Source organism: Polyangium sp. y55x31 (assembly GCF_029946505.1).
Lineage (GTDB): Bacteria > Myxococcota_A > Polyangia > Polyangiales > Polyangiaceae > Polyangium.
This window is the reverse complement of sequence record NZ_JARZHG010000008.1, coordinates 287,057-344,727: the sequence shown is the minus strand read 5'-3', so window position 1 is coordinate 344,727 and position 57,671 is coordinate 287,057. Positions and strand designations below refer to the sequence as shown.

43 protein-coding genes (2 of these 43 running past the window's edge) are annotated in these 57,671 nt (G+C 69.2%); 18 read left to right on the top strand and 25 right to left on the bottom strand.

The window, feature by feature from the left end:
* A protein-coding gene (locus QHF84_RS17965; RefSeq protein ID WP_281314542.1) for a YsnF/AvaK domain-containing protein crosses the window boundary here: on the top strand, positions 1-32 show its final stretch. The gene continues 685 nt to the left of window position 1, outside the view; only the last 32 of its 717 coding nucleotides appear in the window; its start codon lies off the left edge, out of view; its stop codon occupies positions 30-32.
* A 12-nt stretch (positions 33-44) separates the two neighbouring features.
* Here the strand turns inward: QHF84_RS17965 and QHF84_RS17960 are convergent, their stop codons facing one another.
* The 8 genes from QHF84_RS17960 to QHF84_RS17925 form a co-directional block, all read right to left on the bottom strand.
* The gene (locus QHF84_RS17960; protein WP_281314541.1) at positions 45-2,018 is read right to left on the bottom strand and encodes a sulfatase; all 1,974 of its coding nucleotides are present in this window, start codon (positions 2,016-2,018) and stop codon (positions 45-47) included.
* Positions 2,019-2,020: 2 nt separating this feature from the next.
* Entirely contained in the window at positions 2,021-2,593 is a 573-nt protein-coding gene (locus QHF84_RS17955) for a hypothetical protein (RefSeq protein WP_281314540.1), read from the bottom strand.
* Positions 2,594-2,737: 144 nt separating this feature from the next.
* On the bottom strand, positions 2,738-4,678 hold the full coding sequence (locus tag QHF84_RS17950) for a sigma 54-interacting transcriptional regulator (RefSeq protein ID WP_281314539.1): 1,941 nt from the start codon (positions 4,676-4,678) through the stop codon (positions 2,738-2,740).
* Positions 4,679-4,892: 214 nt separating this feature from the next.
* Positions 4,893-6,668: a hypothetical protein gene (locus QHF84_RS17945; RefSeq protein ID WP_281314538.1), complete on the bottom strand. Its 1,776-nt coding sequence runs from the start codon at positions 6,666-6,668 to the stop codon at positions 4,893-4,895.
* A gap of 244 nt (positions 6,669-6,912) precedes the next feature.
* A complete protein-coding gene (locus QHF84_RS17940; protein ID WP_281314537.1) occupies positions 6,913-7,755 on the bottom strand; it encodes an SDR family NAD(P)-dependent oxidoreductase in 843 nt (280 codons plus the stop codon).
* An 80-nt stretch (positions 7,756-7,835) separates the two neighbouring features.
* On the bottom strand, positions 7,836-8,984 hold the full coding sequence (locus tag QHF84_RS17935) for an FAD-binding oxidoreductase (RefSeq protein ID WP_281314536.1): 1,149 nt from the start codon (positions 8,982-8,984) through the stop codon (positions 7,836-7,838).
* Positions 8,985-8,996: 12 nt separating this feature from the next.
* Entirely contained in the window at positions 8,997-9,821 is an 825-nt protein-coding gene (locus QHF84_RS17930; RefSeq protein ID WP_281314535.1) for a 3'(2'),5'-bisphosphate nucleotidase CysQ, read from the bottom strand.
* A 36-nt stretch (positions 9,822-9,857) separates the two neighbouring features.
* Positions 9,858-10,799 carry an aldo/keto reductase gene (locus tag QHF84_RS17925; protein ID WP_281314534.1) on the bottom strand — a complete coding sequence of 314 codons (942 nt, stop codon included), beginning with the start codon at positions 10,797-10,799 and terminating at the stop codon, positions 9,858-9,860.
* Between the two features lie 115 nt (positions 10,800-10,914).
* On the opposite strand from QHF84_RS17925, the gene QHF84_RS17920 reads away from it, so the two are divergent.
* Positions 10,915-11,544 (top strand): hypothetical protein, encoded by a 630-nt coding sequence (locus tag QHF84_RS17920; protein ID WP_281314533.1) that lies wholly within the window; start codon positions 10,915-10,917, stop codon positions 11,542-11,544.
* A gap of 18 nt (positions 11,545-11,562) precedes the next feature.
* On the opposite strand, the gene QHF84_RS17915 is transcribed toward QHF84_RS17920, so the two are convergent.
* Positions 11,563-13,638 (bottom strand): hypothetical protein, encoded by a 2,076-nt coding sequence (locus QHF84_RS17915; protein ID WP_281314532.1) that lies wholly within the window; start codon positions 13,636-13,638, stop codon positions 11,563-11,565.
* A 72-nt stretch (positions 13,639-13,710) separates the two neighbouring features.
* On the opposite strand from QHF84_RS17915, the gene QHF84_RS17910 reads away from it, so the two are divergent.
* Positions 13,711-14,349 (top strand): tRNA (guanine-N7)-methyltransferase, encoded by a 639-nt coding sequence (locus tag QHF84_RS17910; RefSeq protein WP_281314531.1) that lies wholly within the window; start codon positions 13,711-13,713, stop codon positions 14,347-14,349.
* A 2-nt stretch (positions 14,350-14,351) separates the two neighbouring features.
* Here the strand turns inward: QHF84_RS17910 and QHF84_RS17905 are convergent, their stop codons facing one another.
* A complete protein-coding gene (locus QHF84_RS17905) occupies positions 14,352-16,349 on the bottom strand; it encodes a serine/threonine-protein kinase (RefSeq protein ID WP_281314530.1) in 1,998 nt (665 codons plus the stop codon).
* A 156-nt stretch (positions 16,350-16,505) separates the two neighbouring features.
* Here QHF84_RS17905 and QHF84_RS17900 point away from each other — a divergent pair, with 156 nt between their 5' ends.
* Positions 16,506-17,849 carry a metallophosphoesterase gene (locus tag QHF84_RS17900; RefSeq protein WP_281314529.1) on the top strand — a complete coding sequence of 448 codons (1,344 nt, stop codon included), beginning with the start codon at positions 16,506-16,508 and terminating at the stop codon, positions 17,847-17,849.
* A gap of 32 nt (positions 17,850-17,881) precedes the next feature.
* Positions 17,882-18,424: a hypothetical protein gene (locus tag QHF84_RS17895; protein ID WP_281314528.1), complete on the top strand. Its 543-nt coding sequence runs from the start codon at positions 17,882-17,884 to the stop codon at positions 18,422-18,424.
* Between the two features lie 136 nt (positions 18,425-18,560).
* On the opposite strand, the gene QHF84_RS17890 is transcribed toward QHF84_RS17895, so the two are convergent.
* Positions 18,561-18,767 (bottom strand): YdcH family protein, encoded by a 207-nt coding sequence (locus QHF84_RS17890; protein WP_281314527.1) that lies wholly within the window; start codon positions 18,765-18,767, stop codon positions 18,561-18,563.
* A gap of 219 nt (positions 18,768-18,986) precedes the next feature.
* Here QHF84_RS17890 and QHF84_RS17885 point away from each other — a divergent pair, with 219 nt between their 5' ends.
* The gene (locus QHF84_RS17885; RefSeq protein ID WP_281314526.1) at positions 18,987-20,150 is read left to right on the top strand and encodes a hypothetical protein; all 1,164 of its coding nucleotides are present in this window, start codon (positions 18,987-18,989) and stop codon (positions 20,148-20,150) included.
* A gap of 33 nt (positions 20,151-20,183) precedes the next feature.
* Here QHF84_RS17885 and QHF84_RS17880 read toward each other — a convergent pair whose 3' ends face one another.
* The gene (locus tag QHF84_RS17880; RefSeq protein WP_281314525.1) at positions 20,184-21,398 is read right to left on the bottom strand and encodes a vWA domain-containing protein; all 1,215 of its coding nucleotides are present in this window, start codon (positions 21,396-21,398) and stop codon (positions 20,184-20,186) included.
* A gap of 415 nt (positions 21,399-21,813) precedes the next feature.
* Here QHF84_RS17880 and QHF84_RS17875 point away from each other — a divergent pair, with 415 nt between their 5' ends.
* The 3 genes from QHF84_RS17875 (at position 21,814) to QHF84_RS17865 (ending at position 25,104) form a co-directional block, all read left to right on the top strand.
* Complete coding sequence (locus tag QHF84_RS17875; protein ID WP_281314524.1) at positions 21,814-23,412, top strand: hypothetical protein; 1,599 nt, start codon at positions 21,814-21,816, stop codon at positions 23,410-23,412.
* Between the two features lie 78 nt (positions 23,413-23,490).
* Entirely contained in the window at positions 23,491-23,850 is a 360-nt protein-coding gene (locus QHF84_RS17870; protein ID WP_281314523.1) for a VOC family protein, read from the top strand.
* 12 nt (positions 23,851-23,862) lie between these two features.
* The gene (locus QHF84_RS17865; protein WP_281314522.1) at positions 23,863-25,104 is read left to right on the top strand and encodes a hypothetical protein; all 1,242 of its coding nucleotides are present in this window, start codon (positions 23,863-23,865) and stop codon (positions 25,102-25,104) included.
* A 36-nt stretch (positions 25,105-25,140) separates the two neighbouring features.
* Here the strand turns inward: QHF84_RS17865 and tmk are convergent, their stop codons facing one another.
* Both tmk and panC read right to left on the bottom strand, forming a co-directional pair.
* Entirely contained in the window at positions 25,141-25,806 is a 666-nt protein-coding gene (tmk, locus tag QHF84_RS17860) for a dTMP kinase (protein WP_281314521.1), read from the bottom strand.
* The gene (panC, locus tag QHF84_RS17855; RefSeq protein WP_281314520.1) at positions 25,799-26,707 is read right to left on the bottom strand and encodes a pantoate--beta-alanine ligase; all 909 of its coding nucleotides are present in this window, start codon (positions 26,705-26,707) and stop codon (positions 25,799-25,801) included. The genes tmk and panC overlap by 8 nt, the downstream gene beginning before the upstream one ends.
* 119 nt (positions 26,708-26,826) lie before the next feature.
* On the opposite strand from panC, the gene ppk1 reads away from it, so the two are divergent.
* Positions 26,827-29,073: a polyphosphate kinase 1 gene (gene ppk1, locus QHF84_RS17850; RefSeq protein WP_281314519.1), complete on the top strand. Its 2,247-nt coding sequence runs from the start codon at positions 26,827-26,829 to the stop codon at positions 29,071-29,073.
* Between the two features lie 12 nt (positions 29,074-29,085).
* On the opposite strand, the gene QHF84_RS17845 is transcribed toward ppk1, so the two are convergent.
* Together QHF84_RS17845 and QHF84_RS17840 are read right to left on the bottom strand one after the other, a co-directional pair.
* Positions 29,086-31,404, bottom strand: a complete 2,319-nt coding sequence (locus QHF84_RS17845) for a peptidylprolyl isomerase (RefSeq protein ID WP_281314518.1) — start codon at positions 31,402-31,404, stop codon at positions 29,086-29,088.
* The gene (locus QHF84_RS17840; RefSeq protein WP_281314517.1) at positions 31,401-31,964 is read right to left on the bottom strand and encodes a YdcF family protein; all 564 of its coding nucleotides are present in this window, start codon (positions 31,962-31,964) and stop codon (positions 31,401-31,403) included. The genes QHF84_RS17845 and QHF84_RS17840 overlap by 4 nt, the downstream gene beginning before the upstream one ends.
* Before the next feature lie 133 nt (positions 31,965-32,097).
* On the opposite strand from QHF84_RS17840, the gene QHF84_RS17835 reads away from it, so the two are divergent.
* Entirely contained in the window at positions 32,098-32,931 is an 834-nt protein-coding gene (locus QHF84_RS17835; protein ID WP_281314516.1) for an MBL fold metallo-hydrolase, read from the top strand.
* Between the two features lie 109 nt (positions 32,932-33,040).
* Here the strand turns inward: QHF84_RS17835 and QHF84_RS17830 are convergent, their stop codons facing one another.
* Entirely contained in the window at positions 33,041-33,850 is an 810-nt protein-coding gene (locus QHF84_RS17830; RefSeq protein WP_281314515.1) for a sigma-70 family RNA polymerase sigma factor, read from the bottom strand.
* 296 nt (positions 33,851-34,146) lie between these two features.
* On the opposite strand from QHF84_RS17830, the gene QHF84_RS17825 reads away from it, so the two are divergent.
* The gene (locus QHF84_RS17825; RefSeq protein ID WP_281314514.1) at positions 34,147-36,039 is read left to right on the top strand and encodes a S41 family peptidase; all 1,893 of its coding nucleotides are present in this window, start codon (positions 34,147-34,149) and stop codon (positions 36,037-36,039) included.
* Between the two features lie 194 nt (positions 36,040-36,233).
* On the top strand, positions 36,234-36,845 hold the full coding sequence (locus QHF84_RS17820) for a hypothetical protein (protein WP_281314513.1): 612 nt from the start codon (positions 36,234-36,236) through the stop codon (positions 36,843-36,845).
* 9 nt (positions 36,846-36,854) lie between these two features.
* Here QHF84_RS17820 and QHF84_RS17815 read toward each other — a convergent pair whose 3' ends face one another.
* The 3 genes from QHF84_RS17815 to QHF84_RS17805 form a co-directional block, all read right to left on the bottom strand.
* Positions 36,855-38,549, bottom strand: a complete 1,695-nt coding sequence (locus QHF84_RS17815; protein ID WP_281314512.1) for a DnaJ domain-containing protein — start codon at positions 38,547-38,549, stop codon at positions 36,855-36,857.
* A gap of 118 nt (positions 38,550-38,667) precedes the next feature.
* The gene (locus QHF84_RS17810) at positions 38,668-39,537 is read right to left on the bottom strand and encodes a 3D domain-containing protein (protein WP_281314511.1); all 870 of its coding nucleotides are present in this window, start codon (positions 39,535-39,537) and stop codon (positions 38,668-38,670) included.
* Positions 39,538-39,589: 52 nt separating this feature from the next.
* Entirely contained in the window at positions 39,590-40,036 is a 447-nt protein-coding gene (locus QHF84_RS17805) for a hotdog fold thioesterase (RefSeq protein WP_281314510.1), read from the bottom strand.
* Positions 40,037-40,155: 119 nt separating this feature from the next.
* Here QHF84_RS17805 and typA point away from each other — a divergent pair, with 119 nt between their 5' ends.
* From typA to QHF84_RS17785, 4 genes are read left to right on the top strand one after another with little or no spacing between them, the layout of a single operon-like run.
* Positions 40,156-41,994: a translational GTPase TypA gene (gene typA / locus QHF84_RS17800; RefSeq protein WP_348652862.1), complete on the top strand. Its 1,839-nt coding sequence runs from the start codon at positions 40,156-40,158 to the stop codon at positions 41,992-41,994.
* A 46-nt stretch (positions 41,995-42,040) separates the two neighbouring features.
* Entirely contained in the window at positions 42,041-43,288 is a 1,248-nt protein-coding gene (locus QHF84_RS17795) for a DNA repair exonuclease (RefSeq protein WP_281314508.1), read from the top strand.
* The gene (locus tag QHF84_RS17790; protein WP_281314507.1) at positions 43,285-46,833 is read left to right on the top strand and encodes a YhaN family protein; all 3,549 of its coding nucleotides are present in this window, start codon (positions 43,285-43,287) and stop codon (positions 46,831-46,833) included. The genes QHF84_RS17795 and QHF84_RS17790 overlap by 4 nt, the downstream gene beginning before the upstream one ends.
* A 28-nt stretch (positions 46,834-46,861) precedes the next feature.
* Positions 46,862-48,349, top strand: a complete 1,488-nt coding sequence (locus QHF84_RS17785) for an alpha/beta hydrolase (RefSeq protein WP_281314506.1) — start codon at positions 46,862-46,864, stop codon at positions 48,347-48,349.
* On the opposite strand, the gene QHF84_RS17780 is transcribed toward QHF84_RS17785, so the two are convergent.
* The 5 genes from QHF84_RS17780 to QHF84_RS17760 all read right to left on the bottom strand — a co-directional run bounded on the left by QHF84_RS17780 (position 48,350) and on the right by QHF84_RS17760 (position 55,973).
* Positions 48,350-49,483, bottom strand: a complete 1,134-nt coding sequence (locus QHF84_RS17780) for a putative metal-binding motif-containing protein (RefSeq protein ID WP_281314505.1) — start codon at positions 49,481-49,483, stop codon at positions 48,350-48,352.
* 26 nt (positions 49,484-49,509) lie between these two features.
* Positions 49,510-50,553: a hypothetical protein gene (locus tag QHF84_RS17775; protein WP_281314504.1), complete on the bottom strand. Its 1,044-nt coding sequence runs from the start codon at positions 50,551-50,553 to the stop codon at positions 49,510-49,512.
* Positions 50,550-52,055 carry a serine/threonine-protein kinase gene (locus QHF84_RS17770; RefSeq protein WP_281314503.1) on the bottom strand — a complete coding sequence of 502 codons (1,506 nt, stop codon included), beginning with the start codon at positions 52,053-52,055 and terminating at the stop codon, positions 50,550-50,552. The genes QHF84_RS17775 and QHF84_RS17770 overlap by 4 nt, the downstream gene beginning before the upstream one ends.
* Positions 52,056-52,142: 87 nt before the next feature.
* Positions 52,143-52,616, bottom strand: a complete 474-nt coding sequence (locus tag QHF84_RS17765; RefSeq protein ID WP_281314502.1) for a hypothetical protein — start codon at positions 52,614-52,616, stop codon at positions 52,143-52,145.
* A gap of 159 nt (positions 52,617-52,775) precedes the next feature.
* On the bottom strand, positions 52,776-55,973 hold the full coding sequence (locus QHF84_RS17760) for a beta-propeller domain-containing protein (protein ID WP_281314501.1): 3,198 nt from the start codon (positions 55,971-55,973) through the stop codon (positions 52,776-52,778).
* A gap of 309 nt (positions 55,974-56,282) precedes the next feature.
* Between QHF84_RS17760 and QHF84_RS17755 the strand changes: the two genes are divergently transcribed.
* Positions 56,283-57,671: the 5' portion of a glycoside hydrolase family 76 protein gene (locus tag QHF84_RS17755; RefSeq protein ID WP_281314500.1), read on the top strand. The gene runs 741 nt beyond the window's last position; the window shows 1,389 of its 2,130 coding nt (coding positions 1-1,389); it begins with the start codon at positions 56,283-56,285; its stop codon lies off the right edge, out of view.

Below are 57,671 nucleotides of genomic sequence, written 5' to 3'. Positions count from 1 at the left end.
CGGAGGTACCACTGCGCAAGACGGGTACGTGAGATCGGGCGGCGTCATTGGCGCCGGCGGAGCGATCCGGCGAGGCCCTCGGCGAGGCGCGCCACCTCCGGGCGGCGCTCGTCCGCGAGATTGAAGAGGCCCTCCGGATCGGCTTCGAGATCGACGAGCACGCTCCGCCGCGCGCGGACGTCGAACGAATAAAACCACGGGTAGTGGACGATGCCCACTTCCATCGGGATCGCCGTCTCGGCATATCCCACGTTCTCGAAAAGGATCTCGGGCGGCGTGCCGCCGGGAGGAACCTGCAACATGGTGCCGCGGAGATCCGTGCTGGCGACGCCCGCGGCGGCGAGGATCGTGGGGGCCACGTCGAGGTGGCCGACGGGGGACGTTTCGACCCGCGGTTCGACCCCGGGGAGACGCGCGACGAACGGAATGGCGATGTGGAGAGGATGCGCGAGGCCGTGGTGGACGAGGCCACGCTCGCCGAGCCCTTCGCCGTGGTCCGCGAGGACGAGGAGCGTGGTCGAATTCCAGCGCGGAGAGGCGCGCAGAGCGGAGACGAGGCGGCCGATCTCGGTATCGACGAGGCGGACGGCCTCGTCGTATCCGGCGGGGATCGGCCGCGGGAGCAGCGCGTGATCGTGCGGCTCCATGAAATGGATCCAGGCAAAGAGGGGCGCGCGGCGGTCGGGGCGTGAGGCAATACGGGTGAACGTGTCGACGAGGTCCGGGGCGCGGAGCGGGGCGCGGCCATTCTCCTCGTACACGCGGGAAAAACCGAGCGCGAGGGAAGGGTAATACGAGACGAGGCGGCCGCCGACGAGGGCGACGGTCTCGTAGCCGACGGCGTCGAGGCGGCGCGCAATCGTGTTCGTATCGGGGGAGAGCGGCGCGGCGACGCTGCTGCGGACGGCCAGGTGGACGAGGTCGCGCTCGGGTTTGCCCGTCATGATCTGCGTGACGGCGCCGATCGTGGCCGGGGCGGAGGCGTAGGCGTGGCGGTAGACGACGCTTTCGGCCGCGAGCGCGGCGAGCGCGGGCATGTGGGTATCGATGACGCCGGCCGGGTCATACAGGCGATCGGCGCGGAGGGTATCGATCGTGACGAGGACGATATCGTCACGCATCGCGGGGGAATTCGTGTTCGTCGCGGGCTCCACGGCCTCCGCCTTCGCGGGCGCGGGGGTCATGGCGAGCGTGACCGCGTGCGCGAGGTCGTCGGCGAAAGGCTCGGGCCGAAGGCTCGGCAGCTCGCGCAGGAGGGCCGAGGGCAAGGTGCGGCCCATGCGGAGCAGGTGATAGCCGCGCGCCGATGTGCCCGAGATGGATATCGCCGCGACCCAGGCGAGCGCGCCGATCGAGGAAGCGGCCTGCACGCGGCGCGGAATGCGTCGGAGGAGCGAGAGGCAGGCGAGGCCGGCGGACGCGAACGAGGCGACGACGAGCGCGACGTACGATTGCTGCGCGTGCGGTGAACGCAAAAAAGCGAGGATCGCGGCGAGCTCAGCCAGGGCACAGAGCGCGGGGAGGGCCCAGCGCCGGGGCGCGAGGAAGGCGAGGGCGAAGGCCACGCCGCGCCGCGCGAGGCCAAACGCGAGGGTGAAGGCCAGAACGGCGGCGAGGACGCCCGCCGCGACGAACGCGTGCCGCTTGAGCGTGGCCGGCAGCGTGGTGGCGTGGTTCGTCAGGGCTATGATCGTGAGGGACAAACCACCGACGAGGAGGAGCGCGGTGAGCCGATCGACGCGGCGCCTCTGCGCTTCGGGGGAATCGGGATCGAGCTCTCGGGGCGCGAGTTTTTGCTGGACGACGGCCGCGAGGGCGAACGCGGCGCCCCCGACGAGGCCCGCGCCGAGATACACGGCGCCCGCAGCGGCGATCGCGCCGGCGATCTCGCGGAATGGCGCAGGCGGCGTGCGGGAGCGGAGGACGAGCAGAACCGCGTCGGCGAGCGTGGCGCCGAGCCCTCCCGCGGCCCCCGCGGAGAGCGCTGCGAGGAGCGTCCGCAAGGGAGGCTGGGGCAAATTCAGCCCTCGCCGTGCCCGCCCGAGGGCGAACGGGGGGTGATCGGGATGCGCACCGTGGCCGGCGTCGACGGACGCGCGCTGACCGGGCCCCGCAAGCTCGGCGGCGTGCCCGCGCTCTGCGGGACCCCGACGCTGATCGGCTGCGCGCTGATCGGGGCGCCCTGCTCCGCGCGACGCTCGAGGACCTCGCGCAGGCGCGCCCGCTCGGGCAGCGTCACGATTTCGCCGAGAAAGTTCTCGGCCTCGCGCACCTCGCGGAACGCGCGGCGCTGCGGGTGGAAGGCGTCGCGGAGGATTCGCTGGATCTGGAGCGAGAGCGTGGGGCTCGCGCTGAGGACGAGGGCGGCGCGGAGAAGGCGCGGCTCGTTCCGCATCGTCGCGACGTACGCCTCGACCATGTCGGGCGGGAAGACGTTCGCGTCGCTCATATCGACGAAGACGATGTAGTTGCCCACGACCGACTGGAGCATCGCGTCGTGGTCACGCCGCCAGCCAATGGCTTCGCCCTCACCGACCGGCGACCAGAACCGGACCTCGATCAGCCTGCCGACGTGGCTCTCGATGCTGTACATCGTCCGGAGGAAGTGTAACCGAGTTGCGCTTTCCCCTCAAGGCTGGCGTGCGCGTGACGGGCCCCGACGAACGGGGCGGCGGGAGGCTCGGCCCCGGACGGATCCACGCGCGACAAACGGGGGTTGTCCGGGCAATACGCTGGATCAGATGCCGTATTGGCGGAGCTTCTTGTGCAGGCCCTCGCGCGTGATGCCGAGGGTCTTGGCGGCGTTCGTCTTGTTGTTGTTGTGCTCGCGGAGGGCCTCGATGAGGAGATATTTCTCGACGACGTCCATCATGTCCTTGAGCGTGCCGCGCGCGACGCCGGCGCGGTTGACGAGGCCCTCGACCTGGCGGATTCGCGGGGAGAGGAGGTCGGGCGTGGCGAACGCGCCGGGATCGAGCTGGATCACGATGCGCTGGACCTCGTTCTGGAGCTCGCGCACGTTGCCCGGCCAGTCGTAGGCGACCATGAGCTCCATCGCCTGCTGGCTGAAGCCGCCCACGTGCTTGCCGAGCTCCTCGGCGTAACGCTGGAGGAAATGCGAGGCGAGGAGCGGGATGTCCTCGCGACGCTCACGGAGCGGCGGCAGGCGGAGCGGGAACTGGCTCAGGCGATAGTAGAGATCCTCGCGGAAGCGGCCCTTCTTGACCTCTTCTTCGAGGTTTCTGTTCGTCGCGGTCACGATTCGCACGTTGACGTGCTTCGGGCTCGTGGCGCCGACGGGGCGGATCTCACCCTCCTGCAAGGCGCGCAGGAGCTTCGATTGCAAGGAGAGCGGCGTCTCGGTGATCTCGTCGAGGAAGAGGGTGCCGCCGTCGGCGATCTCGAAGAGGCCCTTCTTGTCCTCGGTCGCGCCCGTGAACGAGCCCTTCTTGTGGCCGAAGAGCTCGCTCTCGAGGAGCGTCTCGGCGAGCGCCGCGCAGTTCTGCGCGACGAAGAGTTTGTCGCGGCGGTTCGAGCCGTAATGAATGCGCGCCGCCATGACCTCCTTGCCCGTGCCGGTCTCGCCTTCGAGCAGGACGGTGACGCGCGTGTTCACGACCTTCTGGATCTGCACGAGGACACGCTGCATCGGCTCGCTCTGGCCGATGATGACGACGTCCTTGCCGCCGCGGCGCTTCTCCTCGCGGCCCTTGAGGAAGGTGTTTTCCTTCTGCAGGCGCTCCTCGGCCGAGACGAGGCGCTTGATGAGGCGCGCGTTGGCGACGGCGAGCGAGGCGTTGTACGCGAGCACGCCGAGGAGCTCGACGTCGTGCGCGTGGAGCATGCCGGGCGCGCTGCGGTTGTCGATCTGGAGGACGCCGATGATGTCCTCGCCGCGGAAGAGAGGGACGCCGATGGTGCTGCGGATGGAGGCGCCCATGATGGACTCGGTGCGGCCGACGTCGGTGGGCGCGTCGGCGGCGAGGACAGCGGCGCGCTCCTTGACGACCTTGCGGTAGACGCTGCGCGCGACGGGCACGGGGCCACGCGGCGGTCCGGCCGCGCCGTTCGCGAGGCGCACGCGGGTCATGACGGGCACGTAGGCAGCGGCGCCGGGATCACGACCGTCTTCGTCGTCGCGCAGGATGACGGTGGCGTGCGTCGCGCTCGGGACGAGGAAGAGCGAGGCGTCGGCGACCTCGATGAGGACCTGATCGAGATCACTGCCCGCGCCGATGCGCTTCTGCGCGGCGTAGAGCTTCGAGAGCAGGCCCGGATCACGCTCGATCGCCGCGGCGGCGGGCACGATCTCTTCGATCGGCTTGAGCTGCACGACGCGGGCTTTGTCGCCGTCGTCGGAGAGCGTGATGCGCAGCGCGGCCACGTTGTCGCCGGAGCCGAGCTCGACGACGTCGCCGGACTCGAGGTCGACGGGTCCGGTCTCGGGCGTCACGCGCCTGCGTTCTTCGCGACGCACGAGGGTCGTGCCGTTCGTCGAGCGCAGGTCGTGCAAGGCGGCGCGATCGGCGCCGACGACGATGCGCGCGTGCTCCCCGGAGACGTGCTGGTCTTCGAGCACGACGTCGTTCGACGGAGCGCGACCGATGCGCACGACCTCCTCGCCGACCTCGAACGTTCGACCCGCAGCGATCCCCTGCGTTACCTCCAGCACGAGCATAAAGCGGCGGGATACTACGCTTGGTTGCACCGCGCCGAGAAAACAAAACCCCCGGACGCCTGAAGAACAAAACCCCTCGAAAAACAAAGCCCCACGGGCTTCGAAAACAAAACCCCCTCTCACACGGAAGGAGAGGGGGCGGGGGTTTGGGGGCGTAGCTCGGCTCGTCCGAGCGCAGCCCCCATCGTTGACTGCGGGGTGTGGGAGTTCCGGTTTACTGGCCGCGCGCGTTCAAGCGGTAGATGACCGTCTTGAAGGGGTTGACCGCGGCGATCTTGTTGCTGTCCTTCGTCGCCTCGGCCTCGTCGACCATCTTCTGGAGCTGGCCCGCGATCGTCGCGTCGCCCTTCGCGGAGCGGCGGTCGATCACCTGCACCGAGATGAACTTCGTGGCCGCGTTCGTGATCTTCGGCAGGAGCTCGACGAGCTTCGGCCGCGCGGCGTCGCCGCCGAGCACGCCGACCATGTACGCGCTCTTCATGCCGATGAACTGCTTGTCACCGACGTGCGAGTTCGGATCCGCGAGCTTGCCGTAGTAGCAGTCGAGCTTGTCGCCGCACTCCTTCAGCAGGTCCGTGGCCGTCTTGTATTCCTTCTCGTAGCCCTTGCCGAGCGTGGAAGGCTTGCCATCGGGGCCGTTGATCTTGGAGTTGAAGAGCTTGTCGACCTCGGGGATCTGGTCAGCCTTCATGAGCTTCATCGCCGTGAGCAGCGTCGCGGCGCGCATCGGCTCGAGGTCGGCGTCTTCGCCCTTCGCGTCGAGCGCGTTCTTGACCATCCAGGGCACGAGGCTCGAGTCGAAGAGGTAGCCCATCGTCTCGAGGAGCTGATCACGCGCGCCGACGCCGGGCGGGATCGTCATCGTGATCGAGGTCTTCTCGTAGACGCCCTGCACCGCCTTGAGCGCCGGCTCCGAGGTCGGCAGCTTGAGCAGCTCGCGGGCGATGACGACCTTGCCCGTGTCGTCGGCCTTGCCGATCGCGTCGATCATCGGCTGCACGGCCTCCTCGCGGCCGATGCTGCCGAGGATGAGCGCGGCGGGCGCGACGTACGCCGTGTCGGCCTGCTTCGCCGCGGCCTCGGGCACCTTGCCGTCCTCGCCCTTCTGCGAGAGGAGGAACTCCTCCTTCGCGTACTTCACGAGATCCGCGTCGGCGCCCTGGAGGAGCTTCACCGTCGGATCGATCGAGGGCTTGCCGATCTTGATGAGCGCGTAGATCGCCGTGGCCTGCGCGTCCGCCTTCGTCGGCGACAGGACGATCTTGACGAGCGGCTGCACCGCCTTCGCGCTCTTCAACTGGCCGAGGATCTCGGCGCAGGTGATCTGCCAGTAGAACTGGTCCTTGAGGACGTTGATGTCCTTGCGGTCGGCGATCGGGACCTCGATCTTCTTGATGCAGTCGCCTTCCCACGAGGGCTCGGCGAGCTCGAGCAGCGCGTCGTGCACGTCGCGCGTGATGAGCGAGGCCTTCGGCTTCGAGTGGCGCAGCTTCGAGAACGCCTCGAAGAGCGGGCCCGCTGCGTCCTTCGCCTTCATCGGGCCGACGCCGCGCGCCGCGGCGCGCACGTCTTCTTCCGTGGTGTCGGGCTTGTAGTCCTTGAGCGTCTTGATGAGGCAGGGCGCGCCGCGGGCGTCACGCGCGTCCGAGAGGAACTTGACGACCTTCGACTGCGTCTTCTCGTCGAGATCGCCGGTCGCGCAGATCTGCGACATCGGCTCGACGATCTTGTCGAGCAGCGGCTTGACGTTCGGACCGTTCCTGTCCTTGTTGTCCTTCGTCATCGCGTCTTCGAAGAACTGGACGAGGCGACTCACGGCAGGCACGCGCGTGCCCGGATCCGACAGCTTCTTGACGTGCGTCAGGGGGTCGTTCTCGTCCCCCCCACAGCCAACGACGGCGCTCGTGGCGACGGTCACCCCCGAGGCGACGACGGCCCCCAAAAGGAGCGAGCGAAGGGTGGGGTAAATTCGGCGTGCAGTGCGGAACATGTCTTCCTCCGGCGTTCCCTCAGAAGCGGCCTCGGCACGGCGGGCGTGCGCTGGATGGGTCCCAGATGCCCCCCGCATCACGACGACCACGGTGCCACTAGCGAGCGGAAACGAATGACAGCGCGATGCCGAAGACCAGCGAGCCGCGTTCCCCCCGAAGGCCAAGTCCCCCGGATGACTGCAGAAAGCGACCCAGCTTGCCTGCGATCTCGGGTCCGCACGCTATTCGTGGTCGCTCGACGTGTCAACGAACCCGCGAAAGCGCGAGCGCTCGGCGGAGCCCCAGCGCGAACAAACGGTCAGGCATCACACCACGAAGGGCCGTCGTCGCGAACCCATCCCGGCCCACGATCGTCCGGAACGCCGGGGAAGGCTCTCCGACGAGGCGCCGGATGGTGCGACCCACCTCGTCCGGCGGGGGCGCGCGCCGGGCGCCGCTGAGGGCGAGATCCTCGATCCTGCGGATGAGCGCGCCGTAGGGGCCCTCGTCGGCGACGTGCGCGCCGCGCTTCAAGTTCTCGAAGAAGATCGGCGTGCGGAAGGTGCCCGGCGCGACGACGAGGACGTCGATGCCGAAGGGCTCGACCTCCCAGCGCAGCCCCTCGCTGAAGCCCTCCACGGCGTGCTTCGTGGCCGCGTAGATCGAGAGGCACGGCATGGCCACGCGGCCCGATGTGCTCGACACGTTGATGATGCGGCCGCGACCGGCGCCGCGCATCGAGGGGAGGATCGCGCGCGTGGTCGCCATGAGCCCGAGCACGTTCGTCTCGAGCTGCAGGCGCACGTCGTCTTCGGATTGCTCCTCGAAGGGCCCGCCGATCACGATGCCCGCGTTGTTGACGAGCGCGAAGAAGGGTCCGTACTTCAGGACGAGCTCGCGGATCTTGTCGCCCGCGTTCGTCGAGGTCACGTCGAGCTGCTCGATGTAGACCGCGACGCCGCGCGCCTTCGCGGCCCTCTCCAGCTCCCCGCGCCGGCCGAGATCGCGCATCGTCGCCACGACCCTGTGCCCCGCCGCTGCGCACTCGATGGCCGCAGACAAACCGATGCCGCTCGACGTTCCCGTGATCAGGACAAGCTCACCCACGCCACCATCGTAGCGGACCAAGCGGGGATGTGGGGGGCAGAGGAAGGACTGCACCGCAATCCGACCGGAGCCCCCCACCGTCAGCCGATGATCATCGATTCGGAGAGAAGCTTGCCCTCGGCGAACCTGCGCAGGTTCCAGCGGTCGAAGAGCGGCAGCTTCGTGCCCTCGGCGATGTGCTGCGCGAGGAGCTTGCCCATCACGGGTGCCATCATGAAGCCGTGGCCCATGAAGCCCGAGGCCTGGTAGAAGTTTTCGATCGCATCGACCTCACCCACGATGGGGTTCGCGTCGGGCGTGAGATCGTAACAGCCCGCCCACTGGCGCAGGACCTTGACGCGGCCGAGGAGCGGCACCGCACGCGTGAGGGCGCGCGCGTAGAGCGCGAGGAAGCGGTGCGACGAGCCCATGTCGAGGCCCTCGGGGACGTCCTCGTTGGAGATGCCTCCGACGATCTCGCCGCGCATCGACTGCGAGAAGTAGAGGCCGTTCGAGAGGTCCGCGACGAGCGGCTTGAGCCAGGGCTTGAGCGGCTCGGTCGAGCAGATCTCGTGGCGGTGCGGGCGGTTCGGGAGCTTCACGTCGAGCATCGAAGCGACGATCGGGCTCCACGCGCCGCAGGCGTTGACGACACGGTTCGTCCGGATCGTTCCCTTGTTCGTCACGACGCCCTCGATGCGCGAGCCGCGCGTCTCGAAGCCCGTGACCTCGGTGAAGGTCTCGATCTCGACGCCGAGCTTCTGCGCGCACTCGGCGTAGCCCCAGACGAACGGCCACGGGAAGACGACGGCGTCGTCGGGGTTGTAGCTCGCGAGCAGGACGCCCTCGATGTCGAGCTCGGGCACGATGCGCTTCGCTTCTTTCGGTTCGAGCAGGCGCGTCGCGAGGCCACACTCGTTCTGCACGCGCACGCTCTTTTCGAGGTTCTTCTGGGCGCGCTCGTTGCGAACGAGGAAGAGGTAGCCTCCCTGGCGGAACCAGACGTTGATCTTCATCTCAGCCGCGAAGTCGCGGCACATGCGGATGCTCTCCTGCATGAGCCGGATGTTCTCTTCGCTGCCGAACTGGGCCCGCACGCCGCCGCCGTTGCGGCCGCTCGCGCCGCCGCAGAGGTAGCTCTTCTCGACGACGACCGTGTCCGTGATGCCGTGGTTCTTCGCGAGGTGGAAGGCGACGGACAGGCCCATGATCCCGCCCCCCACGATCACCACGCTGGCTCGGTCGCGCATGGTACGCGGAGCTTAGCTCAAAGCCGAGATGGCTTCGATCACGGTGTCGTAGAGCGCCGCGTTCGTCGCGACGAGGCCGTTCTCGAGCTTGAGCCCGCCGTAGGCGTAGTCGATCGGCGCGCCGTCGAGATCCGAGAAGCGGCCGCCCGCGGCGACGAGGATCGCCTCGGGGCCGCACGTGTCCCAGAGCTTCGCGCCCGTGCCGCCGTGTACGTAAAGATCGGCTTCTCCGGTGCTGACACGCGCGACCTTCACCCCGACCGATCCACACGGGACGATCCGCCTCACGCCGAGACGCTGCGCGAGCGGCTCGACCAGGCGCGGGCGATGCGAGCGTGAGACCATCATCGTCGCCATCGAAGGATCGTGCTGAGCCGAGACGCGAAGCGGGCGGCGCACGCCGTCCGGTCCTTCGACGAACGCCACGGAGGACGCGCCGACGCGGCCGCAGAGCGCCTCGCCCGACTCGGGCATGACGACGACGCCGAGGGTCGCGCGGCCGCCGACGGCGAGGCCGATCATCACGGCGAACTCGGGGTTCCGATCGGCGAACTCTCGCGTGCCGTCGAGGGGATCGACGAAGAAGACGCGGTCGTTCTGGACCATCCTCCGCGCCTCGGCCGCGGTCTCCGGCGGGGTCTCCTCGGCGATGATCGGGACGCCGGGGAATGTTTCGGCGAGGCGCGCGCAGATGAGCGTGTTCGCCTCACGATCGGCGCGCGTGACCGGATCGTTCGGGCCCTTCATCTCCACGGCGAAGGTCGTGCGGTAGACCGCGCGGACGATCTCCGCCGCCTCGCGGGCGATGGCCAGAACGGCTTCCAGCTCGGTGTCCATGCTGGCGCTCTCCATGGTGCTCTTGCGCAGGCTCCGTCAGATCTCGACGCCCACGGCCTTGAGCCGCGCGGCGAGCTCGACCATGACCGTGTCCTTGAGGTACGGCGGTTCGCCCGCCTCGCGCTCGAGCTGATCGAACTGAGCGACCGAGCGGGGGCCGAGGATCGCCGAGGAGACGAGCTGGTTCGCCAGGACGAACCGGAGCGCGACCGAGCGGAGCGTGCCGACGTCCTCGGCCTTGGAGAACGGGCGCAGCGCGTCGAGCTGCTGGATGCGCTTGGCGAGTTCTTTCTGGCTCCAACGATCGGCGCGGTGGTCGCCGGCATAGAACTCGCGCTCGGGGCTCCAGTGGCCGGTGAGCAGGCCGTGGGCGAGGACGCTCCGCGCGAGGACACCGACGCCGTGCTCCTTCACGTCCGCGGAGAGCGCGTGGAGATCCTTGGCGTTGAAAACGTTGTAGGCGAGCTCGAGGACCTTGGCCCCGGCGCGGATCGCGGCGCGCCCGACCTCGACCGATCCCGCGCTCACGCCCCAGGCGCGCACGAGGCCGCGCTCTTCGAGCTCCTTCATGAACGCGACGGTCTCAGCGCGCGCGAGCGCGTGCTCGGTCGGGTTGTGCAGGAGCACGACGTCGAGCGGGCTGCGATCGAGGCGCTCGCGCGAGCGCTCGAAGGCGACGCGCAGGTAGCTCGGGTCGAAGCGCTTCTGCGCGGGTGAGGCTTCGAGATCGGTGCCGATCTTCGTGACGACGTAGGTCTTGTCCTTCGGCAGGCGCGCGCCGAGCTTCTTCTCCATCGCGCCGCGGCCGTAGACGTCGGCGGTGTCGAAGAGGTTCACGCCGGAGGCGACGGCTCGATCGAGGACACGATCGACCTCCGGCAAGACGACGGGCCCGTAGCCGTCGCCGGAAAGCCCCCACGTGCCGAGGCCGAGCTCGGACACTTCGAGGGAGGTTTTGCCGAGAGGCCGCTTTCGCACGCGCCTGCATTTACAACGTACGGCGGTGTCCGTCCATCGTGCATGGCGCGAGGGCTCGCCCGCGCCGGGCTCCCGATCGAGCCACCCGGGAACCAGGGAGGTTTACGAGGGAACCATGGCGAAGGAGCCGTTTTTCGCGTCGAGGACGGAGGGCGAGAAGGCCTCCGGAGGTCGGGATGTGGAGGCGGCAGAGGGCGCACACAAAGCGCTCGAGCTCGTCGCGCTGCGTGGCACCGAGGTGCTCGGCGTGCGCCACGTGCTCGAGGGCGGCGCGTGCTGGATCGGGCAGACCCCGGAGTCGATCGCGCGGATCCCGATGGCCGAATACGGAGGCCAAGCCGCCGTCGTGGCCGAGGTGAAGGAGGGGCAGTTCATGCTGCACGTGCCCCCGCGCGCGAGAGGACGAACGCATGGAAAAGACGGGCTTGGCCGCCTCGTGACCGGGCCCGTGTCGCTCGAAGTGGAGGAGGGCGATCGGGCGGTGATCGTGCTCGGGCCGGTGCAGGTCCGCGCGCGGCTCGTGGCGATCGAGGCATCAGGCAAGGCGCGCGTGCGGATCCCGAACGAGACGCGCCGCCTGCTCACCGTGATGGGCGCGCTGTACGTCACGGCGTTGGCGCTCTGCGCGGCGATCGCGCCCGCGCGGCCCGATCGGCTCGCGCACGGCGCGATCCGGCGGGCGATCGCGACGGTGACGGAAAGCGTGGCGAGCGTGAACACGACGCAAGAGTTCCCGCGCCCGTGATCCGCGGAGGCCGTCGCGTCACTGGTAAAGCCAGTAGTGAAACGAATGGAACGCGCCCGCCTCGCGCGGCGTGACCTCGATCTCAGTCCGAGCCCAGACGCGATCCGGCGGGATCTCCACGACACGCTCGACCCACGGTCCGGCCGGGAGCCGAGCCGATCCGATCTCGATGCCGCCCGCGCGCACGACGAGCTCGACGTCGGTGTCGGCCGAGGCGCGCAAGACGAGGGATGCCGCGCGGCCCTGGGCGAGGTTCGTGGTGAAACGATCGAGCGCGCGGCGCATGCGGCCGCCGTCGGCGATCTCGGCGGCAGGCGTGTCCTCGTCCGAGCCTGCATCGTCCCGCCGCGGCGGCTCGGCCATCACGGCCACGTTGTCCTGATCCGACGCGCCGAGCCGCGCGTAGCCGTGCGTGTCCTCGGACTCGAGGTCGGAGACGTCGATCTCGTCCGCGAGCGCGCCCTTCGGCGTCACCACGCGCGGCAGCGCCCCCGTGCCGAGGAGATCCCAGCGCGCGTCGTGGGCGATCATCGTTGGTCCTCCAAGGATCGACTGATCGGTCACGGTCTCGCGGTGCAGCTCCTCGCCGAGCACGGGCGGGCAGGCCATCCACTGCGGGTACACGATGAAGTGCGAGGGCCGGCGCTCAGCGGGCAGTTTTTCGTAGTGCTCGAAGCGTGAGCCAGCGCCGAACGTCCAGTACCGCGATTCGCCCTCGGTCGTCAGGCCGACGACGTCGAAGGTGCGCCGGTCGGAGACGTAGGCGATCGCGCCCGTGTCGTTCACGCCGATGCGCGCGCCTTCGGGGAGTTTTTCGCGCGCCCAGAAGCCGAGCGTGACTTGCTGGTGATCGATCGCGCGCGCGCTCGTGGCGAGGTCGGAGAGCGTCCAGGGGAGCTTCGTGACGAGCGCGCCCGTGAAGAGGCCGAGGACGAGCGGCGTGACGGGCGCGCGCGCGCGGAAGAAGCGTCGCGCGAGGTCGCCGATCTCGCGGGCGAGGCAGGCGAGCAGGACGAAGTGCGCCGCGTAGAAGGGCCAGACGTAGCGGACGCGGTTCCAGAGGAAGCTCAGGTACGTGCACGGCAGCGCGGTCGCGAGGACGATCGCGAGGACGAACGTGCCGTGGATCGGGAGCGCAGAGCGCTGCACGCGGAACACGAGCGCGAAGGCGCCGAGGATCGTGGGGACGAGGAAGTTCTCCGGGACGAAGATCGCGGACCACTCGCCGCCGTCGAGCACACTCTGCCAGAGGACACGCAGGTTCGACTGGAGGAAGCCGATCATGCCGGCGCGGTCGTACGCGGGGTTCGCCGGGAGCCACTTGACCATCGTGGTCGAGGAGGCCGCGTGACCCGCGAGCACGAGGTGGAGCAGCGGCACGAGCAGCGGTCCGAGCGCAGGGACGAGCGCAGGGACGAGCGCGACGAGGCGTCGCGGTTTGCCGTCGCCGTTCGGGCGTAACGCGAGCGCGGCGACGGCGAGCGCCGAGGCGACGGCTCCTTCGGGGCGCACGAGCGGCGTGAGCAAGCCGAGCGCGGCGACCTCGATCGCCTGGCGACGGCCGGGCGCGGGGGACGAAGGATCGGGCTCGCAGTACGCGGCCGCGACGCGCGCCGTGCGCATGAGCATCCACGCGAAGGGGATGGTCTCCATGCCGCTCCACGCGAACCACGCGAACGCGCCGAAGCCGAGGCACATGAGCATCGCGCCGGCGCCCGCAGCGCGGCCGGCGAGTCGATGCGCCAGGCGCCCGGTCTCGACCGCGAGCGCGGCGTGCGCGAGCGTGCCGAGCAGCCACGTGGCCCACACGAACGAGAGCCCACGCAGGCCGAGGAGGTAGAGCGGCGCGAGGGCGACAGGCCAGAGCAGGCTCGTCGCGCCCGTCGTGTAGCCCTCGCCGGGCACGTACGAGAAGAAGTGCCCCTCGGCGAGGCGACGCGCGTATTGCAGGTGGATGAACGCGTCGTCGAGCGGGAGCGCAGGCCGGCCTGCGCGGTTCAGGATGCCGCGGACGGCGAGCGCGCCGAGGGCGAAGCTCACCACGAGGGGGAAGGCGTAAGGGGCCAGGCGTTTGCCCACGTCCCGAGGCGTCACGGGCGGGACCATACCGACCCGGTCAAAGGCCCGCTACCCATCCGGCCGACGTTGTGCTTGTTTGCGCCCGCCATGGTGTTCCGGCCGCGCCCCAACCATCCGTACGCTCACGCCGCTCGCTTCCCGGACGAGGGCCCGGTCGACATCGGCTCGATCCTGCCGGGGGAAGGCCCCATCGAGATCGAGATCGGCCCGGGCCGCGGGGGCTTCGTCTTCGAGCGCGCGGCGGCCGCGCCGGATCGCAGGCTGCTCGGGCTGGAGATCCGGCTGAAGTGGTCGTCGATCGTGGACGAGCGGCTCAAGAAGCAGGGCCTTGGCGGGCGGGCGCGCGTGCTCAACGCGGACGCGCGCGAGGCGCTCTCCCGGCTCGGGCCGGACGGCTCGATCGATACGTTTTTCATGCATTTCCCCGATCCCTGGTGGAAGAAAAAGCACGCGAAGCGCCTCGTCATGGGGCCGGGTTTGCTCGACTCGATCGCGCGGCTCCTGCGCGACGGCGGCGAGTTCTACGTGCAGACGGACGTCGCGGAGCGGGCGGAGATGTACGAAGCGCAGATCGGCGCGCACGAGGCGTTCGAGCCGAGCGGCGACGAGCCGGGTTCGGCGCGGATGGTCGAGAACCCGTACAACGCGCGGAGCCCGCGCGAGCACCACGCGATCGCGGACGGGCTGCCCGTGACGCGCTTGCGGTATCGCCGCCGGCCGCGCTGAGACTAGTTGAGCTTGAAGGCCGCGCGCGCGACCTCGCCGGCCTTCACCTGCACGGCCTGCGACTGCGAGGCGCCGCCGCCTTCGGGCTTGCACGTGACGCGCGCGGTGCCCGCGTTGACCACGGCCTCGACGGGCGTGGACCCGTAACCGACGCCGTTGATCGTCACGTTGCAGAAGCCGCCCTTCGACGTGACGCGCACCTTGCCGCTGCCGCCGCCGCCTCCGCCGCCCGCGGTGCTCGGGCTGCCCGTGCCCGCGGCCGCGGCGCTGTTCGGATCGGCCTTCACGAGCCGCTCCTGGATGACCTTCGTCTCGCCCTTCTCGGCGGTGAACGTGATCGTCTTCGGCACGTAGCCCGAGAGCTGGAGGACGATCTTGTGCTCCTCGCCCGCGGAGAGGCCTTCGAGCTTTTCGACCACGCCCTTCAGTTGTTTGTTGTCGAGCCAGACCGTCGCGGGGGGATCGATCTTCAGCACCACCGTGACCGATCCGGTCTTCATCACGGCCTGGACGGCGCGCGTGGGCTCTTGCTCGGTCAGCGTGATCGACTCGCGGTGCGCCTCGAAGCCTTCCTTCGTCAGCTTGATCTTGATCTCGCTGTCGAGCGGCAGCCCCTCGATCTTCGCGGGCGTGACCTGCTTCTGCAGCTCGCCGTTGATCCAGATCGAGCAGCCCTCGTCCGCGCCGCACTTGATGTCGAGCGCGCCTTTCGTCTCCTTCGCGCGCACCGCCTGCGCCTTCTCGGCCTCGGCGCGCATCTGCGCTTCGCGATCCGCGGCCTGCTTGCGCATGTAGAAGAAGCCGCCCACGCCGGCGGCCACCACGGCGGCGAGCGCGATCCAGAGCCCCACGCTCGAACGCTTCGGCAGCGGCGTCGACGCGCCCGTCGCCGACATGCCTCCGCCGCCCGTCACCGTGCCCTCGTACATCGAGGGGCTGTGCTGCATGGCGATGATGTCGGCGAGCTGCTTGACGTCCTGCAGCGCCTCCTTCTGCTGCTCCAGTTTGTCCTGGAACAGGGACTGCATCCACTGCGTCAGGCTGATCTGCGAGACCGGGATGCGCTCCTCGCGGACGAACGCTTCGAGGTCGCTCTGCATCTCGCGCGCGCTCTGGTAGCGATCCTCGCGCTTCTTCTCGAGCGACTTCATCACGATGCGCTCGAGCGCGGGCGGGTAGCCGGGTTTGACCTGGCTCGGGCGCGGATACTCCTTCTCGCAGATGAGCTTCAGCGTCTCGAACTCGCTCGATCCCTTGAAGAGGCGTTTGCCCGTGGTGAGCTCGAAGAGCAGCACGCCGACGGCGAAGATGTCGCTGCGCCAGTCGACGTCGCTGCCGGACGCTTGCTCGGGCGACATGTACGGGACTTTGCCCTTGAGCTGGCCGTCCTTCGTGTCCTCGCCGATCTGCGAGCTCGACTTGGCCACGCCGAAGTCGACGATCTTCACGTCGCCCGAGAACGTGCAGACGATGTTCTGCGGCGAGATGTCGCGATGCACGATGTGCAGGAGGTTGCCCTCGAGGTCGCGCTTCTCGTGCGCGTAGGCGAGGCCCGCGCAGGTGCCGAGTCCGATCGCGACGGCGTGCTCGAGCGGGAACTCGGTGAGGCCCTTCTTGCGCATCGCGCGGACGATGGAGCGGACGTCCTCGCCGTGGATGTGCTCCATGGCGATGAAGTACGTCCCGTCGACCTGCCCGACGTCGAACGTCTGCACGATGTTCGGGTGCGACATCGTCGCGGCGACACGCGCCTCGTGCAGGAGCATCTCGATGAACGCCTGATCGTTGTTCATCGAGGGCAAGATCCGCTTGATGACGATGAGCTTCTCGAAGCCCGCGACCGAGCGGTGCAAGGCGAGGAAGATCTCCGCCATCCCGCCGGCCGCCAGCCGACGCAGAAGCGTGTACTTGCCGAACTGGCGCGGCAGGTTCTCTTCAGGGAGCGAGGCCAGATTGAACCCCGCGTCGTCCTGTGGCTCTCCGCCCGCGCGTTGCACCATCCGTAATCCCGTCTGTCCGTAAGGTTACGGCGCAGCATCATGACATGGTGGCTCCCGGTGTCGACGGATTCTTCCAGCCGCGCGCCGTCTTCCCCTCCGCCGCCGTGGCGCGCCCGTCCGCTGGAATTGAGCGCAAGATCCATGCTAGGCAGCGTCGTGACCCCGTCTCCTTCGCCCCCGCGCGCCCTCCCTCGCATCACCCTCGGGCTTTCCATCACGGCGGCGTTGCTCGGGGTCTCGGGGTCCGCCGATGCGGCTTCGATCCGCAAGGGGCCGTACCTGCAGGCGCTCGGCCAGACGGCCGTCACGATCAAGCTGGAGCTCTCGATGCCGGAGCCGGCGACGGTCCTCGTGACCGGGCCGGGGGGATTCTCGTCGTCGAAGGCGTCGGAGTCGGAGAAGCGCTTCCACGCGATCCGGGTCGAGGGCCTCGCGCCCGCGACGACGTACGCGTACCGCGTGAAGGTCGGCGACGTGGAGAGCAGGCCCGTGGATTTCACCACGGCGCCCGCGGATGGCCGCCCCTTCAAGTTCGTCGCGTACGGCGACAGCCGCTCGGACGCCGCGTCGCACGCAGCCGTCGCGCGGGCCATCGAAGCCGCGCCCGGCGACTTCTTCGTGCACACGGGCGACATGGTGCAGGACGGCGACAACGAGGCGCAGTGGCAGGAGTTCTTCGGCATCGAGGGCAAGCTGCTCGCGAACCGGTGCATCTTCGTCGCCGTCGGCAACCACGAGCTCACGACGCCCGATCCCACGGGGCAGGTGAACTTCCTCCGGTACTTCGCGGCGACCGAGACGGATGGCCGGGAGCGCCCGCACCTCTACGGATCGTTTCGATGGTCGAACACGCGGTTCTTCCTGCTGAACGCGATGGATACGTGGACCGGCGACGAGAAGGAGTGGCTACGCGCGGAGCTCGTGAGCGCGCTCGACGAACCGGGCCTCGTGCATCGGATCGCGGTGATGCACCACGGGCCGTTCTCGAGCGGCTACCACGGCGGCAACGCGCGCCTCGCGTCGCAAGGGATCATCCCGATGCTGCGGGACAACAAGGTCGAGCTCGTGATCGCGGGGCACGACCACATCTACGAGCGCGGCGAAGGGCAGGGGCTCAAGTACATCGTGTCGGGCGGCGCGGGCGCGCCGCTCTACCAGCAACGCAGCCGCGCGCCGGAGCAGCGGTACTTCGAGTCGGTGCACCACTTCCTCGAAGTCTCGGTCGACGGCCCCGAGGTCAACGTCCTCGCCCGCCGCGCGAGCGGGAGCGTGATCGAGCAGTGCAGCTACCGGGGGACCGAGAGCTGGTCCTGCAAATCCGACGAGAAGAAGCCCGCGACCGCCGCCACGCCCGCGACGACACGAGCGAGCACGGCCTGCACCTGCGCGGTCCCCGGGAGCACGTCCGGAGATACGGGCGGGGCCGCGGCGCTCGTCGCCTTCGCCGCGCTCGGGGCCCTCGGGGTGAGGCGCCGCGTTTCGTCCGCGGGAGATACTTGATCACCGGCCGAGCCCGGGGATATCGTCCCGCCATGCCTCGTTTGGCCTCGCTCGTCTCGACCGCGTCCGCGTTGGCTCTCCTCGGCAGCGTGCTGTTCGGCTGCGCCACGTACCGTCAGGATCTGGAGCGAGCGCAGAAGCACTACGAGGAGAACCAGTACGAGAAGGCGCTCGCGCTCTTCCGCGTGCTCGAGCCCGACATCGACTCGCTCTCCGACGCCGAGCAGGCGAAGTACGCGTACCTCCGCGGCATGACGGACTATCGGCTCGCGGGCCTCTCGCTCGCCGCGAACGTGCCGGGCGGCGTGGCCGATCCGAAGCGCGGCTACCGCGACAACGCGCGCCACTGGCTCGCCGTCGCCGCCGCCATCGAGAAGAACACGCCGGGCGGGCTCACGGGCGACGAGAAAAAGCGCCTCGAAGATGCGCTGACGGATCTCAACAAGGACGTGTACGGCGGCATCGAGAGCGTCGAGGACAAGGTCGACGATACGAAGAAGCCCGAAGACGCCGCCGAGAAGAAAGCCGATCCGGGCGCTGCCGCCCCGGCCCCGGCTGCGGCGCCGCCGAAGTAGAGCTCGCCGAGGCCCGAAACGCCGAGAGCGCCGCATCGGCCTCGCCGATCGGCGCTCTCGTTCGTTCGAAGGGCCCTCTCGTCTCGGGGGCCGAGGTGCGCTCCGGACTTTCCTCTCGCGTCCGGTCGCCCCTGGGTCAGGACGTTCCCCGGCGGAGGGCGTGAATCTCGTCCTTCGCCTTGAGCTTTTGCTTCTTCAGCTCGGCTACCTCGAGCTGCTCGGAGGGTGTCAGGTACGCGTGTCGCCCGAGCTCGGCGAGGCGCTCGTCGAGCTCCCGGTGGCGCATCTCCGCATGGTTCAGCCGCTCGGCATCGGAATCGGTCTCGGTCACCCGCTTCATCATGCCCACCTCCTGGTGAGGGCTCTTTGCTGTACTGCGAAGAGCCCCGCTTGCTGGTCCATCATCGAGCCGGCCCCCGAGGACGGGGAGCCGCGCGCGATGGATTCAAGGTACCCTAGGACGAGCGGGGTCGGATCCCCTTTCCGCGTGGCTCATGTGCTTCTTCGTTCGACGTTTTCCACTCGGGTCGGGTTCGTCCCCGTCGCCTCCGTTGGGGTAGGGATGGCTTTTTCCACGCGCACGCGCACGTGCCTCGCACTCGCTCTCGCCGGCTTGCTCGTGGGGTGTGGTTCGTCCGGACCTCGGCCCGAGGTTCCGAGGCCCGCGCCGAAGGCCGAGAGCGGACCCGTGATCGAGGTCTCGCCCGTCGTGGTCTCGCCTTACACCGAGGCCGATCTCGTGCAGGAGTTCGAGCGGGCGAAGGCGCTGCTCCTCGGCGGGAATCACCGCGAGGCCGCCGAGGTCTTCGACAAGCTCGCGCGGCACGCGCCCGAGGGTGAGGTCGGAGCGGCGAGCCTTTACAACGCGGCCGTCGGCTACGAGGCGCTCGGGGAGCGAGAGGTGGCGGCCGAGCGGCTTCGGGAGCTCTTGCGGCGCTTCCCGGGCCACGCCCTCGAGCGCAGCGCGCTGTTTCGTCTCGGTCGAGCGCTCGCGTATCTCGAGCGCTGGGCCGAGCTCGTCGCCGTCTCGGAGAAGCTCCTCGCGCGGCAGGACCTCGCCGTGCTGGAGGTGATCGAGGCGCGCGGGGCGCGGGCGCTCGGGCTCGTGGAGCAGGACCTCGTGGAGGAGGCGGCGCGCGAGGTCGCGGTGGCGCGGGACGTCGTCGAGCGCGAGCGTCTGGGCGAGGCGGGTAAGCCCCCGATCGAGCTCGCGCAGCTCTGGTTCGCCGTGGGCGAGGTGCGGCGCAAGCGGAGCGAGGCGATCAAGTTCGAGCCCATGCCGCCGAACTTCGCCGAGACGCTCGAGAAGCGCTGCCAGGGGCTGCTCGACGCGCAGGGGGCGTACACCGAGGCGATGCGGAGCCTCGACGCGCACTGGTCGGCGATGGCGGGCTACCGCGTGGGGCAGCTCTACCAGGAGCTGCACCGCGACGTGATGCGGGTGCCTCCGCCCGCGGCGGCGGACACGGTGCGCAAGCGGCAGCTCTTCGAGGGGGCGATGCGGCTGCGTTACCGCGTGCTCCTGGAGAAGGGGTTCAAGATGATGGAGGGGACGGTGCGGCTCGGGGATCGGACGGGAGAGGCGTCGGCGTGGATCGGGCGGGCGCGGGAGGCCGAGCGGGCGCTCGAGCTCTCGCTGGCCGACGAGAAGGCGGCGCTCGCGCGGCTTCCGTTCACCGAGGACGAGCTCCGGGAGGCGCTCGAGGCGTTGAAAAAGAAGCCGTGAAGGTTCTTCCGGGCACGAGGGCCCGGCGAGCCTTCAATGGATGTCGGGCTTGCAGCCGAAGAAGATATCGAGCTTGCCGTCCGGATCGGCCTGGACGATCTGGCACGAGGCGGCGCAGAGCAGGATCTTCTGCGGCTTCTTCGGGTCGTCGTAATACCAGCCGGGGCCGATGCCGCAGTCCGCCGCGCTCTTCACCTGGAGGATCTCTTTTTCGACGCCCGCGCCGTTCGTGTGCTTCACCGTGGCCTTGTCGAGCTCGAGCGGCTCGTTGCCGGTCGGCTCGGGGACGATGTACTCGCAGGCGAGGGCCTTCGAGCGGATCTCCGTCATCTTCTGGGCGAACTGCGCGACGTTCGCGGTGACGTCGTACGATTTCGTGGTCCCGCCGGCCGCGGCGATCTGGTCGAGGTTCAAGACGCTCGCGCCGTTGATGGCGACGACGTACGTCTCGACGCCATTGTAATCGAGGGCGGCCTTCGCCAGGCCCGCGATGCTCGGGATGTCGTTCTGGTTGCCGGGGCAGCTATTGGGATCGCCGTCGCTCGCGAAGACGAGGATCACCTTGTGGTTCGGGTGCGCGTCCTTGTAGGCCGTCGCATTGAAGAGCGCGCCTTCGAGCGCGCCGTACATCGGCGTCGAGCCGCCGTTCGGGCTCTCGCTGTTGATCGATTGCACGAGCGCCGGCGCGTTCCCGGGCAAGGCCCCGATCTGGACGGACAGGTCGTCGTAATGGTGGTAGTTGCAGACGAGCCCGTCCGGCGGGGTATCCACGGGGAAATACAGGATACCAACGTTGATCCCTGCCGAGGCCGGATCCTCCACGAATTGCTTGATTGCCGCCGTCGCGCCGTTCCAGTTCTGGCCGTACATGCTGCCGGAGCGGTCGAGCAGGATGACGAGATCGAGCTCGACGGGCTCGGCCTTTCCACCGGTCTGGGCGCAGGCTTCTTCCCCGCCGCCTCCGCCGGCGCCCATCATGCCGCCATCGAAATCGAACATGTCGCCGCCCGTACCGGCGGCGCTGCCTGGAGCCGAGCCTCCGCCGCCGGTCGCGCCGCTCGTCTCCTCGACGCCGTTCGAGGCTTGACCGTCGTGGCCCCCGGAGGCGCTGCACGCGAGGCCGAGCGAGGAGACGCAGAGCGCCGCGAGGGCGCAGAGGGTCTTGGGGCTTCGTCCGCCGAATGCGACGGAGCGCCCCAAATGTCCGACCTGCGTGGTGCTCGTAATGCGGGATGCGCGGAAAAACATGTTTACTCCTGGGAATCTGGAGAAGGACGACGATCCGCTCGGTGCCTCGTATCCATCACCGATCGGGGAGCTTTGCGCCGCCGATGGGCCGTGAACTCGAATCATTCGAGACGCGCAGGGGGCGACGACGGAGCAAGATCGATGTATACGGCACGGACGTGCGCGGCAAGCACCCGCGAATGGAAGATGGGTTTCGACGAGGGCATCGAACGCGAGGCATTCGTCGAAATGATGGCCTTACGGAGGCTGGATCGCAATCGGGGGACGTCTGATTGCGATCTCGAACGTGCAATTTGGAAAAACCGGTGCGTCGCGGCTATACGCGTCGTTCCGGACAAGGGTACGCCGTCGCGCCGCACGTGCGAGCATTCGTGCCTCGCCGCGGCAGAGAGGTGGGTCGACGATGAGGGAATGGATGAATTGGGGGCGCATTCTCGCCGTGTCCGTGAGCGTCGTCGCCGCGGGCTGCGCGCGGCAGGCGTCTGATGCCGCGCGTGGTGAGGGCGGTGGCGGCGAGAACGGCGAAAACGGCGCGGGAGGCCATGGCGGTGAAGGCGGCGCCTCCCTCGGGCCCACGGACTGCCCCCTGGATTGCTCGCTCATCGACGCGCCGCCCTGCCTCGTGTCCGTCTGCGACGCGGAGAAAAAGCGCTGCGCCATCGTGCCGCGCCCCGCCGGGACCTCCTGCGAGGATGGCCTCTTCTGCACCGTGGGCGATAGCTGCCAGGCCGGCGTTTGCGTCGGGGGCGTGCAAAACGACTGCGGTATGAAGGCCGCGACCTGCTCGGTCGTGACCTGCCACGAGGACACCGCCACCTGCGACGAGGGGCCCGCGCTCGACGGAGCGCCTTGCGTGTCGAGCGACGCGTGCACGGTCTCCGCGACCTGCAAGGGCGGCGCCTGCGTCGGGTCGCCGAAGAGCTGCCACTTCGCGCCCGTGCCCGACGATTGTCACGTCGCGGTCTGCAACCCCCAGACGGGCGCCTGCGAGCCCGTCCCCGGCAACGAGGGCCTCGGTTGCGAGCAAGGCGGCGACCCGTGCCTGACGGGCAAGACCTGCGCCGCCGGCGTTTGCCAGGGAGGAGGCCCGAAAGACTGCACGAGCGCCGCGGACGACTGCAATACGGGCGTCTGCGACGCGGCCACGGGGGCGTGCGTGGGCGCGCCGCGCGGCGCGGGCCTTTCGTGCAGCGAGGTCGTCGACGAGTGCAATACGGGGATGTGCGACGCCTCGGGTGTTTGTCAGAGGGTGCCCACGCCGGGCGTGGCCTGCGCGTCCGCCAAGAACGACTGCAACGACGGCGTCTGCGACGCGTCGGGCGCCTGCGTGGGCGTGCCGGTCAACGAGGGCGGAGCCTGCGAGGATGGCAACGCGTGCACGCTGGGCGAGACGTGCTCGGCGGGGTCGTGTACGGGCGGCAAGGCGGAAGGGTACGTCGTCTACCTGCACGAGACGTTCGCGGACAACTCCGCGGGCTGGACGCTCGAAGGCGAGTGGCAAATCGGCCCCGCAAAAGCCTCACCAGGCAACGCCTCCCACGGCTCCGAGGACCCGGACACGGACCGCTCCTCGACGGCCGACAACGGGATCGCGGGCGTGAACATCGGAGGATATGCGGCCGAGGTCGTTCACCCGCCCCAGTACCTCGTGAGCCCGCCGATCGACACGAGCGGCACGGGCTCTTTGTGGCTCTCCTTCTACCGCTGGCTCAACAGCGATTACGGGCCGTACATGACGAACACCGTGGACGTCTTCGACGGGAGCGCGTGGGTGAACGTATGGAACTCGGGTGGGCCGCCTGCGCTCAAGGATGCAGCGTGGACGCTCATGACGTACGACCTCACGGCGTACCGAAACGCGGCGCTTCGCGTGCGTTTCGGCTTCGAGGTGGGCAACGGCGGCGTGTTCACGGTGTCGGGGTGGAACCTCGACGACGTGACGATCGCGAACCAGGTCTGCGAGGTGGCGGACCCGCCCGCGCCGGAGCCTGCGCCCTCCTCCGTCGCGCACTGACGGGGCGTTTGTCGGGGGGCTCCTCGGGCGAAGGAATTCGTGGCGACACGGTTCCTTCGCTCGGGTAGGATGCCGCCCATGATTGACCACATTTCAATCGGCGTACGTGACCTGGAGAAAAGCAAGGCGTTTTACGCGGCCGCGCTCGCGCCGCTCGGTTATGCCCTGATGATGGAGTTCCCCGGCGTGGCCGGGCTCGGGGAAAAGGGCAAGCCGGATTTCTGGCTCGGCGCGGGGGAGGTGGGGGCGCGCCAGCACATCGCGTTCCTCGCCCCGGATCGCAAGACGGTCGACGCGTTTTACGAGGCCGCGATCCGGGCCGGAGGCAAGGACAACGGCGCGCCGGGGCTCCGGCCGCAGTATCACCCGAATTATTACGGTGCGTTTGTCCTGGATCCGGACGGGCACAACATCGAGGCGGTTTGCCACACGCCGTGACGGGACGGGCGCATGAGCGATGCGAGCGCCCAGCCACGTCGTCGTAGGGGGCTCGCCATCGCCGGCGCCGTCTCGGGTGTGCTCGTCGTTTCCCTCGGCGCGTTCTCGTTCTGGCTTCGCGGCGGCGTGCAGGATGGCCCGAACGATCCGAGCGACGCGGGCGACGAGGTCGCATCATCGGTCCCACACATCGCCCCTTCCGGCTCTCCCGCCCGGTCCGACGCCCGTGACGCGGGGAGCAACGACTTCTTCGTCGGCGATTTTTCGGATCTGATCGGGGCCAACCGGGACGAGCAGGCGGTCCTCGTGGTGCGAGATGGCTCCTGGAAGAGGCGCGCCCAGCACGCGTACTTCGTCGTGCATCTCGATGGCCGAACGGAAGACGAGTTCGTCCTTTCGTCGGAAGGATACGATCACGAGACGGAGGATCCGAGCGCGCTGAACACGCCCGAATCACGGGCGATCCTCGGCCGGCTGGAGGCGCTTGCACGGCGGTTCCGCCGCATGGGCGCGTGGCTACCGTTTCTCGCGTTCCCCAGCGCCGAGAGCTGGCACGTCCGATTCTTCGAGGATGGCAGCGCAGAGATCGATACGAACCAGACGCGCTGGAGCTGGGTCCGATGGGCCGGATCTCCAGACTTCGTTCATCGGTCGCAGGACTCCAAGGTGCCGTGGCGCGTGGCCGAGGGTTTGCCGGTCGTCTCCTACGACTACGACGACGGGCGCTGGGGCGATTGGTCGGAAGGGATGCGGGACGTTTGCTTCTTCTGGGAGGAGCCGCCCGCCGCGCGCCGCAAGCTGACTTGTTCCAACGGGATCCACCACGCTTCGATCGTCTGTGACCGCGGGATCTGTGGTCTCTTGACCAAGGGTCTCGGGCTCGCGTTCTCGCTGATCGACCATCGAGGCGCGCAGATCCTCGCGGATGGGTACGTCTCCGGTGTCGCCCTTGATGCCCCCGTCGACCTCGCCGTCAACGACGCCGGCCGCGTGGCCATCTCGTACGGCCATTCGAGCGCACGGATGGCGGTCGTCGATCTTCGCACCGGGATCTTTCGCGAACGTCGCGACAGCCCGCCCGGGCCCCCAGCGACCGTGTGGCTCGACGATCAGACGCTCATCGCGTGTGATGCGGAGCAATTCAGCAAGCACCGCAGCCTCGTACGATTGTCCCTCGATGACGAGAGCGCCTGGACGATACGAGAATCGGGGCTGCATCTGCGAACGGGTGCCGACGGAGGCGTGCGTCGATGAGCCGCGCACGGGGAAACCCGCGAGCCGCGCGGTGTTTTACGAGCCTTCGCCGACGTACGGTTCGAGCGCGCGGATGATCGCCGCGGTGACCGAATCGACGTCGCCGTTGCCGTCGACGTGCACGAGCCGCTCGCTGCCGATGATCTTGTCGGCTTCGAGGTAGGCGCGGGCGAGGCGGGCCTGGAGCTCCGGCTCCTCGAAGAGCTCGCTCGCGCCGCCGCGGGCGCGCCTGCGTTGCGCGGCGACCTCCGGATCGACGTCCACGACGACCGTGACGTCGGGCTTGAGCGCGTGGCGGTTGCAGTGGCGGATCCAGGCGATCATGTCCGCGCGCGCGCCCTCGTCTTCGATGCCGATCGACTGGTAGATGATGCTCGAGAGCTCGTAACGATCCGAGATGACCACGTAACCGTCGCGCAGGTGCGGCGCGACCTCGGACTCGATGTGATCGAGCCTGTCGGCCGCGAAGAGCAGCGCCATCGTGCTGTCGCGGTGCCTCGAAGGCAGGGTCACGCGCTGGGTGAGCACGAGCCGGAGGAGCGAGCCCATCGGCCCGCCGCTCGGCTCGCGCGTGACGTGCGCGAGCCTTCGTCGTCCTCGCAAGAACGAGCCGTACCGCACGGCTTGTGTCGTCGTCCCCGCGCCGTCGATGCCCTCGAAGACGACGAACAGGCCGTCGTTTCCGTCCTCGCCTTCACGCATGGCGTGCCTCGTCTCCTTCCTTCGTCGTGGTCACGTCGAGCGGGATGGGATCCTCGCCGAGCACCAGGTTGTCGATGAGCCGCGCGCCGCCGATGCGGATGGCGAGCGCGAGCAGCACGCGATCCGGCGTGCGCTCCTCCGGGCCGAGCACGGCGAGCGTATCTGCGTCGGCCACGTCCACGTAGTCGATCGAGCTCGCGACGGGCGCGACGTGCCCGCGCGCGAGCGCGGTGAGCATGCCGGCGCGACGCTCCCCCGCGGCGAACGCGCGCGCCGCGGCGGAGAGGCCTTGCGGGATGGCGAGGGCCTGCGCGCGCGCTTCGGGCGAGAGGTACGCGTTGCGCGACGACATCGCGAGCCCGTCCGGCTCGCGCACGGTCCGCACCCCGACGACCTCCACGGGCAGGAAGAGGTCCCGCGTGAAGCGCTCGATCACCTTGAGCTGCTGGTAGTCCTTGCGGCCAAAGAGCGCGATCGAAGGTCCTACGAGCGCGAACAATTTCGTGACGACCGTGGCCACGCCCTCGAAGTGGCCGGGCCGGTGCGCGCCGCAGAGGCCCGCGGCCGTGGCGCCGACATGCACGCGGGTCTCATCGCCGGGCGGGTACATGTCGGCGGGCGCGGGCGCGAAGACGCCGTGTGCGCCCGCGTCCGCGCACTTCTTCGCGTCGCCTTCGAGGTCCCGCGGGTACCGGGCGAAATCCTCGTTCGGGCCGAACTGCGTGGGGTTCACGAAGATCGAGACGACGACGAAATTGGCGTGTTTTCGCGCCTCCTCGATGAGCGCCTGATGCCCGCGGTGCAAGGCGCCCATCGTGGGAACGAGGCCCACGCGCGCGCCGCGCCGCCGCGCCTCGTCACACGCACGCCGGAAGTCGAGTGGGGCGCGCCAGATCTCCATGGCGCGCCACGCTAGCAGAAAGCGCAGGCCCGAAGGAGACAGCCGACCTCCACGGCGCTCGCTTCTCTCGGGGCCGATCGACTGACCGAAGCGATCGGGTAGGCTAGACTGAAACCATCGTGACGTTCGAGACACCTTCCACGCCCGATGTCGCAGCTCGCCATTCGTCCCTGGTCCCGGCCGCGGGCGACTCGGATCCGACGCAGTACCTGAACCGTGAGCTCTCTTGGCTCGAGTTCAACGCCCGCGTCCTCTCCGAGGCCGGCTCGATGGAGGTGCCGCTCTTCGAACGCCTGAAGTTCCTCGGCATCTTCTTCTCGAACCTCGACGAGTTCTTCATGGTGCGCGTGGCGGGCCTGCAGGCCCAGACGCACCGCACGATCACCGAGGTCCCGCCGGACGGCATGAAGCCGCAGGAGCAGCTCCTCGCCATCAGCGCGCGGGCGCACGCGCTCGTCGACAGCGCGTATCGGCTTTGGAACACGGAGATGCTGCCGGCGCTGCACCGCGTCGGCGTGCGGATCGTGCGGCCTGAGGAGCTCGACGCCGCCGAGCTCGCGGCGCTCGACGAGCGGTTTCGCACGGACATCTTCCCGATCCTCACGCCGCTGGCGATCGATCCCGGCCATCCGTTCCCGCACCTGCGCAACAAGAGCATCAACCTCGGCATCATGTTCAGCCGCGAGCACGAGGGCGAGGAGCCCGGCTTCGGCGTGATCCAGGTGCCGCCGATGCTGAGCCGCCTCATGCGCGTGCGCGTCGACGGCTGCGGCCGGGCGTTCGTGCTGCTCGAGGACGTGATCGCGCGTCACGTGAAAGAGTTCTTCCCGGTCTCGCGCCTGCGCGGGACGTACCCGTTCCGCGTCACGCGCAACTGGGACCTCGAGATCGACGAGGAGGAAGGCGAGGACCTCCTCGAGACGATCCAGGCCGAGCTCCGCCGCCGTGATCGCGGCAACGCCGTGCGCGTGGAGATCGGCGTCGGCGGCGGCGTGGGCGCGAGCGTGCAGCGCCTCTGCCGCGCGCTCGGCATCGATCCGAACCTCGACGTCTACCGCGTCTCGGGCCCGCTCAGCATCGTGGATCTCGTCTCCATGGTGGGCGAGGAAGATCGGCGTGAGCTGCGCGACGAGCTCTTCACGCCGCAGGTGCCGGTCGCGCTGCGCGACGTGGAGGATCCGTTCGCCGTGATCCGCGAGCGGGACGTGTTCTTGCACCACCCGTACGACTCGTTCGATCCGGTGGTCGAGTTCGTCTCGCGCGCGGCCGATGATCCGAACGTGCTCGCGATCAAGCAGACGCTCTACCGCACCGGCGGCGACTCGCCGATCGTGAAGGCGCTCGCGCGGGCCGCGGAGAACGGCAAGCAGGTGACGGCGATCGTCGAGCTCAAGGCGCGCTTCGACGAGGCCTCGAACATCCAGTGGGCGCGGACGCTCGAGCAGAGCGGCGCGCAGGTGATCTACGGCCTGCTCGGGCTGAAGACGCACGTGAAGGCGATGCTCGTGGTGCGTCGGGAGAAGGACAAACTCCGGCGCTACGTGCACCTCTCGACGGGCAACTACAACCCGCACACGGCGCGGCTCTACACGGACGTCGGTCTCTTCACGGCGAACCGCGAGATCGGCGAGGACGTGACCTCGCTCTTCAACCTGCTCACGGGCTACAGCGCGCCGCCGAAGTGGAACCGGCTCGTGGTGGCGCCGCTCGGCCTGCACGAGGCGATCCTCGGGCTCATCGCGCGCGAGACCGAGCACGCGCGCGCCGGTCGCAAGGCCGAGATCGTGGCGCAGATGAACGCGCTCGTGGACGTGGACGTGATCGACGCGCTGTATTCGGCGAGCCAGCACGGCGTCGACATCCGGCTCTTCGTGCGCGGCATCTGCTGCTTGCGTCCCGGGATCCCGGGGCTGTCGGAGCGGATTCAGGTGCGCGCGCTCATCGACCGCTTCCTCGAGCACAAGCGCGTCTTCCGCTTCGCGAACGGCGGGAGCGAGGAGTTTTACTTCTCCAGCGCGGACTGGATGCCGCGGAACTTCCATCGCCGCGTGGAGGTGCTCGTGCCGCTGCTCGATCCGGCCGCGCGCGCCCGCGCCGAGGACATGCTCGCGACGCTCGAGGCCGACACGGCGAAGACGTGGACGCTCAACGCGGATGGCAGCTACACGCGCGTCGCGACGCCCGCGGGCGCGACCCCGGTGCGCTCGCAGCAGCGGTTCATGGAACTCGCGCGCGAGCGGCCGAAGCCGGCCGATGTGCTCGCGCGGGGCGGCCGGTTCCACATCTTCCAGGTGGGCCACGGCGAGGGCGGCGACGAGCTACGCCGCAAGAACGGCAAGAAGAAGAAGCACAACCCGGCGTCCTGAAAGAGACGCTCGTCAGGGTTTGACGGAGACCTTGTGCACGAGGTCTCCGTCGACGAACGAGCTCCACGCCCCCGTCGCGCGGCCGATCCACGCGTACTGACCATCGAGGTGCGGGTGCCGCGCGTGCATCACGAAGATCTGGCTCGACCCGGTGTCGCGGCCCGAGAGCGCGACGCCCACGGTGAGCGGATCGAACGCGATCGGCGAGGTCTCGCAGCGCAGCGGCGCCTTGCCCGGCGGCCCGCCGTAACCGTCGCCGAAGGGCGCGCCGAGCTGCGTCACGAAGCCCGGCACTACGCGGTGCACGACCATCCCGTCGTAGTAACCGGCGCGCGCGAGCTCGACGACACGCGTGACGGCCACGGGCGCGACATCGGCGTCGAGCACGAGCGAAGCCTCGCCGACGTCCGTCTCCAGGGTGAGCGTCACGGTGCCCGTCGCGCGCGCGTCGAGCTCCGGCGGCTTCGGCCCGCCGCCCGGCGGCGCCTTGCAGGAGGTCGCCGGTTTGCCCGAGACGAGCTCGATCGCCTTCTCTGCGTGCTTGCGGAGCTCCGGCCACGACGATCGGCAGAGCTCTTCGAGCCGCGGCAGCGCCTCCTTCAAGCCGAGCGCGCCAGCCGCCTCGATCATCGAGCTCACGTGCTCCGGATCGTTCTCCACGTCGGCGCGACCGAGCGCCGTCACGATGGCCTTCACGATCGCGGGCGAAGGCGCGCGCAGGGTGGTCTCCTCCGCGGCCTGCTCCTCGTCGCCCTTCTTCTTCTTGCCCTTCTTCTTTCGTTTCTCGGGCTCGGCCGCGAGGTTCGGCTTCCGCGCGATCACGCCCGCCGCCGTCGACACGAGGCCCGGCTCCGGCGCTGCGAGCGCGGCTTCGAGCAGCGGCCCTGCCTCGTCCGCGAGCTCTTCGTGCGTCGGCAGAAGCTCGATCGCGGCCTCGCGCGCCCGCAGATCGCCGCCCTTCGCGTGCGTGAGGAACACCGTCCGTCGTGAGCCCTCGATCGGCGCTCGATCCAGCACCTTCACCATCGCCCGCGCGCCGATCGATCCCGGCTGCCCCGGCGCCTTCGCCGTCCCCGCGTCCGCGCCGTCGACCGTCGCGAGCGCGGCCGTCACGTCACACCGCGTGAGCAGCGGATCCCGCACGTCCGCGCCCGCGAGCGCCGTCGCCGCGCTGCATCGGATCCAGGACAAGCGCCGCAGCACCGTGACCGGCGCCGAGGGCGGCGGCTCCATCGTGGCCAGATCCTTGAGCCACTTCTTCGCCTTGGTCGTCGGTTCGAGCGCGTCGAGCGTCGCGAGGAGCACGCCGATGTCCTCGCCGAGCGCGGTGAGCGCGACGGCCCCGCCCGGCGGCACGAGCGCGGGCAACGTGGACGCGAGCATGGACTGTCCCGCCGTACCAAGCCGACGGAGCGCGCGCGCGGCCTCCGCGCGTTCGGCCGCCGTGAAGAGCGTCGCCCCGCCGAGCACACGTCCGAGATCCGCCGCGGCCTCCGGGCCTGCACGACCGAGCGCGCGGACGGCGAAGATCCTGTACGGACCGGGCTCCGCGAGGCGCGCGCCCGCGACCTCGCGCAGGCGCGTCGTCACCGTGTTCGGCACGTTTTCGAGCCGGCCGATGGGGAAGAGCCCCTCGGGCGCGGGCGGCGACGACGCGCTCCCCGCCGCGAGGTTGAGCAGCGCAGCGAGCGTCTCCTCGCGGAGCCGCTCCTTCACCGCGGCGAGATCTCCCAGCGCGAATGCCGCAGCAGACGCTTGCGCCTCCGTGCCCGAGAGCCACGCGACGAGCGTCGGCTCGCTCTGCTCGGCCCCGCAGCGGCCGATGGCGCGCGCGATCGCCGTGCGGGGATCGAGCTTCACGCTCGCGCGTCCCTCGGTCGGCGCCTCCTTCGTGTCGCCGAGCGAAAGCGACCGCGCCACGAGCGCCGTGACCGTCGCCTTGTCGCCCTTGGTGCACGACGAACCGAGCCCGTAGGCCGCCCACGTGACGACCTCCGGATCCTCGTCGGCGAGCGCGCGCAAGAGCCCAGGCTGCGCGTCTGCGCCGCCGATCCGCGCGAGCGCTCGGGCCGCCGCGCGCCGCACCGAGACGTCACGGCTCTGCTGATCCGAGGTCGTGATCTCCGCGGCCGCGCGCCGATGCTCCGCGGCGAGCAGCGCTTCTTGCCGCTGCTTTGCTTCATCGACCACCACGACCGCCGCGTCGCTCGCCGCGTCCGATCCTGCATCCGTGCTCGACGTCGTGGGCCCTCCTCGGCTGCACGCGCCGAGCGCGGCGACGACGCCGATCACGAGGCCTCGAAGACCGCGCCTCGTTCCCTCGCACTTCATCGAGCGTTCTCCTCGGCGCTCCTCGCGCCGGACACACGGGGCAAAGGCTTCGGCACGGCGCGAACGAGCGCGTGCGCGCGCCGGAGAGCGCGCTTGTCGAGCCACGCGCAGACGAGCTCGTGCCCGCGTCGATACGCGCGCCGGAGGGCCCCGGCGCGCACGCCTTCGGACGGCAGCGGCCACGCATCGACGCCGAGGGCGCGAAAGTTCCGGATCGCGCGCTCCACGTGCCAGACGCACGTCACCACGAGCACCCGCCGCGCTTCTCGCCGACGCAGGATCTCGGCCGAAAACACCGCGTTTTCGTGCGTCGTCAGCGACCAGAGCTCGGTCGTCACGGCCTCTTCCGGCACCCCTGCACGGACGAGCTCTCGGCGCAAGGCTTCCGCTTCGATCTGCGCGCCCCAGCGACGCCCGCCGCTGGTCACGATGTGGGGCGCGACACCCGCCAGATACGCTTCGGCGGCCTTGGCTGCGCGGCGCGCGGCGGCGGTCGTGAGCCGACCCGACGGCAGCACGCGGCATCCGAGGACCACGATGGCATCTGCGCGATCCGACATCGGGCCGACGATAGCCGAACCGCTGCCGCTCGCCAGAAAGTCACGTAAGGGCCACCTCTCGCTTGACGTTGCGCCCGGAAGGCATTTATCACGGGGAATCGGACCAAGGGCGGGGGCCGGAAGGGCGATCAGGATGCGACTCAAGATGTGGGGTGTCCGCGGAAGCATCCCCACGCCCGGACCCGACACGGTCGAGTTCGGCGGCAACACGAGCTGCTACGAAGTGCGGGCCGGCGAGACGTTGATCATCCTGGACGGGGGCACGGGTCTGCGCCTCCTCGGGCAGAGCCTTCTCCGGGAGATGCCGATCGAGGCGTGGATGTTCTTCAGCCACGTCCACTGGGATCACATCCAGGGCTTCCCGTTCTTCACGCCGGCCTTCGTCCGCAAGAACACGATCCACCTTTTCGGCGGCCTCAACGTCTCGCGCACGCTCGAAGAGACGCTCGCGGGCCAGATGGACTACCCGAGCTTCCCCGTCCACCTCTCGGAGATGGGCGCGAACATGACCTTCCGCGACCTCTACGAGGGCGAGGTCGTGACCATCGGCCGCAAGCAAGACGTGCGCGTCTCGAACGCGCGCGGCAACCACCCGAACGGCGTCTACGCGTACCGCATCGACCACGAGGGCAAGTCGCTCGTCTACATCACGGACTCGGAGCACTACGCGATCGTGGATCCGAAGCTCCGCAAGCTCGCGCAAGGCGCGGATGTCCTGATCTTCGACGCGATGTACACGCCCGAGGAGTACGCGGGCGAGGTCGGCGGCGGCCCGAAGACGGGCTGGGGTCACGCGACGTTCGTCGCGGGCTGCGAGCTCGCGAATGCCGCGGGCGTCAAGCAGCTCATCCTCCACCACCACGATCCGCTCCAGACCGACGCGATGGTGCGCGAGAAGGAGCGCCGCGCGCGGGAGCTCTTCCCGAACACGATCGCCGCGAAGGAAGGGATGGTCATCGAGATCTGAGGGAGGACCGGGGGCGGTTTTCCCTTGGAGGTCGAACGATCTCCCTCCGCGTCGTCCCCTCATCCCCGGCCCCTCTCCTCGGCGGGAGAGGGGGGCGACGGGCTTGCTTCTAGTGGAGCAACTCGGTGAGCCGCGCGCGGACACGCTTCTTCGCGCGCTCCTCGATCTGCCGCACGCGCTCCTTGCTCACGCCGAAGTCGGCGCCGAGCTCCTCGAGCGTCGCGGGATCCTCGCTGAGCCAGCGCGCGTTCGCGATCTTCTGCTCGCGCGGAGACAGCTCGGTGACGATCTGCCGCAGCGCCGTGGCCACCTGCCGATGCTCCTCGTCCTCGCAGGCTTGATCCTCGGGCGAGGGGAGCGGCGAGGCGAGCCGGTCGAGCGGCGCGTCGCCCTCGGGGTTCTTCTTGTCGAGGCTCACGTCGCGCGCCATGAGCAGCGGCAGGAGCGCCAGCACGCGCTCGCGCGGAAGGCCGCTCTGCGCGGCGAGGACGTCCGGGTCGCGCTCGTGCGTGCGGCGGAAGATGCGCAGGACACGCCGCTCGCTCTTCGACGAGCCGAGGCGCACGATGCGATAGCCGCGCGCCACGTGCTCGCGGATCTCGGCGCGGATCCAGTACGCGGCGTACGTCACGAGCCGGCAGCCGCGCGAAGGATCGAAGCGCTCGGCCGCCTTGAGCAGGCCGATGTTGCCTTCCTGGACGAGGTCCTCCACCGGGATGCCCCAGCGCCGGTACTCGAGGGCGATGGTCATCACGAAGGGCAGACACGCCTCCACGATCCGTCGACCGGCGTCGCGGTCGCCGCTCCGGAAGCGCTCGGCGAGGTCGCGCTCCAGCTCGGGGGTCAAGGGCTCGCGCTTATCGAGCTCGCGTTGGCGCGGAGCGTGGGCGAAGACGGCGGGACTTCGGCTCTCGGCCATGGGGACTCCTCGCGCCCCGGGGCGTTCCTGCCGTCTTGCGCGACGGCGGGATGGGGAAGGCGCACGGCCCGCCAATGCAGGGCCGATGCCGTACGCAAAACAGGCTCTTTCCCGAAACCAGGCGATCTCGTTTCGCGCAAACGTCACGGGCCGCCCCAGGGGCGCGAAACGGTTGCGTGAATCCGCGCGGGCCCCCCGGGGCCCTCGGGCCCACGCGCGCTCCTCGTTCTTCGAGATGTTCACACGCCGTTTTCACCCCCGCGCCCCGGGCGTGATACATCCTCCTCCAGGCACACGTGGGCAGGCGTCTCGCAACCAGAGGGTGGTACTTCGCTGCCGCCACCGCCATCCTCGCGCTCGCAGCGCAGCGGCCGGCAGAGCCTCCAAAACCCGCGCAACGCGGCATCGCGCTCTGGTCGCTGCGCACGCTGGACGTCGCGGACGAAGAGGCCCTCGGCGCGGAGTGCGGCGCGCCCTCGGGCGGCGGCCTCGTCCTTCCGACGGGCGCGCCCGCGGCGCTCTCCTGCGAAGCCGCGCGCACGATCTTCGCGCAGGTCCGCACGAACCTCGCGGCGCCGGTCACCGACGTCGAAGCCGCAAAGTTTGCCGACGGGGTCGTCGACTGGCTCGACCCGCACGGGCTCTGGTCCATCGCGCCGGACGCGCCCGTCGCGCCGCTCGTGCGCCGTGAAGGCGAGCGGCTCCTGCGGGAGCTCGAAGCCGCGCCGAACGGCGGACCTTGCGCCGCGGCGGACGTCATCGGCGCCTCCCTCGCGACCTGGATGAAGACGCTGCGCGCGGCCTTCGACGAGGGCCTGCGCGAAGCTCGCCCGGAAGGCCGCGCTCGCCCGCCCGCCGAGGTCTGGCGCGCGGTGACCGCCGCGCCCTTCGAGGACGGGCCGATCACCCGCAACGGCCGCGAGCTCGCGCGGGAGCTCGGGCGCGAGGTCGGCGCGGCGCGGGCCGCGTATGGCGCGCCGCTCGATCCGTACGTCACCGCCGCGAGCCAGCGACTCTTCCCCGATCTCACGGCCGAGGCCTGGGGCCGCGTGGTCATCGCGGCCGCGGTGCGCGCGTACGTGCCCCAGCTCGACGCGCACGGCGCGTGGGCGCCGCTCGACGAGGAGATCTCGATCTACGACCTCGACCTCGAGACGAACCCGCCGTTGCGCCTCTGGTCCGAGATGACGCGCACGGCGCTCGGCATCCGGATCGATCGAGGCGCGCTCGCGCCGCTCCTCGACGGTGACGTCGTGCTTTCCGTGCGGGGCGTGCCGCTCGCGGGCATGAGCGTGGAGCAGGCCGAACAGAGCGCCCTCATCGAAGGCGCGCCGCACGGCCCGCCGGCATCCGTCACGATCCTCCGGCCGCACGTCGCGCATCCGATGGAGCTCGTCGTCGCGCCCGCGCCCGCGCCCGTGCGGGAAGGACCCGCGCATCCGGCCGAACCCTCGGAGCTGCCTTTCGACGTCGTCCGGTATGCCGACGGTCGCGTCGCCATCGTCACGATCCCGGACGTCCCCGACGATCTCGGCGATCGCGTCGGCGCGGCGCTCGCGCGTGTCCGCGAAGCGCACGACATCCGCGGCGTGCTGCTCGACCTGCGGGCGAACGGCGGCGGCTCGACGGACGGCGCCATCGCGGCGCTCGGCCATTTCCTCCCCGGCGCGGCGCTTTTTCCGATGCGCCGGCGTGATGGCGGCGTCGAGGTCGAGCGCGCGCCCGAGGTTCCTGCGGACGAGTCGTATTCGGGTCCGCTCGCGGCGCTCGTGGACGGCGACTCCGCGAGCGCGGCGGAGATGATCGCGGGGGCGATCGCCAGTTATCGGCGCGGCGTGGTCATTGGAGACCGTACGTATGGCAAAGGCTGCGCGCAGGAATACCTCGACGACGAGGCGCACGCGGGCGTCCTTCGTTTGACGACATTGCTCTTTTCTTTGCCGGATGGCGCGCCGGTCCAGAAAGTCGGCATATCGCCGCAAATCACGCTCTCGCTGCCGGCGGCGACGGAGCGGGAGGCGCGGCTCGCGCGGGCGCTCGAGCCCTGGCGCGGCCCCGACGTGCGGGATTCTGCGCTCGTGCGCGAGGTGCCGTGGGCGCTGCATGGCGGGCGTGTCGGTCCTTGCCGGGACGAGACGGTCTGCCGCGCGCTCCGGGCGCTCGGGACATCCGTCGCTGCGGCGCGCTGATCGTTTTGGCGCAGGCTGGGCCAACGCCGTGACATCGCGGCCTGCCTTTGCATTCGCGATGGGCCTCGAAAGAACGTGATACGCTGTGGCATTACGCTTGCTGAAGGGCGTGTCTGGAGGCCGTGATGCGATTGGCTTTGCATGGATGGTTGGGCGCAGCTTCGCTTTGTGTTTTGCTGCTCGGCGGTTGCAGCGTGACGTTCGTCGATTCGAACAATGGCGCGGGCGGCGGGGGCGGTACGGGCGGCGCGGGCGGTATGGGCGGCTCGGGGGGTATGGGCGGCGCCGGTGGCAGCAACAGTTCGTCGTCGAGCGGCGTCGGCGGTATGGGCGGCGCCGGCGGCAGCAGCGGCGCGGCGTGTGGTGGATTCGCCGGGACCGTGTGTGGCCCCGACGAGTGGTGCGACTTTCCGAATGATCGGTGCGGCGATACCGATCTCACCGGCATTTGCAAACCGCGGCCGTCCGGTTGCCCGGACGCTTATTTCCCGACCTGCGCGTGCGACGGCACGGTGTATGGCAATCCCTGCGACGCCGCGCAGGCGGGCCAGGACGTCTCGGACCTCGGCAATTGCATGCCGCCCGAGGGGCGCTTCTCCTGCGGCCACAACTTCTGCGATCTGGCCACGGAGTATTGCCAGAAGACCACGTCGGACGTCGGAGGTTACCCCGATTCCTTCCACTGCGAGCCGCTCCCCGCCGGCTGCAATCCGCCGCTTTGCGGGTGCTTGAACGACCCGTGCGTGCAGTTCTCCTGCGACGACACGTCGAGCGGCGGCATTCTCGTCACGTGCCCCGGCGGCTGAGGCGGATGCTCAACGCTTCTTGTTGAAGAGCTTGCCGAGCAGGCCCCGGCCGGGGTTCGAGCCGGGCCCGTCGTCCTCGGGCGGGTGCCTCATTTCGTAGAGACGCACCTCGCGCGCCGCCTCGATGTTCTTCGGGCTGACGACCGTGACGCGTTTGAAGTCGCGGTACGCTTGGTGGACACGCCCGGCGAGCTTGAGCAGCCGGCCGCGGTAGAGCAGCGCCTTCTCGTAATCGGGCTCCGCCCGGAGGACGCCGTCGAGCTGCGTGATGCAGTCGTCGTAGACGTTGTTCGTCTTGCCCTCTTCAGGCACCGGCGGGAGCGGCCGCCGGCTCGCCACGACCCAGGCGAGCAAGGCAATGTACGCAGGCTGCTCGGGATCGGCGGCGACGGCGCGCCGCACGCAGGCCTCGCAGGCGGCGAGATCGTTCTTTCGGAGGAAGACCTCGGCCTTCTCGAATTCGAGCGCGGCATTCACCGCGCGCTCGACCTGGGCCTGCTCGTCGACGGCGCCGGCGTTGAGCGACGCGAGGTACTGGGCGCGCCCCGCGTCGTCCTTCAGCGCCTCGTAGGCCCCGTTGATGGCCGCGAAGAGCCGCGCCACCCGGGGCTTCAAGTCGTGCAGGTCCCTCGGAAGTTTGTCCGGATGGTACACCAGCGCCAGCTTGAAGTACGCATTCCGGACGTCGCTCGACGTCGCTTCGCGCGGGACGCCGAGCATCTGGAAATGGTCCTCGTTCGGCGCGGAGGCGAGCTTGGCCTCGATCTCGGCGCGGCGTTTCTCGTTGTTCGGGGGCGCGGCCTGCACCTGGACGGGCGGCATCGGCCCGGTCAGGTCGGACGCACGTTTGACGGCCTGCAGCGGCCCGGTCCCCTCGCGCTTGACGGCCTGGAGAGGCCCCGTCGGGTCGGCCGCGCGGATCACCTCGTCCCGCGGACGTGTCCCGGTTTGATCCACGTACTGCAGGCCCGTCGTGCCCGTCGTCGGTCGCCACCCGTGTGGATCGGAGGCCATCGCGGCGCGCGCGGCGACGGCGCGCTCGAGTCCGACGGGGGGGCGCGTGGACCCGCCGAAATCCAGGTGCCGCGTGATCGTCATCCCGTAGACCACGCCGCGCACGATGCGCGGGGGCACGCCGCTCGTCTTCACGAGGTCGGCGAGCGTCGTCCGTTGCTTGCGCAGCCGCTCGACGAGCGCGCGCTCCTCGGGCGTCAGCCGGAACCGCTCCGGCGTCGCCCCGTTCGCGATCCCCATCGGGACGTCGTCGATCCGGCGGAGCGTCGCCTCGGCCTGCGGCGCGCCGACGAACGCGCGCGCGCCCGCCATGATCACCGCGAGCGGCTCGACGCGCGGCACCTCGGCGCCTCGCTCCGCGAGCAGGTCTTGCCCCGCGTAGAACGCGTAACGCGTGTCGGCCTCGACCTCGCAGAGCTTGATCATGGCGCGTTCGAGCGGGGTTCGTTCGGCGTACCGGGTGCCCCCGAGGTCCATCACGCGCGTCGGTGTCCCCTCCTCGAACGACACCGCGGCGCGCGCGCCCGTCTTCGTGGTCAGCACGAGCGTGCCCGAGAGGGTCTTGTCGAGCAGGTAGACGTAGAGGTGCAGGAGCGGCGTCTGCACCAGGTTGGCTTCCGCCGTCGGCACGAGCCCCGGCGGGACGACGAGGGGCAAACCGGTCGTGGGGGCAGGGGGCGAAGCAGCCATGCGCGGCGACTCGGCCGAAGCGTGCCAGGCTGCGCGCGAGGGCGCAACGGGGCACTCCGATGACCGTGTGGATTTCGCGGGCGTCTGGAAAACGGTTGGCGCGGCCGCAATCCGCGGCTCAGGGCCCGCGGGCGACGAGCGAGCGGCAGCGTGCGTCGTCTGCGTAGACGCGTACGCCGCGGTTCGAGGGCACGAGCGCGTTCAGGCGGATCGTCGCGGCGGGATCGCCCGTGAAGACATCGATCTGCCTTCCGACGACCTTCATGCCGCGGTCCTCGGCGACGAAGCAGCCGTCGTGGCGGCCGCCCTCGGGCAGGCTCACGCCCTTGAACTCGGGGATGAAGAGCACGGTCCCGAGCGGGATCACCGAAGAGTCCACGGCCACCGAGCGCAGCGGCGTGATGGGCTTGCCGAGCGCGCCGCGGCCCGTGGGGAAGCGGGCGGGGTCGAGCCGTTCGAAGCAGATCTTCTGGTTCGTGCGCGGGCAGACCGCAGCGCAGTCGCAGTCGCGTTTGGCGAAGCTCACGGTCTCGCCCGTCGAGAGGCGGCCGCTGCCCTGCACGCAGACGCGGTCGTGGAAGTCCTGCGTGACGTTCGTCAGCGCCTTGCAGCTCGCGTCGTAGATCGTCGCGTTCTTCGGGCCCGCGTCTTCTTTCGGGAAGTCGTAGTACGTGTTGCGGAAGCGCTCGCCGTTGCGGAAGGCCGCCGCGGGCCCGGCGGCCGAGCCTTGCGCGGTGATGGCCACGACCTCCTCAGCGTTCGACGTAGGAGCGTCCGCGGGCGCGGGGTCGCGCGGCGTGAACGGCGTTCGTTCGGGCGTGCTCTCGGCTTGGAGGAACCCGGCCCGCGCGTTTCGCGTGTCCGACCAGCCGCGATGCTCCGCTTCTCGCGCGGGCTCGCCTTCGCCTTGCACCCAGGCTTGCCCGGCTGCGGTCGCGCACGCGGCGCCCGAGAGGCAGGCGACGAGCGCCATGGTCAAAGGTCGCATGCGACGAGGATACCCTCGCTCGCCCGCCGATGGCCAAGAGGACGCCGGCTCGTCAGGCGTCTCGGGTTGGCTGCTTCGGATTCTTCAGCGCGTAGACGCCGCGAGCCGTGGCGACGAGCTCGGCCGCGGCGCTCGGGTGATAGAGCCGGATGTCGGCCCAGCCGAGCTTCGCGCCGACGCGCACCGTGGTGGCGTCACCGACGAGCGTCTCGCGCCTCCCTGGCCGGAGGTAATCGACGCGCAGATCCACCGTCGAGACCCGGCCGAGCGCGGGGTTTTCGATCGCGGTCCACACGCAGAGCCCGCCTGCGGTGTCGGCGAGCATGCTGATCACGCCGCCGTGGATCGCCTGACGAACGGGGTCACCGATGAGCTCGTCGCGCCACGGGATCGACAGCGTCACGTGGCCCCGCGCGAGGTGGTCGACCTTGAGGCCGATCCACTTGTTGAAAGGGATGAGCTCCTCGGCGAGCTGCCGAAAGACGTCCAGATCCAACATTTTTTTCGGCCCGCACGATGCCGGAAAAGCGCGTGTTCTGCCAGGCCGCCGCGCGTGTAAAGCCCGCCGGGTTCGCTCGCCTCGTCACGAAGCGCGTGCTAGGAGCGGCGCCGCAAAACATGGCCCGCAAGGATCTCCGCAACATCGCCATCGTGGCCCACGTCGACCACGGTAAGACCACGCTCGTCGATCACATGCTCCGCCAGGCGGGCGCTTTCCGCGACAACGAGGTGGTTGCCGATCGCGTGATGGACTCGAACGACCTCGAGCGCGAGCGAGGAATCACCATCCTTGCGAAGAACACGAGCGTCCGCTGGAAGGGCGTCAAGATCAACATCGTCGACACCCCGGGACACTCCGACTTCGGCGGCGAGGTCGAGCGCACCCTCATGATGGCCGACGGCGCGCTCCTGCTCGTCGACGCGGCCGAGGGGCCGCTCCCGCAGACGCGCTTCGTGCTCTCGAAGTGCCTCGAGCGCGGCTTCCCGCTCATCGTCGTCATCAACAAGATCGACCGCCAGGACGCCCGCCCGCACGAGGTCCTCTCCGAGGTCTTCGACCTCTTCTGCGACCTCGGCGCGAGCGACGCGCAGACCGACTTCCCCACGGTCTACGCGATCGGCAAGCTCGGCCAGTGCAAGCGCGAGCTCGAGCACGAGCTCACGAACCTCGTGCCGCTCTTCGAGACCGTCCTCGCGCGTGTCCCCGCGCCCGAAGGCGACCCCGAGGAGCCGCTCCAGGTCATCGTCTGCAACACGACGCACGACGACTACGTCGGCAGGCTCGCGGTCGGGCGTATCGTGCGCGGCAGCATCCGGCAGGCCGGCGAGGTCGTGGTCCTCGGCGAGAACGGCAAGGTCACGAAGGGCGCGGTGAAGGCGCTCTTCACCTTCGAGGGCCTGAAGCGCGTCAACGCGGAGAGCGCGCAGGCGGGTGAGGTCGTGGCCATCGCGGGGCTCGAGGTGAACATCGGCGACACGATCGCCGATCCCCAGCGCCCCGAGGCCCTCGAGCGCATCGTCGTCGAGGAGCCGACGATCAAGATGAAGATCGGCGTCAACACCTCGCCGTTCGCGGGCAAGAGCAAGCAGTCGAAGTTCTTGACGAGCCGTCAGCTCAAGGATCGGCTGGAGCGCGAGGCCCGGAAGAACCTGGCGATCCGCGTCGAGCCCACGGACTCGCCCGACACGTTCCTCGTGCTCGGCCGCGGCGAGCTCCAGCTCGCGATCCTCGTCGAGACGATGCGGCGCGAGGGCTACGAAATGCAGCTCTCGAACCCCGAGGTCGTCACGCGCGAGATCGATGGGCAGGCCATGGAGCCCGTCGAGCTCGTGGTGATCGACGTGCCGGAGACGTACGTCGGCGTCGTGACCGAGCGGCTCTCGACGCGGCGCGGGCGCATGGTGAAGATGACGAACCCCGGGTTTGGCCGGGCGCGCCTCGAGTTCCAGGTCCCGTCGCGCGGGCTCATCGGCTTCCGCGGCGAGTTCCTCACGTCGACGCGCGGCACGGGCCTGCTCAACACCATGTTCGACGGCTGGACGCCGTGGGGCGGGCCCATGATGCGCAGGCCCACGGGCGCCATCGTCGCCGATCGCGCCGGCGTCTCGACGCCCTACGCGCTCCACCACCTCCAGCCGCGCGGCACGTTCTTCATCGTGCCGGGCGTCGAGGTGTACGAGGGCATGATCTGCGGCGAGCACAACCGCCCGAACGACACGGACTGCAACGTGATCAAGGAGAAGAAGCTCTCCAACATCCGCAACCACGGCAAGGACGAGAACGTCCTGCTCGCGAGCCCGAGGCTGCTCACGATCGAGACCGCGATGGAGTGGATCGACGCCGACGAACTCGTCGAGGTCACGCCGGAGGCGGTGCGGGTGCGGAAGAAGGTGCTCGCGGTGAACCTGCGCGATCGGCGTGAGGACGCGATCGAACAGGCGCAGGCCGTCGAGTAAATCGATCGACCGAGCGGGGCGCCGCGGGTAGTATCCGCGGCCCCTGATGAAGTTCTTTCACGCGGCGGACATCCACCTCGACAGTCCTCTGCGCGGGCTGGATCGATACGTAGGGGCGCCCGCGGACAAACTCCGCGGCGCGACGCGGCGGGCCCTCGAAGCGCTCGTCGAGGCGTGTATCGCCGAGTCCGTCGATTTCCTCCTCATCGCCGGCGACCTCTACGACGGCGACTGGACCGACTACAACACGGGCCTCTTCTTCGTCCGGCAGATGGCGCGCCTGCGCGACGCGGGCATTCGCGTGTACATCGTCCGCGGCAACCACGACGCGAAGAGCAAGATCCTCCGTTTGCCCAAGGACGTGCACGAGCTCCGGACCGACCGCGCGGAGACCATCGTCCTCGACGACATCGGCGTCGCCGTGCACGGCCGCGGCTACGCCCGCGCCGAGACGACCGAGGACCTCGCCCAGACCTACCCTGCGGCGCGGACGGGCTACTTCAACGTCGGCCTGCTCCACACCGCCGCCGAGGGCCGCGAGGGGCACGCGCCGTACGCGCCTTGCCGCGTCGAGTCGCTCGTGCAGAAGGGCTACGACTACTGGGCCCTCGGGCACGTGCACGCGCGCGAGGTCCTCCACGAAGAACCCTGGGTCGTGTTTCCCGGCAACTTGCAGGGCCGCCACGCCCGCGAGACCGGGCCCAAGGGCGCGAGCCTCGTCACGGTCGAGGACGGGCGCGTGAAGTCGGTCGAGCATCGCATCCTCGACGTCGCGCGCTGGGCGGCCTGCCAGGTCGACGCCTCGCCCGCGCGCTCGCCCGACGACGTCCTCGAGCTCTGCCGCGCGGCGCTCTCGCGCGAGGTCGACGCGGCTTCGGGACGCGGCCTCTGCGCGCGTGTCGCCGTCACTGGTCCGAGCCGCGCGCACGCGGCTCTCTCGCGCGACCCCGACAAGTTCCGCAGCGAGCTCTGCACGCTCGCGAACGACCTCGGCGAGGTCTGGGTCGAAAAGGTCCAGGTCCGCACGCGCACCCTCGCCGATCTCGACGCGCTCGCCGAGCGCGACGATCCCGTGGGCGCGCTCCTCGGCAAGCTCCGATGGATCGCCGAGGACGACGTCGAGCTCGGCAAGCTCGGGCGCGAGCTCGACGACATCGCGGCGAAGCTCCCGCCCGAGTATTTCCAGGCCGAGGTGGGCCCGAAGATCAAGGAGATCGACGTCGTCCGGCGCCTCGTCTCGGAGCTACCGGACTACCTCCTGCCCGAGCTGTTTCCGGAGGGGGAAGCGCCTTGAAGATCCTCGCGCTCGAGCTTCTCCGCTGGGGGCCGTTCTCCGACCTGCTCCTCGACTTCTCCTCGCCCGCGCGCGCGCTGCACGTCGTCGTGGGCTCGAACGAGGCCGGCAAGAGCACCACGCTGCGTGCCGTCACGGGCCTCTTCTTCGGCATCCCCGAGCGCACCGCGGACGATCATCGCCACAAGAAGCCCGACCTCCGCATCGGCGGGCGTATCGGCGGTGAGAACGACGAAGAGCTCTCGATCGTCCGGACGAAGGGCCGCAAGAATACCCTACGAGATCGTACGGATGCGCCGATCGAGGAAGAGCACCTGCGGCGCCTGCTCGGCAACCTCGAACAGGGGCAGTTCGAGACCATGTTCGGCCTCTCGCACGATCGTCTCGTCGAAGGCGGACGCGCGCTCGTCGAGGGGCGGGGCGATCTCGGCGAGAGCCTCTTCGGCGCGGGCCTCGGGCAAACCGGGCTCTCGTCGCTCCTCCGCAAGCTCGAACAACGCGCCGAGGAGATCTTCGTCCCGCGCGGCCGCACGAAGAAGCTCAACCACGTCATCGAGAAGTTCAAGAAGGCGAAGGACGATCAGAAGACGTTCTCGCAGCCCGTGCGCGCCTGGGAGGAGCACAAGAAGGAGCTCGATGTGCTCCGCGAGCGCGCCGCCGCGGCCCAGGCCGAGCGGGAGAGCTTGCTGCGCGAGCACCGGCGCCTCTCGCGGATCAAGCGCGCGCTCCGTCCCATCGCCGAGCGCACCGAGATCCTCCTCTCGCTCGAAGCGCGTCGCGATGTCGTCCTCCTGCCCGAGACCGCGGCCGAGGATCGGCGGCGCGCGCTGGCCGTGATCGCCGACGCGGGCCCGTGGGAAGATCGACTCCGCGCCGAGATCGCCGAGCTCGAAGGGAAGCTCGCGTCGCTCGACGTCCCCGCGCAGCTCCTCGACAAGGCGCAAGCAGTTCGGAAGATCCAGGAGGACCTCGGCAGCCATCGGAAGGCCAGCGGCGACGGGTCGCGGCTCCGCGGCGAGCTCCGGCAGATCGAGGACGAGGTGCGCGCGATCTGCGCGCGGCTCGGCCGGTCGATGACGGCGGAGCAAGCCGAGGCCTGGCGTTTGCCGGCGGCGCTGGAGCTACGCGTCCGTGGGCTCGTCAAGCAACACGTGGCGCTCGACGCCCAGGTCCGCGCCGCCGAGAGCGCGCTCGCGACGATCGAGGCGAGGCTCGCCGAGGAGCGACAGCGCGGCGCGGGCCTGCCTCCGCTCGCCGACGTCGCGGATCTCGGGCGCGCGGTCGAACGCGCGCAGCGGGAGGGGGATCTCGACAAACTCATCCGGGAGCGCGAGCGCGTCGCCGAGGATCTCGGGGCACGCGTGCGCAGGGAGCACGCGGCGCTCGCGCTCTTCGAGCTTCCGTTCGACCGCATCGGCGCCTTGCCCTTGCCGGCGCGCGAGACCATCGAGCGGTTCGAACGTGTCTTCGCCGAGGACGAGGCGAAGACGCGCGGCCTCTCGCAGACGCTCGCGGATCGCCGCAAGAAGCTCGCGGATGTGGATCGCGAGCTCGAGCGCACGCGGCGCGGCGGTGCCGTACCGACGGAGGACGAGGTCGCGGCCGCGCGTGAGCATCGGGATGCGCTCTGGGTCTCGATGCGTCGCTCGATCTTCACGGATCCCGCCGGCGATCAAGGCGACGTCGCGATGTTCCGCGCCGCCCCCGCGCGTGTCGGCATCGAGACGGTGCTCGACTACGAGGCGCGCGTGCGGCACGCCGACGATCTCGCAAAGCGTCTGTTTCACGAGGCGGATCGAGTCGCGAAGGTGTCGACGTTGTCCTTCGAGCGCGCGAGCCTCCTCCAGGAGATCGAGGATCTCTCGGCCTCGCTCGGGGCGCTCGCGAGCGCGCGCGAGGCGGAGGGAGCGCGGTGGCAGCAGGAGTGGTCGCGCTCCGGGATCACGCCGCTCTCGCCTGCGGAGATGAAGGGGTTTCTCGTGCATTACGAGAAGCTCGCCGACGACCGCGCGCGCTGGATGGCCGCCGAGGCCGAGCTCGCGTCGATGCGCACGCTCCGCGCGGATCACGAGGAGGCGCTCGCGCGTCTCCTCGGCGCGCCGCTGCCGGGCGAAGCATCTCTCTCGGCGCTCCTCGAGCGCGCGCGTTCGGTCTGCGAGCGCGCCGCGCGTGCGCGTACGGAGCGCGAGTCCCACGACAAGGAGCTCGCGCGACGCGCCGCCGAGGCCGCGCAGCTCAAGGCGGATCTCGCGAAGAAGCAGGCCGAGCTCGACACGTGGTCGTCCTCGTGGGCCGAGGCCATGCAGAGCATGGACCTTGCCCGGACCACGCGCCCGGACGAGGCCGAAGAGGTGCTCAGGCTCTGGGCCGAGCTCACGAAGCGATGCGAGAAAGCAGGCGCGATCCGACATCGCATCGCGGGCATCGAGCAGGACTCGAAGAGGTTCTCCGCGAACGTGCTCGACGTCGTGCGTGTCGCCGCGCCCGACCTCGCGACAGAGCCCACGGAGCAAGCGGCCGACATGCTCGTCGAGCGCTTCTCCCTCGCCGAGAAGGACGACATCAAGAAGCGCGAGGTCACGGACAAGCTCGACGAGAAGCGACGCGAGCTCGAGGACGTGACGCACAAGCGCAAGTCCGCCGAGCGCAAGCTCGCCCAGCTCTTCGACGAGGCTCGCGCGACGAGCGTCTCCGAGCTCGTCGTCGCCGAGGAGCGCTCGAAGGAGGTGCGTGACCTCCGGGCGCGGCTCGAACCGCTGGAGCGGCAGCTCCTCGATTTCGGCGAAGGGCTCGGCCTCGAAGCGCTCGTCGCCGAGTGCCAGGGGCTCACGGGTGACGACGTCGCCACGGCCCTCCGTGCCGTCGAGGAGAAGATCACGGCGGCGAGTGAGGCGCGCGCCAACATCGACAAGGAAATCGGCAAACTCGAAGAGCGCCTCGCCCTGCTCGACGGCAGCGGCAAAGCGGCCGAGGCGGCGGAAGAGGCGGAGCAACACCTCGCGGCCATGGCGACCCTCGTCGAGGAGTATGCCCGCGCGCGCCTCGCTTACCGGCTGCTCGAAGACGAGATCAAGCAATACCGGGAGAAACACCAGGGGCCGATCGTGCGCCGTGCTTCCGAGCTTTTCGAGCGGCTCACGCTCGGGTCGTTCGTGGGGATTCGCGGCGACGACGAGGGTGAGGAGGGCCGGCCGATCCTGAAATGCGTGCGGCCCGCGGGAGGCCTGGTCGGCGTCGAGGGCCTCAGCGACGGCACGCGGGATCAGCTCTTTTTCGCGCTCCGCATGGCGAGCCTGGAGCGCCATTTCGAGCACAACGAACCCATTCCGTTCGTCCTCGACGACATCCTCGTCAATTTCGACGACGCGCGCTCGCGCGCCGCGCTCTCCATCCTCGGCGAGCTCTCGCAGAAGACGCAGGTCCTCTTCTTCACGCACCACGCGCGCGTCGCCGATCTCGCCCGCGAGGCCGTCCCGCCGTCCCGGCTTTGCTTGCACGACCTCGACACGCTCGGCGGGCGCGCCCGTTTGCGGCCTGCCAGCTAGAGCCTTCCCGCATTCGAATCGCGGTACCATGCACCTCCTCATGGTCACGACCGCGCGGCGCCTCTTCGGGGCCTTCCCGTTCCTCGTTTCCCCCCTCTTTCTCGGCTGCGGCTCCGATCACGATCCGTCGCAAGCGCCGCCCGCTCCCGCCATTTCCTGGGAGGATTGCGGGGGCGGCTTCGAATGCGCCACCTTCTCCGTGCCCGTCAATCACGACGCGCCGGACGGACGGACGTTTTCCCTTCCGCTCGTGCGCCGCCCGGCCGCGGTTCCGTCCGCGCGCATCGGCTCCTTGCTCGTCAATCCCGGCGGCCCCGGCGCGTCCGGCGTCGGCTGGGCCCGCGCCGTGCAGATCGCTTTGCCACAGCCCCTCAAGGATCGGTTCGATCTCGTCGGCTTCGATCCGCGCGGCCAGGCCGGGAGCACGCCCACGATCGATTGCGTCGACGACCTCGGGCCCCTCATCGGCCTCGATCCGACGCCCGACGACGACGCGGAGCGCGCGGCCCTGCTCGCCGGCGCGGAGGCCTTCGCGGCCGCTTGCAAGCAGCGGAGCGGCGACCTCTTGCCGTTCGTCGGGACGAACAACATCGCCCGCGACATGGACCTTCTTCGCGAAGCCCTCGGCGACGAGAAGCTCACGTACCTGGGTTTTTCCTATGGAACGTTTCTCGGGACGATCTACGCCGAGGCCTACCCCGATCGCGTGCGCGCGCTCGTGCTCGACGGCGCGCTCGATCCGACCGTCTCCGGCGACGCGTTCATCGAGGGGCAGGCCCTCGGCTTCGAGGCCGAGCTCGAAGCGTTCCTCGCGGAATGCGCCGCGAAGCCCGCGTGTCCATTCCACTCGGGCGGTGATCCCTGGGCCGCGTACGACGCCGTGAAGGCCGCGGTCGAGGCTTCCCCGCTGCCTGCGCCGCCGGGCGGCACGCGCACGCTCGGGCCCGGCGAGCTCATCTACGCCGTATCCCAGCCGCTCTACCAGAAGAACCAATGGAAATTCCTCGCCCAGGCCCTCGCGCTCGCGGCCGCGGGGGACGGCTCCGGCCTGCTCCAGTTCGCGGACGCGTACGTCGCCCGGAGCGCCAACGGCACGTATGGCGAGTCGTTCGAGGTTTATTACGGGGTCACCTCGATCGACAACACGTTCCCGTCGGATCCAGTCGTCTATCAAAACCTCACGACCGAGCTCCAGGCGAAGGCGCCGCGCATCGGCATGTATTTGCCCGCCACGGTGCTGCCCTCCGCGCGCTGGCCGTTTCCGTCGTGGCGCTCGAATACGCCGGTCTCCGCGGACGGCGCGCCGCCGATCCTCGTCGTGGGCTCGACCGGTGATCCCGCGACGCCTTATCCTTGGTCCGTCTCGCTCGCCGCGCAGCTATCGTCCGGGGTCTTGCTCACGCGCGAGGGCCCGGGGCACGTCTCGTTCCTCCGGGGAAACACCTGCATCGATCAGGCGATCACCGATTACCTCGTCGATCGGAAGGTCCCGCCCGAAGGGACGACCTGCAAATAGTCAGGGCGCGACGGAGCAGGCTTCGTCGACGAGCAGGACGTCGTCGATCGCGTATCCGCCCCAGCCCGCCGTGTCGCCGCTCTCGTAGGACCAGACGAGCGACGTGGCCGGGCCCGCGAGCGTATCGAGCTCACGCTTCACCTCGGTCCACCCTGGCACCGGCTGGGTGTCCGTGGGTCCGGGCTTCACCAGCGAAAGCAGCGTCGTCCGCTGAGCCCCTTGTTGCACCGAGAGCGTCACCGTCGGGGGCGCGCCGAAGCTCCCTGCGGGCGAGAAATCGATCCACTCTTGGAAATGGAGCCACAACTTCGGCGCGCCCATCGTGTCCACGACCGGCGATTCGAGCTCGCCCGAGGTCCCGGGCGGGACACACGCCCCGAGCCCGACCCCCACGACGTTCCCGTCCTCCGTGCCCGTGACGTCGTCCTCCGGGCCATTACATTCCCCGCCGCCCGGCGCCGCCTGCACGAACCCGCTGTTCGTCCCGGAAAACCACCGCGCCTCCGCGGCGCCCGCGTTCAGCACGCTCTGCGAGAACGTTTGTCGCAGATACACCTTCCCGACGGTGCCGTTGCAGTTCTGATCCACGCCGTCGTCGCAGATCTCTTCCGCCCCCGGATGGATCGCCGGATTCGTGTCGTCGCAATCGTTTCCTTCCTGCACCCACACGCCGCCCTCGGGCGCGGACGGCGGCGCGCACGTCCCGGGCTCGTCGACGATGCGCGGCGTGCTGCCGATCCCATCCTTGTCAGCGTCATAGTAAAAGAGCGCATAACAAAGCACGTCCTTCCCCACGCAGGCCGTGCGGCCCGGGCACGACTCCGTCTCGTTGATCGGGATCGGGCAATCGAGGACGGGAAAGTCCTCGTCCGTCTTCCCGTCGCAGTCCTGATCGATCCCATCACACTGATCGTCGGACGCGCGCGTGTTCACGTCGGCGCTCTTGTCGTTGCAGTCGAGCGTGTTCGTCACGTACTCCGGCGGCAGATCCCCGCACCAGGTGAGCGGGTCGTGCAGGTTGCCCTCGCCGTCCTTGTCCGCGTCCCGGTACACCGTCGTGAGCGTGGTGCATTGCTGCGTGTAATCGTCGCCGAGCGCGATGAACGTCTCGCAGCCGAGGAGCCCCGCGGCCATGCCCATCGAAAGGAGCGCGATCCGCCTCAAAACACGCCTCGCACGGCCATGAACCCGCCTCGGACGTCGAGCTCCACGCGCGCCCCGCGCGCCGCCGCGGGCTTCGTGCTCGGCGTGAAGAGCAGCACCGAGACCCCCGCCGTCGCGGCGATCGCCGCCATGCCGAAGCCCAGGTTCGACACCGACGCATACGTCTTCGTCTGCTCGTACGCCAAGAAGCCCGCCGGCGTGCACCGCTCTTGTACGCATTCCGTTTCGAGCACGTCACGCCGATCGAGCGTGAGCCCGCCCATCACCACGCCCGTCACCAGCGCGAGCGCGCCGATCGAGAAGAGCCCGCTCGCGGCCACGATGCTCCACGTCGGCCTCGCAGGCTCGATCGGCGCGGGCTCGATCGTCCGCTCCACGCCCTTCGCGAAGAGGCCGAGGCGCAGCACGATCGACACGCTCCGGCCCTCGGGCAGCTCCACCTCGCGTGCCGTCCGCGCGCCGCTGCGCGCGAGCGCCTCGACGTCGTGTTTGCCCGGATCGAGCTCGCGCGCTTCGGCCATCGGCCAGAGCTCGCCGTCCACGAACAGCGTCACCTCCGCGGGCGGCGGCCCGCGCACGTCGACGGCGAGCGTCGGAATGCGCAGGCGCACCGGGCCAAGCTCCGCGGTCGCCGCTTGCCGCGCGCGGAGCAGCGATTCGGACGGCACCTCCGGCAGCGGCTCGGCGAGCGTCCGCTCGTAGAGCGCGCGCGCTTCGAGGAGCTTGCCGCGTTTGTCCTGGCAACGCGCCATGTAAAGCACGAGCTGCGGCGTGTGGAATGCCTCGTCGGCGTCGCGGAAGAGCGGATAGGCCTCGGCGTACTGGCCCGCGCGGAAGAGCTGCATCGCGCGTCGGCCTTTTTCGAGGGCGAGCGCGCGTTTCTCCTCGCGCACCTCTTCCTCGGACGGCTCCGGGGGCGGCGGCGGGGTCACGGTCTCGGTCTCGGTCTTCGGAGGCTCGTCCGCCCGCGACCCGAAGGGAAAGAAAACCGCCGCCGAGAGCGCGGCTCCGGCGAGGGAGACGCGGCGGCTTCGATTCATCGCGGGGGTTGCGTCGTGGCCGGCTTCGACAGACCGAGCAGCTCGTCGTCCTCGTTCGTCGTCGAGGCCGGCGCGGGCTCGGGCTTGCCGTCCGCGCCCGTCTTCGGGGTCGCGGGTTTGGCAGGGACGACCGGTTTGTCGCCACGAACGGGCGCCTCCGTGGGCGCTCGTTTCTGCGTCTCGACCTCGGCCAGCGTCTCGGGCGTCGTCTTCGGGACCGCCTCCGGCGTGGGCGCGGGCTGCGGAGGCGCGGGCGCCTCGGGCTCCGTCACGGGCGGCGGCAGGGGCAACGTCGGGCTGCCCGGGCCGTCGATGCGCGCCTCCTGGGCCGGCGCGTGCGGGCCGACGAACATCCATCCGAGGACGCCGAGCGCGAGCGCGCCGAGCCCCGCGGCGGCGAACCTTCGTTGCGCGTGCTTCGGCGCGGATCCTTCGTCGTCCTGCGTCCGACCGGAGGGCGACATCGTGAGCGTGCCGTGACCGTCGGGAGCAGCCATCGTCTCGGCGAGCGCGACCGCGGTGTTCTTCTCGTTCTTGCGCGGCGACGGGCGCTTGACGATCTCGTCGGTCGTTTCGTGCGCGGGCGTCGTGTCGTGCTTCGTGACGGCGGCGCTCTTCCCCTCGGCGGCGGGCTTCGTGGCCAGCGCTTCGAGGGCTTCGTAGAGCTCGCGCGAGTTCTGGAAGCGCTCGGCCGGATCACGCGCGAGAGCGCGGTCGAAGAAGCGGTCGACCTCGGGCCCGAGCTCCGGCGCGAGGGTCGAGGGCTTCGGGATCGGATCGGTGCAGATCGCCACGAGCACCGCGCCGACCTCGTCCTCGACGAACGGCGTCCTTCCCGTGAGCATCTGGTAGAGGATCACGCCGAGCGACCAGAGATCGCTGCGGTGATCGACCTCCTTCGACTTCCGGATCTGCTCGGGGCTCATGTAGAGCGGCGAGCCGACGAGGTTGCCCGATCGCGTGACGTCGCCCGACTGCGGCGTGCCGGGCGAGACGGCTTTCGCGATGCCGAAGTCGAGCAGCTTCACGATCTCGTCGTCGTCTTGCCGCGCGAGGAAGACGTTGCCGGGCTTGAGATCGCGGTGCACGAGGCCGAGCTCGTGCGCGCGGCGCAGCGCCTTGCAGATCGGCTGCGTGATGCGCAGGGCCTCCGCGAGGCCGAGCTTGCCGCGTTTGGTAAGGCGCGCGGCGAGGTCTTCGCCGCGGAGCAGCTCCATCACGATGTAGGGCGTTTCTCCCTCGACACCGTAGTCGTGCACCTCGACGACGTGCGCGCTCTGGATTTGCGCGGCGGCGCGCGCTTCGCGTTCGAAGCGCGCGCGCGCGGTGTCGGAGGCGGCGAGGCCCGGCTCCATGAACTTCACGGCCACGGCCCGATCGAGCTTGAGGTGGTGGGCGATCCAGACCGCGCCCATACCGCCCCGTGCGAGCGGGCGCTCGAGGCGGATCTTTCCGGCGATGAGCTGTCCCTCGGCGATGACGGTCACGATGAGACCGAGCATACCACGATATTCGTTCGTGGATCGCGCGTGTCGTGACGATATGTGCGGAAGAGGGAGGCGAGGCGTAGGGCGGCCGCGGGGCGCGGCTCAGTTGCTGTCGCTCGAGGCTTTCGGCGGCGGGAGCTCGCCTTCCTCGCGCAGTTTTTCGACGGTCCGCCCCTGGACCTTTTCACCGATCCATGCGCCGGCGACGGCCATCAGGATGCCAACGACGAACGTGGTCGCGAGGCCTACCAGGGCTCCGCCGAGGGGGTAGCTGTACTGGAGGTGCCAGATGATCGTGTGCATGGCGTTCGGCAGGATCGCCATGAACGTCGCGAGGGCCGGCTCCTTGACCGTCTCGCCGGGGCTGAAGATCCCGATGAGGATGCCGCCGATGAAGTACGAGACGAACGCCACGATGCCGGCGAGCACGAGGCCGCCCTTCTCGGGGCCAAAGCTCGCGACGATCGAGGTCTCGACCCCGCCGAGCAGGAGGAGGCGCATCACGAAGTAGAGCGAGATGATGACGCCGCCGCCGATGATGACCCATTTGTAGGACAGCTCTTTGCGTTTGCTCATACAATTTCCGACGCGTGGATGAGGGAGTGCGTCGCGGCGCATCATGGCGCCACGGGGCAGGGGGTGTCAACGGCGGGGTGCGTCGGGGGGCGTCGCCCGGCGGGGGGGCGCGCTCGCGAACCCTTTCGGGCTCGCGAGCGTCGTATTGGGTGGGACAGATTAATTGCCGGTCGTCAGCAGGTTGTGCGTGTCGAGATCGGCCTCGTGCACGCCGTAACGACCCGCCGCGATCAGCACCTCGTCGTCGTCGATGATCGGGGTGACGCTGTAGTACCAGTTCCAACCCGGGAAGAATGCCGTGGACGTCGGCGTCGTCGGATCGTCCAGGTTTGCCATGAGCACGCCACCGCCCAGCGAGAAGAACGCGCGGCGCTCGGCGGCGCTGATCAGGCTCGCGCCAGCCGGGCGCTTCACGTTCGACATGACCTGGAACGTATTGTTGTTGCCGCTCTTCGGCTTGAGGACGCTGAACCGGTCATTGTTGGTCGTGTAGTAGCTGTAGGGCTCCCACACGAGGTTGTGCGAAACGACCGGCCTGCCGCCCTTGTCGATGAACAGCGCGTTCACGGACCGGTCCGCGAAATGGTGTTTGTTCTCGAGCTCGGCCTTGTTGCTCTGGAGCTTCAGCTTCGAGACGGCGGTCTCGATGTAGTCCTGCTGGCCCCAGACGGGGTCCCGCGTGAAGATCGTCGAGCCGTCCTTCGAGATGATCGTGCCGGGCACGTTGATCCCGGCCTCGACCTTCGGCTGCGCGGGCTTCTTCAGGTCGATCTGCTTCAGGAAGTACCGCGCGTAGGCGCGCGTGTCGCCGGGCACCGCGACCGGCTTCTTGACGGTGACGAAGATGTCGTCGTCGAGCCCGCTCGCCGCGACGAACTCCTCGTCCTGCCCGGGCGTCAGGTCGATCGGCGCGAGGAGCGTCGGGTGATAAGGGTTCGAGAAATTCACGAGCTTGAGCTGCGCCTTCGTACGGAAGAGCGCCGCGTCGTACTCGGTCCCGTAGCAATACGAGTAGCCCTGCTGCTGTGCCTCGACCTGCGACCAGTCGACCGGGACGCAGGTCGTCTCCGCGTCCGCGTGATCGGTGCACTGCGCGAAGCCGCCGTTGCAGTACTCGGTCTGGCCGTTGATCGTCCGGCAGTCGCGCGAGCCAGTGAAGTACGTGCAGCCCTCCTGGCCCCTGCAGGACGACGACCAGTAGTACGTGTACGCATAGCAATATTCCATCGCGACCGAGTCGCCCTGGACATTGTTCGTCGAGACGAACCCAAGCGTCTTCTTCCCGACGACGCCATTCCCGTCCCCGTAATAGTAGTATTGGTACGGCAGCTCCGTCGTGACGAGCTGACCCGCCTGGACCGGCTTCTTCGGGTTCGAGAGGTCCCAGACCGAGATGGTCGTCTCGTAGTTCGGCCAGGTGACCCACTTGCCCTGGACCGTGACGAGCAGATCGTCCACCTGGTAGTACTGCGCGTTCGCCGGGACCTCGATCGTCGCCACGGGCGTGCCGGTGTCGACGGGCTCCGAGTTCCGGATGATGTCGATCTTCGCCTTCGCGTCCGTCTCGTACCAGTACCAGTAATCTTCGTTGTCCGGGCCGCGCAGGCGCGCGCGGTAATTGTCGTAGACCCAGACCTTCGTGTAATCCGGCGCCAGCCCGAGCTCGCCGACCTTCTCGGGCGCGTCGAGGTTCGATTGATCCCAGGTGCGGAGCTGCGTCTCGGACAGGTTCGCCCCGTTCGTCGCGCCGAGCTTGAACGTGCGACGGACCGAGTCGGGATGGTCCATGATGCCGCGGCGCGTGATCGTCGTCTCCGAGAACGTGAAGATCTGGACGGCGGATTGGTATGACCAGGATGACCAGTTATCCGTGTACTTGTAGCCGGCGAAGGGCAGGAGCACGAGGCCCGTCTCGATCTCGCCCGTCGGCGCTGCCACGTTCACCGCGTTGTGGAGCACGCTGAACGCGCGGTGGTCCCAGCTCGCCTCGGACCAGTTCCAGCCGTTATCGTCGCCCTGCACCTCCTGGCGCGCCAAGAGCGGGTTCGGGTTTTCGAGGTTCGTGATGTCGTAGAGGCTGACGGCGAGCTTGCGGCCGTTCTGATCATCGACGCCGATGCCGATGAGGCGCGTGTTGTCGAACGCGGGCCGGAAGAAGTCGTTCCAGCCGGAGACGATGAACTCGCTCTTCTCCTCGGCGTGGCCGTTCGCGTCGATCGAGAAGGCGTGGAACGGATCGTAATTCCGGTACGTCACCGCGAACGCCCGATCGTCGAGGAAGACCGCGGCGAAGAGGTTCATGTCCGAGCCGAACGGCACGGAGTCGATCGGCGTGACGTTGTCGAGGTTCGTCGCGTCGAACGTCTGGAGGTAGCTATGCTGGCCCCAGCCCCATTGCGGGCCCGAGAAGATCCGGAGCTGGTCGTTCCGGTAGTCCATGTGGAACTGCGACCGGATGTAACCGTTCACGGTCACCTCGTCGCGCTTGACCATCGTGCCGCCGTTGTCGGAGATGTCGATGACCGCGATATCGCTCTGCTGCGATGACCACCAGTCCTTCTCGCGCGCCACGAGGAGCACCTCGTTCTCCGCATGGATGGCCGAGACGTAGCCGCCGAGGGGCAGCTCGCTCTTCTCCGTCATGGCCGTCTGGCCGACGTCGAAGCTCTTCACGGTGCTGCCGAGGATCCACTCCCAGTAGCCTTGATCGTTGATGTACCAGTCGTAGTAGCTCGACGCGACGAAGAGCGCGTCCTGCGTCGCGCCGTTCGCGAAGCGGCTCGTCTGGATGTAACCCGGCACGGCGTACTGCGAGAGCAAAACGGGCTGCGACGGGTTCGAGATGTCGACGAGCATGACGGTGCTGCCCGACTTGCTGTCGACCTCGAGGCTGTTCGGTTTGCCCTTGTAGCCGTACCAGTCGTTCATCAGGAGGATCGCGCGCGTCCCGTCGACGTACATCTCGACCGGCGAGCCCCCCACCTGGAGCTGGCCGACGATCTTGGGATCGGTCACGTCACTGACGTCGATCACCTGCAGGCCGCGATACCAGTTGAGGTTCAGGAGGGTGCCATTGTTCATGACACGGTAGATGTCGCCCTCCTCGAGCTCCTGCTCCTCTTCCTCCTCCTCCTCCTCTTCTTCTTCCTCTTCCTCCTCTTCGCCCCACGTGAACTGATAGTTCGGCCGATCGGCCGACAAGAACGAGGTCGTGGCCTTTGCGGCCTCCTTGCTCTCGCCCGTGTTCTCTTCCCCATCACCCGTATTCGTGGCGCATCCCGGCCCCGCCACGAACAATAACGCCGTCAAGAGGCCCGCCGTTCGTGCGACGGGACCACGATTCAAGAAACTGCGCATCGAGTCGCTCCCTTCGTCCTTCACACAAGATGAAGGAATAAAAGTCTTCCTACCTAACCGACGCATCCGGGGGGTGTCAAGGCGCCCACGTGCAGCGTTCACGAGCGCCGATGCGCATACATGTCGCACAACCATGCCGTGCGCCGCGTCAATGGCAAAAAACCGCGTTCCGTGCGGTGCGAATGGCCCGATGTGGCACAGGTGGCGGCTCCGTCCCAGGGGGACACGTGGAGCGTGCGACGATTTCGTGCTGCCTTGCGCGGGCCCGTGATCCTTGGTAAGGGTCGGAGTTCCCTTTACGGACCTTCCATGCGGCAAAGAAGCCCCATTTCGATAGCCTGGTTTTCGGCGCTCGCCTCCGCGGCGGCGTTGTCTCTCGTCGGCGCAGCGGGCTGCAACCGTAACAGCGGCAAGGAGAGCGAGGCGACGCCGGCTCCGAGCGGCACGGCGAGCGCGGCGATTGCGCCCGACAAGAAGAAGGCGCGTGTCCGCGCGCCGGACCTGCACGACGACCGCTTCGACGCGAAGATCGCCGAGAACCTGCCGAAGGTGCCGGACCCGAAGATCACGGGCCCCGACAATGCGGGCGCGCCGCTCGAAAATCAGGTCTTTCGCGATCGTGTCCTCGGCTTCGTGCGAAAGGTCGCGGCGGTCGAAAAGGAAGGGGAGAGCGTCACGTGCGAGCTCCCGTTCGACGTTCGGGGTCTACGCTCGGGCGAGCCGAGCTCCGCCGCCGAACCCCCGGGATCATCGCCGAAGCCATTCCGCGCCGTCGTGTGGGGGTATCGTGAAGGCGTCCAGGTGGCGCGCGGCGAGGCCTCGGATGCGTCTTTGTGCGTGACGCTCAAGGAAGCCACGCGGCGCGCCGTCGCCTCCGGGGGCGGGACGAAGGAGGCGCTCGGGACGACGCGGCTCGCCATCGAGCTGCCGGATCACGGCATGTCGATCCTCGAACACGAAGGCAAGGGGCTCGAGCTCGATCACGGGCTCGTTCCGCTCCGATCGTTCGACAAGACGCTGCTCGCGAAGCGCATCGACGAGGGCCAGGCGTATCTGCTTCGCGTCCTCGACGCCGAGCACAAGGGGGCGCACAAGTACTATCACGCCCCGGCGGATGCGTTCGAGCCCGAGCTCCACACCATTTACACGGCCTCGACGGGCTTCACGCTGCTCAAGCTGCACGCGATGAAGAAGGACAAGAGCCTGCTCGACAAGACGAAGAGCACGGCCGAATTCCTCCTTTCGATGCAGAGCCGCGACGAGCGCGACCACACCGCGGGCGGGTTTTTCTACACGCTCGACCTGAAGCGCGGCAAACCCGAGCGAAAGCTCGTCGTCGGCACGACTTCGAAGACGATCTTCACGCTGCTCGAGCTTCACGCCCTGACGAAGGACGCGAAGTACATGGACGCCGCGCGCAAGGCCGGGGATTGGCTCATTTCGATGCAGCTCCCCACGGGCGCCGTGCGCGCGTCGTTGAGCCAGCACGAGGGCGGGCCCTGGTCGGTGCAGGCGAAGGAGTCGACGCTGTATACCGGGCAGGTCCTCTCGGCGCTCTCGCGTTTGCACCGCGCGACGAAGGACACGAAGTACCTCGACGCCGCCGCGTCGACGGCGATGTTCCTCGTGCAGAAGGTGGAAAAGAACGGCTGCTACGTCGGCGACGAGTACCGCAAGCCGAACCCGATCTCGAGCTCG

What these genes read in the sequence shown, in the direction of transcription:
- QHF84_RS17935 (WP_281314536.1), bottom strand. Translation starts at nt 8,984, where the DNA reads ATGCGCGACCGAGCCAGCGTGGTGATCGTGGGGGGCGGGATCATGGGC.
- tmk (WP_281314521.1), bottom strand. Translation starts at nt 25,806, where the DNA reads ATGCGTGAAGGCGAGGACGGAAACGACGGCCTGTTCGTCGTCTTCGAG.
- QHF84_RS17865 (WP_281314522.1), top strand. Translation starts at nt 23,863, where the DNA reads ATGAGCGATGCGAGCGCCCAGCCACGTCGTCGTAGGGGGCTCGCCATC.
- QHF84_RS17830 (WP_281314515.1), bottom strand. Translation starts at nt 33,850, where the DNA reads ATGGCCGAGAGCCGAAGTCCCGCCGTCTTCGCCCACGCTCCGCGCCAA.
- QHF84_RS17910 (WP_281314531.1), top strand. Translation starts at nt 13,711, where the DNA reads ATGGTGTTCCGGCCGCGCCCCAACCATCCGTACGCTCACGCCGCTCGC.
- QHF84_RS17770 (WP_281314503.1), bottom strand. Translation starts at nt 52,055, where the DNA reads ATGCTCGGTCTCATCGTGACCGTCATCGCCGAGGGACAGCTCATCGCC.
- QHF84_RS17805 (WP_281314510.1), bottom strand. Translation starts at nt 40,036, where the DNA reads ATGTTGGATCTGGACGTCTTTCGGCAGCTCGCCGAGGAGCTCATCCCT.
- QHF84_RS17905 (WP_281314530.1), bottom strand. Translation starts at nt 16,349, where the DNA reads ATGGTGCAACGCGCGGGCGGAGAGCCACAGGACGACGCGGGGTTCAAT.
- QHF84_RS17930 (WP_281314535.1), bottom strand. Translation starts at nt 9,821, where the DNA reads ATGGACACCGAGCTGGAAGCCGTTCTGGCCATCGCCCGCGAGGCGGCG.
- QHF84_RS17765 (WP_281314502.1), bottom strand. Translation starts at nt 52,616, where the DNA reads ATGAGCAAACGCAAAGAGCTGTCCTACAAATGGGTCATCATCGGCGGC.
- QHF84_RS17760 (WP_281314501.1), bottom strand. Translation starts at nt 55,973, where the DNA reads ATGCGCAGTTTCTTGAATCGTGGTCCCGTCGCACGAACGGCGGGCCTC.
- QHF84_RS17835 (WP_281314516.1), top strand. Translation starts at nt 32,098, where the DNA reads ATGCGACTCAAGATGTGGGGTGTCCGCGGAAGCATCCCCACGCCCGGA.
- QHF84_RS17775 (WP_281314504.1), bottom strand. Translation starts at nt 50,553, where the DNA reads ATGAATCGAAGCCGCCGCGTCTCCCTCGCCGGAGCCGCGCTCTCGGCG.
- QHF84_RS17810 (WP_281314511.1), bottom strand. Translation starts at nt 39,537, where the DNA reads ATGCGACCTTTGACCATGGCGCTCGTCGCCTGCCTCTCGGGCGCCGCG.
- QHF84_RS17920 (WP_281314533.1), top strand. Translation starts at nt 10,915, where the DNA reads ATGGCGAAGGAGCCGTTTTTCGCGTCGAGGACGGAGGGCGAGAAGGCC.
- QHF84_RS17945 (WP_281314538.1), bottom strand. Translation starts at nt 6,668, where the DNA reads ATGTTCCGCACTGCACGCCGAATTTACCCCACCCTTCGCTCGCTCCTT.
- QHF84_RS17840 (WP_281314517.1), bottom strand. Translation starts at nt 31,964, where the DNA reads ATGTCGGATCGCGCAGATGCCATCGTGGTCCTCGGATGCCGCGTGCTG.
- typA (WP_348652862.1), top strand. Translation starts at nt 40,156, where the DNA reads ATGGCCCGCAAGGATCTCCGCAACATCGCCATCGTGGCCCACGTCGAC.
- QHF84_RS17880 (WP_281314525.1), bottom strand. Translation starts at nt 21,398, where the DNA reads ATGTTTTTCCGCGCATCCCGCATTACGAGCACCACGCAGGTCGGACAT.
- QHF84_RS17870 (WP_281314523.1), top strand. Translation starts at nt 23,491, where the DNA reads ATGATTGACCACATTTCAATCGGCGTACGTGACCTGGAGAAAAGCAAG.
- QHF84_RS17845 (WP_281314518.1), bottom strand. Translation starts at nt 31,404, where the DNA reads ATGAAGTGCGAGGGAACGAGGCGCGGTCTTCGAGGCCTCGTGATCGGC.
- QHF84_RS17785 (WP_281314506.1), top strand. Translation starts at nt 46,862, where the DNA reads ATGCACCTCCTCATGGTCACGACCGCGCGGCGCCTCTTCGGGGCCTTC.
- QHF84_RS17955 (WP_281314540.1), bottom strand. Translation starts at nt 2,593, where the DNA reads ATGTACAGCATCGAGAGCCACGTCGGCAGGCTGATCGAGGTCCGGTTC.
- QHF84_RS17795 (WP_281314508.1), top strand. Translation starts at nt 42,041, where the DNA reads ATGAAGTTCTTTCACGCGGCGGACATCCACCTCGACAGTCCTCTGCGC.
- QHF84_RS17950 (WP_281314539.1), bottom strand. Translation starts at nt 4,678, where the DNA reads ATGCTCGTGCTGGAGGTAACGCAGGGGATCGCTGCGGGTCGAACGTTC.
- QHF84_RS17890 (WP_281314527.1), bottom strand. Translation starts at nt 18,767, where the DNA reads ATGATGAAGCGGGTGACCGAGACCGATTCCGATGCCGAGCGGCTGAAC.
- QHF84_RS17875 (WP_281314524.1), top strand. Translation starts at nt 21,814, where the DNA reads ATGAATTGGGGGCGCATTCTCGCCGTGTCCGTGAGCGTCGTCGCCGCG.
- QHF84_RS17780 (WP_281314505.1), bottom strand. Translation starts at nt 49,483, where the DNA reads ATGGCCGCGGGGCTCCTCGGCTGCGAGACGTTCATCGCGCTCGGCGAC.
- QHF84_RS17895 (WP_281314528.1), top strand. Translation starts at nt 17,882, where the DNA reads ATGCCTCGTTTGGCCTCGCTCGTCTCGACCGCGTCCGCGTTGGCTCTC.
- QHF84_RS17815 (WP_281314512.1), bottom strand. Translation starts at nt 38,549, where the DNA reads ATGGCTGCTTCGCCCCCTGCCCCCACGACCGGTTTGCCCCTCGTCGTC.
- panC (WP_281314520.1), bottom strand. Translation starts at nt 26,707, where the DNA reads ATGGAGATCTGGCGCGCCCCACTCGACTTCCGGCGTGCGTGTGACGAG.
- QHF84_RS17885 (WP_281314526.1), top strand. Translation starts at nt 18,987, where the DNA reads ATGGCTTTTTCCACGCGCACGCGCACGTGCCTCGCACTCGCTCTCGCC.